The 57671-nt window shown below is 69.0% G+C and carries 47 protein-coding genes, 1 tRNA gene and 1 pseudogene (1 of these 49 running past the window's edge); 30 read left to right on the top strand and 19 right to left on the bottom strand.

Going from position 1 to position 57671, the window contains the following annotated elements; all coding sequences use genetic code 11:
- Positions 1-407: the 3' portion of an MFS transporter gene (locus tag ACFY0P_RS44670; protein WP_388927568.1), read on the top strand. Its footprint begins 979 nt before the window's first position; the window shows 407 of its 1386 coding nt (coding positions 980-1386); its start codon lies beyond the left edge, outside the window; it ends in the stop codon at positions 405-407.
- A 256-nt stretch (positions 408-663) separates the two neighbouring features.
- Here the strand turns inward: ACFY0P_RS44670 and ACFY0P_RS44665 are convergent, their stop codons facing one another.
- Together ACFY0P_RS44665 and ACFY0P_RS44660 are read right to left on the bottom strand one after the other, a co-directional pair.
- Complete coding sequence (locus ACFY0P_RS44665; RefSeq protein WP_388927565.1) at positions 664-1284, bottom strand: NADPH-dependent FMN reductase; 621 nt, start codon at positions 1282-1284, stop codon at positions 664-666.
- A 63-nt stretch (positions 1285-1347) separates the two neighbouring features.
- Positions 1348-2232 (bottom strand): nuclear transport factor 2 family protein, encoded by an 885-nt coding sequence (locus tag ACFY0P_RS44660; RefSeq protein WP_388927563.1) that lies wholly within the window; start codon positions 2230-2232, stop codon positions 1348-1350.
- 143 nt (positions 2233-2375) lie between these two features.
- Here ACFY0P_RS44660 and ACFY0P_RS44655 point away from each other — a divergent pair, with 143 nt between their 5' ends.
- The 5 genes from ACFY0P_RS44655 (at position 2376) to ACFY0P_RS44635 (ending at position 7815) form a co-directional block, all read left to right on the top strand.
- Positions 2376-3839: a benzaldehyde dehydrogenase gene (locus ACFY0P_RS44655; RefSeq protein ID WP_388927560.1), complete on the top strand. Its 1464-nt coding sequence runs from the start codon at positions 2376-2378 to the stop codon at positions 3837-3839.
- 49 nt (positions 3840-3888) lie between these two features.
- On the top strand, positions 3889-5442 hold the full coding sequence (locus ACFY0P_RS44650; protein WP_388927557.1) for a carotenoid oxygenase family protein: 1554 nt from the start codon (positions 3889-3891) through the stop codon (positions 5440-5442).
- 38 nt (positions 5443-5480) lie between these two features.
- Entirely contained in the window at positions 5481-5975 is a 495-nt protein-coding gene (locus ACFY0P_RS44645) for a VOC family protein (RefSeq protein WP_388927554.1), read from the top strand.
- A 154-nt stretch (positions 5976-6129) separates the two neighbouring features.
- A complete protein-coding gene (locus ACFY0P_RS44640; RefSeq protein WP_388927551.1) occupies positions 6130-6984 on the top strand; it encodes a fumarylacetoacetate hydrolase family protein in 855 nt (284 codons plus the stop codon).
- A 42-nt stretch (positions 6985-7026) separates the two neighbouring features.
- Positions 7027-7815, top strand: coding sequence for an IclR family transcriptional regulator (locus tag ACFY0P_RS44635; protein ID WP_388927548.1), 789 nt, complete (start codon positions 7027-7029; stop codon positions 7813-7815).
- Here the strand turns inward: ACFY0P_RS44635 and ACFY0P_RS44630 are convergent.
- Positions 7776-9437 (bottom strand): bifunctional 3-(3-hydroxy-phenyl)propionate/3-hydroxycinnamic acid hydroxylase, encoded by a 1662-nt coding sequence (locus ACFY0P_RS44630; protein WP_388927545.1) that lies wholly within the window; start codon positions 9435-9437, stop codon positions 7776-7778. The genes ACFY0P_RS44635 and ACFY0P_RS44630 overlap by 40 nt on opposite strands.
- A 151-nt stretch (positions 9438-9588) precedes the next feature.
- On the opposite strand from ACFY0P_RS44630, the gene ACFY0P_RS44625 reads away from it, so the two are divergent.
- Positions 9589-9921 (top strand): hypothetical protein, encoded by a 333-nt coding sequence (locus ACFY0P_RS44625; RefSeq protein ID WP_382718625.1) that lies wholly within the window; start codon positions 9589-9591, stop codon positions 9919-9921.
- Positions 9918-11606 (top strand): hypothetical protein, encoded by a 1689-nt coding sequence (locus tag ACFY0P_RS44620; RefSeq protein ID WP_388927542.1) that lies wholly within the window; start codon positions 9918-9920, stop codon positions 11604-11606. The genes ACFY0P_RS44625 and ACFY0P_RS44620 overlap by 4 nt, the downstream gene beginning before the upstream one ends.
- A 610-nt stretch (positions 11607-12216) precedes the next feature.
- Here the strand turns inward: ACFY0P_RS44620 and ACFY0P_RS44615 are convergent.
- Both ACFY0P_RS44615 and ACFY0P_RS44610 read right to left on the bottom strand, forming a co-directional pair.
- Positions 12217-12924, bottom strand: coding sequence for an expansin EXLX1 family cellulose-binding protein (locus ACFY0P_RS44615; RefSeq protein WP_388927659.1), 708 nt, complete (start codon positions 12922-12924; stop codon positions 12217-12219).
- Between the two features lie 217 nt (positions 12925-13141).
- Positions 13142-13666, bottom strand: coding sequence for a TetR/AcrR family transcriptional regulator (locus ACFY0P_RS44610; protein WP_388927539.1), 525 nt, complete (start codon positions 13664-13666; stop codon positions 13142-13144).
- A 236-nt stretch (positions 13667-13902) separates the two neighbouring features.
- Here ACFY0P_RS44610 and ACFY0P_RS44605 point away from each other — a divergent pair, with 236 nt between their 5' ends.
- Positions 13903-14925 carry a lipocalin-like domain-containing protein gene (locus tag ACFY0P_RS44605; RefSeq protein WP_388927536.1) on the top strand — a complete coding sequence of 341 codons (1023 nt, stop codon included), beginning with the start codon at positions 13903-13905 and terminating at the stop codon, positions 14923-14925.
- A gap of 1325 nt (positions 14926-16250) precedes the next feature.
- Complete coding sequence (locus tag ACFY0P_RS44600; protein WP_388927533.1) at positions 16251-17936, top strand: ribonuclease J; 1686 nt, start codon at positions 16251-16253, stop codon at positions 17934-17936.
- 362 nt (positions 17937-18298) lie between these two features.
- Here ACFY0P_RS44600 and ACFY0P_RS44595 read toward each other — a convergent pair whose 3' ends face one another.
- From ACFY0P_RS44595 to ACFY0P_RS44560, 8 genes are all read right to left on the bottom strand, one after another.
- Positions 18299-20737, bottom strand: coding sequence for a SpoIIE family protein phosphatase (locus tag ACFY0P_RS44595; RefSeq protein WP_388927530.1), 2439 nt, complete (start codon positions 20735-20737; stop codon positions 18299-18301).
- 74 nt (positions 20738-20811) lie between these two features.
- The gene (locus ACFY0P_RS44590; RefSeq protein WP_388927527.1) at positions 20812-23277 is read right to left on the bottom strand and encodes a SpoIIE family protein phosphatase; all 2466 of its coding nucleotides are present in this window, start codon (positions 23275-23277) and stop codon (positions 20812-20814) included.
- 322 nt (positions 23278-23599) lie between these two features.
- On the bottom strand, positions 23600-24499 hold the full coding sequence (locus tag ACFY0P_RS44585; RefSeq protein ID WP_388927524.1) for a diacylglycerol/lipid kinase family protein: 900 nt from the start codon (positions 24497-24499) through the stop codon (positions 23600-23602).
- Between the two features lie 397 nt (positions 24500-24896).
- Complete coding sequence (locus tag ACFY0P_RS44580; RefSeq protein ID WP_388927521.1) at positions 24897-25574, bottom strand: HdeD family acid-resistance protein; 678 nt, start codon at positions 25572-25574, stop codon at positions 24897-24899.
- 220 nt (positions 25575-25794) lie between these two features.
- The gene (locus ACFY0P_RS44575) at positions 25795-26838 is read right to left on the bottom strand and encodes an NAD(P)-dependent alcohol dehydrogenase (protein ID WP_388927518.1); all 1044 of its coding nucleotides are present in this window, start codon (positions 26836-26838) and stop codon (positions 25795-25797) included.
- Between the two features lie 24 nt (positions 26839-26862).
- Complete coding sequence (locus ACFY0P_RS44570; protein ID WP_388927515.1) at positions 26863-28131, bottom strand: cytochrome P450; 1269 nt, start codon at positions 28129-28131, stop codon at positions 26863-26865.
- A 62-nt stretch (positions 28132-28193) separates the two neighbouring features.
- Positions 28194-29597 (bottom strand): NAD(P)/FAD-dependent oxidoreductase, encoded by a 1404-nt coding sequence (locus ACFY0P_RS44565; protein WP_388927512.1) that lies wholly within the window; start codon positions 29595-29597, stop codon positions 28194-28196.
- On the bottom strand, positions 29594-29812 hold the full coding sequence (locus tag ACFY0P_RS44560; protein ID WP_388927509.1) for a ferredoxin: 219 nt from the start codon (positions 29810-29812) through the stop codon (positions 29594-29596). Before ACFY0P_RS44560 ends, ACFY0P_RS44565 begins: the two co-directional genes overlap by 4 nt.
- Before the next feature lie 755 nt (positions 29813-30567).
- Here ACFY0P_RS44560 and ACFY0P_RS44555 point away from each other — a divergent pair.
- The 3 genes from ACFY0P_RS44555 to ACFY0P_RS44545 all read left to right on the top strand — a co-directional run bounded on the left by ACFY0P_RS44555 (position 30568) and on the right by ACFY0P_RS44545 (position 32020).
- Positions 30568-30885, top strand: coding sequence for a hypothetical protein (locus ACFY0P_RS44555; protein WP_388927506.1), 318 nt, complete (start codon positions 30568-30570; stop codon positions 30883-30885).
- Between the two features lie 344 nt (positions 30886-31229).
- Positions 31230-31652, top strand: coding sequence for an SsgA family sporulation/cell division regulator (locus tag ACFY0P_RS44550; protein WP_388927503.1), 423 nt, complete (start codon positions 31230-31232; stop codon positions 31650-31652).
- Between the two features lie 38 nt (positions 31653-31690).
- The gene (locus ACFY0P_RS44545) at positions 31691-32020 is read left to right on the top strand and encodes an NIPSNAP family protein (protein ID WP_388927500.1); all 330 of its coding nucleotides are present in this window, start codon (positions 31691-31693) and stop codon (positions 32018-32020) included.
- A 426-nt stretch (positions 32021-32446) separates the two neighbouring features.
- Here ACFY0P_RS44545 and ACFY0P_RS44540 read toward each other — a convergent pair whose 3' ends face one another.
- Entirely contained in the window at positions 32447-33082 is a 636-nt protein-coding gene (locus ACFY0P_RS44540; RefSeq protein WP_388927497.1) for a TetR/AcrR family transcriptional regulator, read from the bottom strand.
- 247 nt (positions 33083-33329) lie between these two features.
- On the opposite strand from ACFY0P_RS44540, the gene ACFY0P_RS44535 reads away from it, so the two are divergent.
- The 3 genes from ACFY0P_RS44535 to ACFY0P_RS44525 all read left to right on the top strand — a co-directional run bounded on the left by ACFY0P_RS44535 (position 33330) and on the right by ACFY0P_RS44525 (position 38537).
- On the top strand, positions 33330-36551 hold the full coding sequence (locus ACFY0P_RS44535; RefSeq protein WP_388927494.1) for a bifunctional cytochrome P450/NADPH--P450 reductase: 3222 nt from the start codon (positions 33330-33332) through the stop codon (positions 36549-36551).
- A gap of 159 nt (positions 36552-36710) precedes the next feature.
- Positions 36711-37757 carry a zinc-binding dehydrogenase gene (locus ACFY0P_RS44530; RefSeq protein WP_388927491.1) on the top strand — a complete coding sequence of 349 codons (1047 nt, stop codon included), beginning with the start codon at positions 36711-36713 and terminating at the stop codon, positions 37755-37757.
- 114 nt (positions 37758-37871) lie between these two features.
- Positions 37872-38537: a TetR/AcrR family transcriptional regulator gene (locus tag ACFY0P_RS44525; RefSeq protein WP_388927488.1), complete on the top strand. Its 666-nt coding sequence runs from the start codon at positions 37872-37874 to the stop codon at positions 38535-38537.
- Here ACFY0P_RS44525 and ACFY0P_RS44520 read toward each other — a convergent pair.
- Positions 38506-39141: a TetR/AcrR family transcriptional regulator gene (locus tag ACFY0P_RS44520; RefSeq protein WP_388927485.1), complete on the bottom strand. Its 636-nt coding sequence runs from the start codon at positions 39139-39141 to the stop codon at positions 38506-38508. The genes ACFY0P_RS44525 and ACFY0P_RS44520 overlap by 32 nt on opposite strands.
- A 138-nt stretch (positions 39142-39279) precedes the next feature.
- Between ACFY0P_RS44520 and ACFY0P_RS44515 the strand changes: the two genes are divergently transcribed.
- The 8 genes from ACFY0P_RS44515 to ACFY0P_RS44480 all read left to right on the top strand — a co-directional run bounded on the left by ACFY0P_RS44515 (position 39280) and on the right by ACFY0P_RS44480 (position 48685).
- A complete protein-coding gene (locus ACFY0P_RS44515; RefSeq protein ID WP_388927482.1) occupies positions 39280-40425 on the top strand; it encodes a VOC family protein in 1146 nt (381 codons plus the stop codon).
- Positions 40422-41360, top strand: coding sequence for a fumarylacetoacetate hydrolase family protein (locus tag ACFY0P_RS44510; protein ID WP_388927479.1), 939 nt, complete (start codon positions 40422-40424; stop codon positions 41358-41360). The genes ACFY0P_RS44515 and ACFY0P_RS44510 overlap by 4 nt, the downstream gene beginning before the upstream one ends.
- A complete protein-coding gene (locus ACFY0P_RS44505) occupies positions 41357-42979 on the top strand; it encodes a bifunctional 3-(3-hydroxy-phenyl)propionate/3-hydroxycinnamic acid hydroxylase (protein WP_388927476.1) in 1623 nt (540 codons plus the stop codon). Before ACFY0P_RS44510 ends, ACFY0P_RS44505 begins: the two co-directional genes overlap by 4 nt.
- Complete coding sequence (locus ACFY0P_RS44500; RefSeq protein ID WP_388927474.1) at positions 42976-45009, top strand: acetoacetate--CoA ligase; 2034 nt, start codon at positions 42976-42978, stop codon at positions 45007-45009. Before ACFY0P_RS44505 ends, ACFY0P_RS44500 begins: the two co-directional genes overlap by 4 nt.
- Positions 45006-45359, top strand: coding sequence for a DoxX family protein (locus tag ACFY0P_RS44495; RefSeq protein ID WP_388927471.1), 354 nt, complete (start codon positions 45006-45008; stop codon positions 45357-45359). Before ACFY0P_RS44500 ends, ACFY0P_RS44495 begins: the two co-directional genes overlap by 4 nt.
- A gap of 141 nt (positions 45360-45500) precedes the next feature.
- Positions 45501-46193: a hypothetical protein gene (locus ACFY0P_RS44490; protein ID WP_388927468.1), complete on the top strand. Its 693-nt coding sequence runs from the start codon at positions 45501-45503 to the stop codon at positions 46191-46193.
- Between the two features lie 514 nt (positions 46194-46707).
- A tRNA-Met gene (locus ACFY0P_RS44485) sits at positions 46708-46781 on the top strand.
- 884 nt (positions 46782-47665) lie between these two features.
- Positions 47666-48685, top strand: a complete 1020-nt coding sequence (locus tag ACFY0P_RS44480; protein WP_388927465.1) for a cytochrome P450 — start codon at positions 47666-47668, stop codon at positions 48683-48685.
- Between the two features lie 923 nt (positions 48686-49608).
- Here the strand turns inward: ACFY0P_RS44480 and ACFY0P_RS44475 are convergent.
- Together ACFY0P_RS44475 and ACFY0P_RS44470 are read right to left on the bottom strand one after the other, a co-directional pair.
- Positions 49609-50517 (bottom strand): TRAP transporter substrate-binding protein, encoded by a 909-nt coding sequence (locus ACFY0P_RS44475; protein WP_388927462.1) that lies wholly within the window; start codon positions 50515-50517, stop codon positions 49609-49611.
- 323 nt (positions 50518-50840) lie between these two features.
- Positions 50841-51266, bottom strand: a complete 426-nt coding sequence (locus tag ACFY0P_RS44470) for a hypothetical protein (RefSeq protein WP_388927459.1) — start codon at positions 51264-51266, stop codon at positions 50841-50843.
- On the opposite strand from ACFY0P_RS44470, the gene ACFY0P_RS44465 reads away from it, so the two are divergent.
- A complete protein-coding gene (locus ACFY0P_RS44465) occupies positions 51253-51474 on the top strand; it encodes a hypothetical protein (RefSeq protein WP_388927456.1) in 222 nt (73 codons plus the stop codon). The two genes, ACFY0P_RS44470 and ACFY0P_RS44465, sit on opposite strands and share 14 nt — an antisense overlap.
- Positions 51475-51972: 498 nt before the next feature.
- On the top strand, positions 51973-52248 hold the full coding sequence (locus tag ACFY0P_RS44460; RefSeq protein ID WP_388927453.1) for a hypothetical protein: 276 nt from the start codon (positions 51973-51975) through the stop codon (positions 52246-52248).
- Positions 52249-52989: 741 nt separating this feature from the next.
- Here the strand turns inward: ACFY0P_RS44460 and ACFY0P_RS44455 are convergent.
- A complete protein-coding gene (locus ACFY0P_RS44455) occupies positions 52990-53577 on the bottom strand; it encodes an NADPH-dependent FMN reductase (protein ID WP_388927450.1) in 588 nt (195 codons plus the stop codon).
- A gap of 86 nt (positions 53578-53663) precedes the next feature.
- On the opposite strand from ACFY0P_RS44455, the gene ACFY0P_RS44450 reads away from it, so the two are divergent.
- From ACFY0P_RS44450 to ACFY0P_RS44440, 3 genes and pseudogenes are all read left to right on the top strand, one after another.
- Entirely contained in the window at positions 53664-54152 is a 489-nt protein-coding gene (locus ACFY0P_RS44450) for a MarR family winged helix-turn-helix transcriptional regulator (RefSeq protein WP_388927447.1), read from the top strand.
- A gap of 196 nt (positions 54153-54348) precedes the next feature.
- Positions 54349-55644: a transposase gene (locus ACFY0P_RS44445; RefSeq protein WP_388927444.1), complete on the top strand. Its 1296-nt coding sequence runs from the start codon at positions 54349-54351 to the stop codon at positions 55642-55644.
- A pseudogene (locus tag ACFY0P_RS44440) lies at positions 55532-55777 on the top strand (transposase); the annotation flags it as partial. The gene ACFY0P_RS44445 and the pseudogene ACFY0P_RS44440, both read left to right, overlap by 113 nt.
- A 217-nt stretch (positions 55778-55994) precedes the next feature.
- Here the strand turns inward: ACFY0P_RS44440 and ACFY0P_RS44435 are convergent.
- Positions 55995-56708 carry a hypothetical protein gene (locus ACFY0P_RS44435; RefSeq protein ID WP_388927441.1) on the bottom strand — a complete coding sequence of 238 codons (714 nt, stop codon included), beginning with the start codon at positions 56706-56708 and terminating at the stop codon, positions 55995-55997.
- A 521-nt stretch (positions 56709-57229) separates the two neighbouring features.
- Here ACFY0P_RS44435 and ACFY0P_RS44430 point away from each other — a divergent pair.
- Positions 57230-57671: winged helix-turn-helix domain-containing protein (locus ACFY0P_RS44430; RefSeq protein ID WP_388927438.1), on the top strand; the 442-nt coding region annotated here is incomplete at its 3' end.

Below are 57671 nucleotides of genomic sequence, written 5' to 3'. Positions count from 1 at the left end.
TGCCGTTCATGGTGTGTCTGGTACTCGGCATGGTCATGGTCTTCGCCGCCACCGGAGGCATGTGGGCGCTGTTCCTCACCATGGCCCTGCTCGGTGTCGTGACCGGCGCGGAGTCCACCACCGGGCCGTACCTCGTAGGGTGCTACTTCGGCATGCGGGCCTTCGCCCAGATCCAGGGCATCACGCTGGGCATCGTCAGCCTGGTCGGCATCGGGCTCTTCCCGGTACTCGCGCAAGGAGCCGCAGAGAGCACCGGCGGATACACCGCGACGCTCGTCGCGCTCACCTCCGCAGGCCTGATCGTCCTCGTCCTGTCGGTCTTCCTGCCCCGCTATCCGAGCCCCACCGAGAGCCCGGACACCGGCGCGCCGATGCCCGGCAGCGCCGATGAGCGCATCCGTAGCTAGCCACTCAGCCTGCACCCGGGTCGCCGTCGGTGCGGGCTTCCGCCGTGCCGGCCGGCCGACTTGATCCTCGACTGCGCCCACCGCTGCGCCGACCCGCAGCCAGGCCCGCAGCTCCTCCGCGATCACCGCTCAGGACGGCGCGTGTCTTCGGAAACAACGAGGACGGCCCGGCCTGAACCATAAGCTCGCAGAAAAGATCCCGGGAGGGCACGCGATGCGCGTGCCCTCCCGGGTGTTGAGAGAGGCTCAGCCGGTGCTAACTACGCGGCGCGGGTGCGACCGGCACCGGCGGCCCGGGGGGAGCCAACGGCGGCGGGTTCAGGCGCAGGGACTGCAGGGCCTCGCTCCAGCGCAGCAGTTCGTCCAGCATCATCGTGGCCGCGGCCTCCAGCGGCTCGTCGGCCTGGAAGCCGCCCTCCCCCATGAACTTGAAGACGAACGGTATGGCCACGGCCTCGGGAATCGGCATCATCTTGAGAGCCGTCGCGACCTCCTTGAGTACCTGCACGGAGCGCAGACCGGCCGCGACACCGCCGTAGCTGACGAATCCGACGGGCTTGTACAGCCACTCCCGGTACAGGAAAGAAAGGGCGTTGAGCAGCGCAGCAGGAGGACCGGAGTTGTATTCAGGCGTGACGAAGACGAAGGCGTCGGCCTCGTCCACCGAGGCGCTCCACTTGAGCGTGTGCTCGTGGGCGTACCGACCCGCACGCGGATGCCCGGGTTCGTCGAGGAGCGGAAGGGCGAACTCGGCGAGGTCGATGAGTTCGACGTCGAAGCCGCCGTGCTCTTTCGCGGACTGGGCCGCCCACTGGCCGACGGGCAGCCCCAGTCGGCCGGGGCGGGTGCTTCCGATGACGACGTGCAACTTCGGCATGGGTGAACCTTTCTGCGCAGGTATGGATTCGAGGGCGAACGGGACAAGGGAGCCGACGACCGATCAGGTGCGGGAGGCGGGCGGCGGGCCGGGAGGCTTGGGCGGGGCAGACTTGTCGATGCCGCTCCAGTGCTCCACGAGCCGTTGCCCGCGCACGCGGTAGGCGTCGTAGACGTAGTACGGGTACAGCGCGCCGCTGCCGTCGGGTTCGGCCTGCGGGAGCAGTCCGGCGACGACGACGATGTCGCCCTCGGCGACGATCAGTGCGGGCGGGATGAGGGGCTCGGCGGGCGGGGGCACGGGGCCGTCCGGGAATCGGCCGCGCACGAACTCCTCCAGGCCCGCCCTGCCGGGTGGGTAGTGGGAGACGTGCTGGAGGTAGTCCTCGTCGACGAAGTCCTTGACCGCATCCGGATTCTGCGCGTCGAAGACGCAGCGGTAGAAGTCCACCACCAGACGCTTGTTCGCCTCGATGTCGATCGAAGGCGCTGACGAGACAGTGGTCGCCCGCGTCGGCGTACCCGGTGCAGGGAGCTGCGGTGGGGCGATCTTGTTGAGGGAGGGCCACCGCTCGGCGATCCGTCCTTCGCGAATCCGGTAGGTGGTGAACGCGTAGTAGTCGAAGGTGGTGCCGGGGGCATCCGGATCCGGTTGCGGCATGTAGTGACAAACACAGACCAGGTCGTTCTCCCCGACGACGAACACCGGCTCCCGCAGCCCGGAGGCATCCGCCGTGCCCTGGTCCGCCGCCGGGCCACGGTCGAACTCGCGGCGCAGGAGATCGGCGAACGCCTCCGCGCCGTCGGCGACGTCGGCACCGTGCTGGACCAGGTCAGGGGCGACGTAGTCGGCCACCGCGTCGGCGTTTCTCGCGCCGAAGACATCGGTGAGGAACCGGTCGATCAGGAGCTTGTTGATGCGCGGCTCTTGCTCGGTTGATGTAGCCATGCGACTAACTAAACTGTACCGTACAGTGCACGTCAACATGACGCTTGACATCTCCCCCGCCTCCCGGGAGTGTCCTAGATAGTGAAATGCTAGTTCGGAATAACGGGACACGGATAACTAGTCCTGCAAGGGAAAGGGACACCATGACTTTTCTGGATGCCGGCGACTGGCAGGAGCGGATCTTCTCCGGAGAGTGGATCAAGGCGACGAGCGAGTCGTACGACTCCACCGAGCCGGCCACCGGCAAGACCTTGGGCCGTGTCGGCTCTGCCACCGCCGCCGACCTGGAGCGGGCCGTGGAGCGTGCGGTGCGGGCCCAACGCGACTGGGCAGCGCGGCCGTACGTGGAGCGGGCCCAGGTGCTGCGGCGCGCGGCGCGCCTGTTCGAGGAGCACCAGGCCGAGATCGCGGAATGGATCGTGCGGGAGTCCGGTGCCCTGCGGCCGTTCGCCGACTTCCAGACCTCGAACGGGGCGGCCGAGGAGTGCTACGAGGCCGCGGCGCTGGCGGCGGCTCCGTACGGCGAGATACTGCGGTCCATCGAGGACCGGCTGTCGTTCGCACGCCGGCGCCCGGTGGGCGTGGTCGGGGTGATCGCACCGTTCAACGCGCCGATGGTGCTGGCCATGCGCGCCGTCGCCCCCGCCCTGGCGCTGGGCAACGCCGTCGTGCTCAAGCCCGACCCCCGCACCGCCATCTGCGGCGGCGTCACCATCGCCCGCGTCTTCGAGGAGGCAGGCCTGCCCGCCGGCGTGCTCCACATGCTGCCCGGCGGCGCCGACGTCGGCGCCGCGCTGGTGGACGACCCGCGCGTGCCCGTCATCGCGTTCACCGGTTCCACGCGGGCCGGAAAGGCGATCGCCACAGCGGCGGCGCAGCGGTTGAAGCGTGTCCACCTGGAACTCGGTGGCAACTCGGCGCTGATCGTCCTCGACGACGCGGACCTGGAGAAGGCCGTCTCGGCCGGCGCGTTCGGCTCGTTCCACCACGCCGGACAGGTGTGCATGGCCTCCAGCCGCCACCTGGTGCACGCCTCGGTCGCCGGGGAGTACGCCGAGCTGCTGGCCCAGCACGCGAACGCCGCACCGGTCGGCGACCCGGCCACCGGGCAGGTCGCGTTGGGTCCGATGATCGACGACCGGCAGCTTCAGGCCGCCCACTCCATCGTCACCGACAGCGTGGCGACCGGCGCGCGGCTGGCCGCCGGCGGCACCTACGAGGGCCTGTTCTACCGGCCGACCGTGCTGGCCGACGTGCCGCTCGACGCCCGCGCCTACAAGGAGGAGATCTTCGGCCCGGTCGCCCCGGTCGTGCCCTTCCAGGACCTCGACGAAGCCGTCCGGCTGGCCGGCGACACCCAGTACGGACTGTCGCTGGGCATTCTGACCCGGGACGTCGCCAAGGGCCTGGCACTCGCCGACCGCATCCCCACCGGACTGGTCCACATCAACGACCAGACCGTGAACGACGAGGCGACCGTGCCGTTCGGCGGCGTCGGCGAGTCCGGCAACGGCTCCCGGCACGGAGGGACCGCCGCCAACCTCGAGGCCTTCACCGAACAGCAGTGGGTCACCGTCCGCGGCGAGATCCCCGACTACCCCTTCTGACCCCGCTCTGGTCTCTCACCCCCGCTTCACCCGCACTTGGAGCCTGCAGATGACACTTCCTTCGCGGCAGGGCCCGTCCCTGCCCGACCCCATGACCATCGCGCCGCGCACCACCCCACCTCCAGCCACCCCGCAGCTCGCCCAGGACGCCGCCGACTGGGCGCCCGGCAACAAATTCCTGCAAGGCCCGTTCACTCCCTGGACCGAAGAGAGCGGTGCCTACGACCTGGAGGTGGACGGGCAGATCCCGGGCGATCTCGCCGGGGCGCTGTTCCGCATCTCCTCCAACCCCCGCTTCCAGCCGCGCGAACCCGACCGCTACCACTGGTGGGAGGGCGACGGCATGGTCTGCGGCATCTACCTGCGCGACGGCCGGGCTGCCTACCGCACCCGCTGGGTGATGACCGACTCCATGAAGTTCGAGGTCGAACAAGGCGAGGCGGTCTACGGCGGCTTCGCCAACGGCGGTTCGACCGCCCCGCTGCCCCCGGGGGCCCCGCCCGCGAAGAACGTCGCCAACACCAACGTGGGCATCTTCGACGACCACCTGCTGGTCTACTTCGAGGGCGGACTGCCGTACTCGATGCACCCCGAAACGCTGGAGACGTACGGCACCTACGACTTCCACGGCGGCATCGACGTCCTGTGCACCGCCCACTACAAGATCGACCCCGACAGCGGCGACATGCTCTTCTTCGCCGCCACCGGACCGACCATCACCTGGTACCGGGCGGACGTGAAGACCGGGCACGTCGTCGACAGCCACAGCTTCGACATCAAGGTGCCGGTGCTGATGCACGACTTCGCCGTCAGCGACAACTACGCGATCTTCTTCGTCACCCCGGCTCAGTTCCGCCTCGACCACATCATGCGGGGCGAGCCGGGCGTGGTCTGGGACGAGGCGTCGCTCCCGCACGGCGTGCAGATCGTGCTCATGAACCGGCAGACGCACGCCGTCAGTTGGCACGAGGTGGGCGGCCACTGGGCCAACACCCACTTCTACAACGCCTACGAGGAGGACGGCCAGGTCGTCATCGACGGACACCGCATCACCCGCCTGGGCACACCGGCCGACCGGCTGGACGTCCCGGTGACGTCCCACTCCTGGTTCCCGCCGTCGGTGCCCCACCGTTGGCGTGTGGACCTGGCGAGCGGCCGGGCGACGGAGGAACTGGTCGGCGGCGTCGCCGGCGAGTTCCCGAGGATCAACGATGCCTTCACCGGCCGGCATCATCGCTACGGGTACTTCGTCACCACTCGTTACCTGGCCGACGACACCATGAGTGACGGTCTCGCCAAGCACGACGCTCTGCGCGACTCCACCACGGTCGTCGAGGGACCGGACCACCTCACCAACCCCGGCGAGCCGGTCTTCGTCGCCCGCGAGAACGCCGTCGCCGAGGACGACGGCTACCTCCTCACCCTGTGGTGGAACCGCGAGACCGGACTGAGCGAACTGCTCATCCACGATGCCGCCGATCTGCGGCGCACGCCGCTGGCCAGGGTGAAGCTGCCCAGCCGTGTGCCGTTCGGCTTCCACGGCAACTGGGCCGACCACACCACGCTCGATCAGGCTGTGGCCGCCCGCAGCGACGCGAACTGACCCGCTTCTTGCACAGCGTGTTCCGAAAGGAGAGGACCATGGCAATCACCGGCCTCGGACACACCGGATTCTGGGTGGACGACCTGGAGACGATGCGTGACTTCTACACCCGGGTCATGGGGTTGACCGTGACCGATGAGGACGAGGAGCGGGGCATCGTGTTCTTCTCCTCGCGTCCCGACGTGGAGCACCACGAGTTCGTCCTCCAGCGCGGCCGCACTGCTCCTGCCGGCGCCAAGCTCACCCATCAGGTGTCGTGGAGGGTCGACTCGCTGGAGACGATCATCGACTTCCACCACCGGTTCCGTGCCGAGGGCATCAAGGTCCAGCAGGAAGTCACCCACGGCAACGCGATCGGGATCTACTTCTTCGACCCCGAGGGCAACCGCAACGAGGTCTACCTCCGGGTGGAGCGCGACGTACGGCAGCCCTTCCGCAAGTCGCTCAACCTCGACCTGCCTCCGGAGGAGATCTTCGCCGAGGCCGAGCGGCTGCTGACCGAGGGCGGTCCGGCCTACCAGCCCGTCCAGTGACGGTGCCCTCGCGACGGCTGTGCTCCGGGATCCCGGAGCACAGCCGCGGGATCCCTGCGCCTCGATTCCTCCCCGACCTCCACTACCCACCTACGGCTCGGGCCGAAGTGGCAGCCCTGGTCGCCATTTCGTCCCCGTCCTCCGGAGAACTGTCATGAGACTGAGCACCGTCCGTCTGCCCGCCCCCGATCCCGGCGGGCTGATCACCGCTGCGGCCCGCTACGAGGCCGACGAACTGGTCCTCCTGCCGTACCCGGACGTCGGTGCCCTGCTGGCCGACGGAGAGGACTGGCACCAGCGCGCGGCCGCGGCCGACGGCGAACGGATACCGCTGGAAGGGGCCTCCCTCGCCCCCGTCGTCCCGCACCCCAACAAGATCGTCTGCCTCGGCCTGAACTACGCCACACACATAAAGGAGATGGGCCGGCCCACCCCGACCCACCCGACGCTCTTCGCCAAGTACGACGGGTCCTTGGTCGGGGCCCACGACGACATCCACATGCCACCGGTCAGCGACGACCTCGACTGGGAGGCCGAGCTCGGTGTCGTGATCGGACGGCGGGCCAGGCACGTCGCCCCGGACGAAGCGCTCGCCTACGTGGGCGGCTACACCGTCGTCAACGACGTGACCGTACGGGACTGGCAGCATCGCACCCGGGAGTTCCTCTCCGGGAAGACGTTCGAGGCGACCACGCCGGTCGGGCCGTCTCTCGTCACCCCGGACGAACTTCCCGCGGGAGCCTCGGGGCTGACGGTCGGCTGCAGTGTGGACGGCCACACCATGCAGAAGTCCAACACCTCCGACCTGCTCTTCGACGTCGCCACGACCATCGCCTACATCAGCACCATCATCACGCTCCTGCCGGGCGATCTGATCGCCACCGGCACACCGGGAGGTGTGGGGGCAGGACGTGACCCCAAGATCTTCCTGCGCCCCGGACAGCAGCTGGTCACGTTCGTCGAGGGAGTCGGCGAGCTGTGCAACACCGTCGTCAAGGACCGACTGTGATCTCCGGTCGCCGGGAGGCATCTGCCCGGTAGGGTGTCTCCCATGTCAGGATCAGCGTCCCCCAGCTATCGCGAGCGCAATTCCACGGCCGATCGGGCCCTGGACATCCTGATGATGTTCGACGACACCCAACTCGTCATTTCCGGTAGCGCGGTCGCCGAGCGTCTGGGGGTCGCCCGTTCGACCGCCTACCGGTATCTGCAGTCCCTGGTGGGCAGCCGGTTCCTGGAGGAGGCGCCGGGCGGTGGTTTCCGGCTCGGGTTGCGTGTCCTGGAGATCGGCCGGTTGGCAAGGCGCAGCTACGGACTGTCCGAAATCGCTCTTCCGGCGATGACCGAACTGTCCGACGACGTGCGCGAGACGGTGCTCCTGACCCGTCGCACCGGGGAACTGGTCGTCTGCGTCGACCGTGCGGAGGCCCGCGCACGGGCGGTGCGGATCTCCTACGAGCGTGGCAGTACTCTCCCGCTCAACGCCGGGGCCTCCGCGCTCGTCCTGCTGGCCTGGATCCCGCAGGAAGAGGCGCGCCGGCTTCTGGAAGCCGCCAAGCTGAGTCGTTTCACCTCGGCCACGCTCACCGACGTGGACACGCTCATGGACCGGCTCTCGCACATCCGTCGCGCCGGATATTCCGTCACCCGCGGCGAACTCGACCCCGATGTGACGGGCGTGGCCGCACCGATCCGCGACGACCAGCATGAGGTGGTCGCCGCCGTGAGCGTCGCCGCGCTCTCCTCCAGGGTGTTTCCCGAAGCGGAGGCAGAACTGGCACAGAAGGTGCTGACGACGGCTCAGAAGATCACGGACCGCCTGATCGCCGTCGGAGGCTGAGGAACCAGGGGCGGAGGCAGGAGCCGGGCCAGTGCCCGTGCGACGTGATCTGCCTGGCCGGGGGTGAAGACGGCCGCTATCAACCTGTCGGGGCGGACCAGCAGCAGATGGCCCGGGAGCGACGCCAGGTAGGCGTCGAGCGCACCGTCCCGGTCGGCCACCGCGGCCCATCGGCCGCGCTCACGCGGTGCGCGGTCGCCGAGTACGACGTCCACATACCGCGCGTCGGGCAGACCGGCCGCCGTGACAGCGGTCCAGTCGTCGTCGGAGAGGCCGATGCCCAGCAGGCTCCAGCCCGGGCCGAGGAGATCATCGAGACGAGTGGTCGTGCACCCGGAGCCGTGCAGTACGAAGGGCTGCCGCAGCAGGGTGCCGGTCAGCGCCTGTCCAGGGCCATCGGTCGGTACCACCGCTCCGGTCGTCACCCGGGTGTCGGGCCGGTACCGCATCTCGGTCAGGTACCGACGCCCACGCCGGCTCCGAAGAGCCGCACGCACACACATGTCCCTCACCCGGGCCCGTCCGGAATCGGTCGTCATGACGACCCGGCCGAGCCGCACGGACAGGTCGATCATCGCCTGAGCGTGAGGACGGCGCTCCGTGTCGTAGGTGTCGAGGAGTGCGTCGCCGGCCCGCCCGGCAAGCACTTCGGCCACCTTCCAGCACAGGTTGGCCGCGTCCCGGACACCGGAGTTGAGACCCTGTCCGGCGAAGGGCGGCATCATGTGCGCGGCGTCGCCGAGCAGGAAGCAGCGGCCGTCACGCATCCGGTCCGCGAGCAGGGCGTGGAAGGTGTAGGCGACCGAACGCTCGATCTGTTCCGGGGTGATGTCCCGATGCGGGCGCAGCAGGTCCCGCACCAGGTCGAAGGGTACCGCGGCGCCGGGGGCGCACTCGCCGGGGCGCAGCCGGAACTCGTATCGGCACCGGCCCGCACGCCCGGGCACGATGACGAGGGGCCGAGCGGGGTCGCCGACGTGCATGCCGTAACGCTCGTCGTGGGGATCGTCGAGGGTGTCGACGACGAGCCAGACGTCATCCGGATAGCTGCGTCCGCGCAGGGGTACGGACAGCTGCTCCCGCACGGTGCTGCGACCTCCGTCGCACCCCAGGACGTAGGCGGCCTCGATCTGCCGTGTCGCCCGGCCGCCATCACCAGAGGCCAGGGTGGCCCACACACGGTCGGGATACTGGTTCAGTTCCACGAGGCGGGTCCCGAAGCGGACGTCGACGTGCGGGAAGCGGTCGAGAGCGGAACGCAGGACGCGCTCGAGGTCAGGCTGCGCGAAATGGCTCTTGAACGGGTGCCCGTGTCGCCGCCCTCCGGTGCCGCGGACATGGACGAGCGGTCGTCCGCCGACTCCGAAGTACCTGGTACCCGTCCCCGGCACGATGATCGGGTAGACGGCTACATCCAGGTCGGCCAGTTGCAGTGTGCGCAGCGACTCATCGTCCAGGCTGATCGCCTTCGCGTCGTCGCTCGTGGTCGTGTGCCGCTCGACAACCAGGACCCGCACACCGAGCGCGCCCAGGAGGTTGGCCGCGGTCAGCCCGACCGGTCCCGCGCCGACGACGAGCACCAGTGGAGTCGCACCGGAGGACGCCGACGGTGGTGTGGTCATGGATGAGCCCTTCCCGGTTCGTTTGACTCATTTTTCAGGATTGCTGTTTTGTTTTTCGAGACAGTAGGCCGGACAGGTCTGGCTGACAACCCCAAAAAACCAGACTCACAGGTCTTGACGAATGATGTGCACTGAACCGTACAGTTCAGCCATGCCTCACAGACCCCACACCTCCGTACCGTCGCCCCTATGGCAAGCACGGCGGCAGGCCCTGCGACTGGATCGCGCCTTTCTGACGGCCAACGCGGTCGGCCTCGCCGTCACCTTGGGTCTCGGCGCGACGGCCGGTGACCTGCTGGCCCATCGGCTGCCGGGCACGCAGGCCACGGTGGGGCTGCTCCTCTACTTCGCCCAGGCAGCCTTGCTGCTGGTGACCGCCCTGCGTTTCGACCGTCGCTGCACCCGGCTGCTGGACCCGTGGCAGCAGGCGTACACGCGGTCCGGTGCGGGAGCGGCCGACAGCGGCACGGGGACCGCGAAATGACCGCTGGGACGTTGCATCTGGCCGTTTCCGGCAGCACGAGTCATGTCTTGATCGGCTTCATGCTGTTCATGATGCTGACCCTCTTCCTGACGGTCTTCTCCAGCCTTGACGAGCACTCCCCGCGGGAGTTCTACGTCGGCGACCGAACGTTGCCCGCCTGGAAGAGCGGGCTGGCGCTGGCCGGGACCTTCACGTCGACCTCCCTGCTGCTCACCGTCACCGGCGTCGTGGCGACGGCCGGCTTCGACGGCATCACCACGGCCACCAGCATCTCCCTGTCCCTCGGGGTGCTCCTTCTCCTCGCCCGGCCGATCCATCTGAGCGGCGCCTGCACTCTGGGCGAGCTCCTCTCGCTCCGGGCCCACGGGACGGCTCCCAAGATCGCCGCCGCGATGGCCACGCTCGCCGTGGCGGGGCCGTTCCTGGTCGTGCAGCTGATGTCCGCGGGCAGTATCGTCGCCTCTCTGCTCGGCTTCCCCAGTGTCGGCGTCCAGAAGATCTGCACCGTGATGATCGGCTGTCTGGTCGTCACCTGCGGTGTGCTCAGCGGCGCCAAGGGACTCACCTCTGTGCAGGTGCTGGCCGTAACGGTTACCGGCACGGCGTTGTTCGTGATCTGCGCCTATGCCGTCCGTGCGTTCGGCGGCGACATCGACGCCCTGATCGGCACCGCCGCCCAGGGCAGTAACGACCCGAGCCGGTTCCTGTCCCCCGGTGGCACGATCGGCATCGGAAGCAGCTCCTATCTCGACTTCGCCGGAGGTCAGCTCGCGCTGGTCCTGGGCAGCGCCTGCATGCCGCACGTCCTCAACCGGGTCTACGCGATGAAGGACCCGGCCACAGCGCGACGTTCCATCCGATACGCGGCCGGCATCGTCGCCGTCCTGTGCACCGCCTTGGTCTTCCTGGGATTCGCGGCCGCGGCCCGGCTCGGCACCCGGGGGATCTTCGGCGGGCAGACGCAAGCCGACGGCGCGCTGATGCAGCTGGCACGGAACCTGACAGAGGGTACGGGGAACGGACTCGGCCAGTTGATGTTCGCCGCCGTGGCCTGTGCCCTCTTCCTGTGCATCCTGGCGGTCGTCGGTGGCACCGCACTGGCGGCGGCCGGTGCCCTCGCCCGCGACTCCTACCCTTACGTGACGCGGCGCAGGCGACCGACTCCACCGAACGAACTGGTCGTCGCCCGCCTCGCCGTAGCGGCCTTCGGCGTCGTGGGCATCACACTCGCGGTGCTCGCACAGGGCCGCTCCGCCGGCTTCCTGGCCCAACTCTCCACGACCGTCGCGGCATCGGCCGTGGCACCGGCCCTGCTCTACACCTTCTACTGGCGCCGGTTCAACCGCACCGGACTGCTGTGGACGGTCCACGGCGGGACAGCGCTGACGATCGGCCTGTACCTGTTCTCCCCCGCCGTGTCGGGCACCCCGACAGCACTGATCCCCACCGCCGACTTCGCCTGGTTCGGCCTGAGCAGCCCCGCCGTCCTCTCCGTGCCCGCGGCCTTCCTGCTGGGGTGGGCGGGCAGCCTGCTGGGAGGGCGCCGTGACGCACGGGGGGCTGCTCGGGAAGAGGATCCGTCCGCCGTCGACACACTGCTGCTGACCGGTCGACGACCGGCACCCCGTACTGGCACACCCGGGCACCCCCTCGCACCGGTCCGCCCTGAGCGCCGACCGCTGTGACGCTCCGGGGCCTTCTTCCGGACCCGAACAGTGGGATTCCTGAGCGCCGGAGGCGGCGGTGATCTCTGTCCAAGCGGTGCCTGAACTCGATGTGATGTCGCAGTCCGGCCCGGTCATCGTGCCGGGCGGACTTGCGTGCGGCCTTCGCCGAGGTCCGCGAACGGCAGGGTACGGCCTTCCGGCGGCAAACGCCCTCCCGCTGCCCATTCGGCTTTCGTCAACGCCGCCCTGGATGTACGGAGTCCGGAACAGGTGGCCCGGGACGAGGAACTCCACCGTTGGCACATCCCCGAAGGTCCCGGCCCGCCGTACCTCCATGAAAGTCCTGCAGGGTGTCCGAGTCGCCCTCCAGCAGCTCCACTGCTCCGCCCAGCCCCCTCCAGGAGCAGACTCGGCTGCGCAAGTCTCCGTCGGCCCGACACGAAGGCGGCCTCCGGGTCGCCCCTGTTGTCTCCACGCAGGCCGAGGGGCACCCGCAAGCCGCCCAGCGCCCCGGCTCCACAGGGTTTCGTCCCCTCTGAACCAGCCGTCGACCGCACTCGGTCGGTCTTCAGGCCCGCGCCGACCCGGTCGACGGCTGGTTCAGAGGGGCCCACTGTTGGCGGCGTGGTCAGTGTCGTGCGAACTGGACTCGCGTGGGTCGTATGACGTCCGGTCGTAGAGCGATCTGGTTGGTGGTGAGTTGTTGTCCGCATATGTCGGTGAGTCTGATGGCGCCGCCCCATCCCCTGCCGTCGGGAGCGAGGAAGTAGTTGTAGTCGGTGCGGGTCAGCTGGTGCCAGCCGCTGCCGCTGCGGACCTCCAGCCGGGCGAGCGGGTTGCGGTGGCCGACGGCCTGGATGCCGCACCAGTAGGGGCTGGATCCGTTCTTGTAGCGGATCGAGATCGTGCCCGCCGTGTCGGGGCTGAGCAGGCTCCAGGTGATCGCCAGCCGGCCGGTCGAGACGGGGGGCCAGTTCGGCGAAGGCCTGTTCGTTGAGGTCGAGTTGGCCGGGTGCACAGGGCAGGGGGCACTCATTGGTGATCTGGACCGTGACGGAGGCGCCGCGTGGACGCGCACGTATGCTCCGCATGCCCGTGACGCCTCGTAGTCGGTGGTGTTCATCGCCGCGATCATCATGTCGCCGCTCGGGCCGTAGGAGCAGGCGCCGTCCCCGACCCCGGCCTTGTAGACCGTGGCGACTCCCGGGTAGGTGACCTTGGCCGGATCCGCCCGGCCAGCGAGGTCGTGGCAGGAGCCATTCGCGGGGAGACCGAGGACGCCTGCGCTCTGGACGGGGAAGCCTTCGGGGGGTCGCGCTGGCCTTGGGGGTCGCAGAGGTGGTGGAGGGGGACGGTGAGGACAGCTCGCGTCATGACCAGGCAGACGAGAAGTCCTGCGACAGCCGGCCCCGTGGGGGAGCCCATCATCAGCGCCGTGGACAAGACCGCCAACAGAGTGACGGTGTTGCGCGACAGGGGACCCGTGCCTGGGGGCTTTGTCGCTGGTCCCGTTGCGGCGGGACGGTGGGGAGTGGGGGCTTCGGGGCTGGTCCTCAGGTGCGCAGCCGGGTGCCGTACGGGCGGACCGTGCTCCCGATGAATCCGCAGACCAGATCCGTCATCCGCGCAGCGGGGACGGCGAGGCCGTCGCGGATCCACGAGCGCAGCAGCATGAAAACCCCGCCCGCGACGAAGTCCACCGCGTACTCGAAGGGTGCGTTCCCGATGACGTCCTCCCGGCCGTACTCTCCGAACGCCCGCATCAGGTCGTCGATGTGGACCCGGATACGCTCGATGATGTGCTCTGTGTTCTCGACCTGCAGTGCGAGCGCGAGGGAGTCGGCGTTCGCGGCGCACTCAGCGAAGGTTGTGGCGAGCAGTTCCCGGAGGCCGACGCTGCGGTGAGGTGAGGGAAGCGCCGCGGCGCGGATCCGGTCGAAGACGTCGTCGACGTGGCTGAGCAGCAACTCTTCCTTCGAGTCGAAGTGCAGGTAGAACGTCTGCCGCGACACATCGGCGCGGGCGGCGATCCGGCTGACAGTGAGCTTCGACAACGGCTCGTCTTGCAGCAGTTCCAAAAGTGCCTGCTGCAGCAGGCGTCGGGTACGTCGGACCCTTCGGTCGCCGGGCGGACTGGTTGACATCATCATGACTTTGTCCTCTAAGCGTCATTCTTCGTGAGCTGACGTTGTCCGGGTTCAGGCCCTGGCCGTACCGTCACGTTATGCGACACGCGTCCAAAAAACTACAGGTGTCGCCCAAGACGAGAAGGTGCGACATGAGATTCAAAGCCACGTCTCGCAGGCTTCGCGGCATGACCCTCGCCGGCACTGTCGCGGTCACGTGTGCCCTGGCGATCCCGCAGGTCAGCTCAGCCGCCCCGGCCCACCACGGAGCTTCCCCGGCCCCGCACTCCGCTGCGGCCACCACGGCCACCACGCCGACCTTCGTGCATCTGCCGGCCGACCAGGCGGCACACCCGGGCACCGAAATCGAGTGGTGGTACACGGTGGGACACCTGTACGCCCGAGGGCACGAGTACGGCTATGAGGTGCAACTCACCTCTAGTGGAATGGCCCAGCTCGCCATCACCGATGTCACGTCGAACAAGTACTACACCCAGACCCTGCAGTATAAAGACGGCGAGTACAGCGTTTCGTCCAAGAAGCTCGACGTGCGGCTGCCGGACGCCACACTCTCGGGACCGATGAACGACATGCACCTGACAGCGACCCTTCCGGAAGGTCATCTGGACCTTCGGCTGGCCGCCAAGGGCCCTGCCATGTACAACAACGGCACCGGGCTGTTTCCGTTCCTCAAGGGCTCCAGCTACTACTACTCGCTGCCCAACCTGCAGACCTCAGGGACTTTGACCCTGGGCGGCAAGACCACCAAGGTCACCGGCCAGTCCTGGCTTGACCGCCAGTGGGGCAACTGGGACTTCACCCAGTTGAACAAGTGGACCTGGATGCCCCTCCAGCTCAAGAACGGCGAGTACCTGAACCTCTGGGACCTGTACGACAAGCAAGGCGAAGAGCGCTGGGCCACAGTGCTCCACAAGGACGGCTCGGAGAGCATCGTGTCCGTCAAGCCGGTGGCCAAGCACGCGACCAACTTCGAGACCAGCCCTACCAGTGGAAAGCGGTACGCCGGCAGGTGGACTGTCGAGATCCCCAGCCTGAAGGCCACGCTCACGGTGACGGCCACGCCCACCCTGCAGGAGATCCAGGGCCCCGGTGGCGGCCCCAACGAGGCCACCGCCACGGTGAAGGGCACCTATCAGGGCAAGCCGGTGACCGGCCGGGCCTACGTCGAGCAGTTCGGTAACTGGAAGTAACTAGTTCAGGTCGAGTGGCCGGGCCTGGCCACTCGACCTGCGTCACAAGGCGGCGGGCGGGACGAGCAAGGTGCGGACATACTCACCGGCGATGTGCTGCCGCCACTGCCCGTCCTCGCGCCACACACTGTGGTCACGCAGTCGGCGATGTCGGCGGCCGACGGTGCGGGCAAGAGGGGGTTGGCCGGGGAAGGACGCCACCTCATGCTCGGGCCAGGTGAGAAGGTCCCGATGGCCGCCTGACGCAACCTCGCTATAGGAGCCGGCCGCACAGCCGGAGCGAAGAACATCGCGACCGGCCTCCGCCGCAACGCCCGCGGCCCTCGCCGCCCCCTCACACTCCTTGTTCTCGGATGATCACGAACCGAACGTCATGCGACTACGCCGAAGCCCTGCCTCGAAGAGCACTTCGTGACGCGCCGAGATGCACCCCGCCGCCGTACGGCAAGCGACCACCGTGAACGACTTCCTCGCCGGCGGCATCGGTGAGCACCCCGACCGCTTCTCAGGTTTCGCGGCGCTGCCTCTACAGGACCCGGCGGCTACGGCGGACGAACTGGAGCGCGCGGCGACGTAGCTCGGCCTGCGCGGTGCTCTCGTCAACGCTCACACCCATGGCATGTACCTGTACGACCCCGCGCTGCGCGTGCGCGGCGACCGCTCCCTACCAACGCGGCGCTGTGGCCTTCGCCCAAGCACACGATCGCGCTGCTGACCGTCACCGAAGGTCGCTATACCTTCGAGACCAAGTCCGTCGACAGCGGGCCTGCCCTCACTCGTCGGCAGGCCTGGGACTACTTCGGCCTGCCCGCCTTTGCCGCATACCTTTACACACCAGGCGAAAACCCCGGCACCACCATGGCACAGCTGGTCACCCCCGCCGAACCAGCCGACCTACGGGGCCTCGTCATCGAGTTCAGGGGGCACCACATCCGGTTCCGGCATGGCTGGCGGAGCGGCGAGCGCTTCGGGGACACCGCCATCTGTCTGCCCTGCGAAGGAAACTGCCTCGGGGCCCTCTCGGCCCACTTGCTCCTGAGCGCCGACGGCACCCGCGCCTCGACCACTTCGAGTGGGCCAACGCCGAGGCCCACCGGGAGGTGGCGCACGCCGGAAAACCCGAGAGGGTGCACGAGATCTTCGCCGGCACCGGGCGAGTGGTTCGGCCACGGAAGGTGGTACCGCTTTCACCCGTGCCTGTTCCGGCCGCCGGGCGTGATCCGATCGTGCCGAGGCACCCGCTGCGGATATCCCGCTCCCTCGGGAGGAGGAGATCGCACAGGCAAATGGATCACCCCGTCCCGCTCTCCGGGTACCGTCAGGGTATGAGTCATCCGCACCCCGACCTCAAAGCCGCCCCGCCCCTTCCCGCAGGAGGGCTGAGGGTCATCGCCCTGGGCGGCCTGGGTGAGATCGGCCGCAACATGACCGTCTTCGAGCACGCGGGCAAGCTGCTCATCGTCGACTGCGGTGTGCTGTTCCCCGAGGAGACCCAGCCCGGCGTGGACGTGATCCTGCCGGACTTCACCTCGATCCGGGACCGGCTGGACGACATCGTGGCCGTGGTCCTCACCCATGGCCACGAGGACCACATCGGCGGCGTGCCGTACCTGCTGCGCGAGCGGTCCGACATTCCCGTCGTCGGCTCCAAGCTGACGCTGGCGTTTCTGGAGGCCAAGCTCAAGGAACACGGCATCCGGCCGCGCACGGTGCGGGTACGAGAAGGCGACCGCCGTAGTTTCGGGCCCTTCGACTGCGAGTTCGTGGCCGTCAACCACTCCATCCCCGACAGCCTTGCGGTCGCTGTCCGCACCCGGGCCGGGATGGTGCTGCACACCGGCGACTTCAAGATGGACCAGTTCCCTCTCGACGACCGCATCACCGATCTGCGCGCCTTCGCCCGCCTCGGGGAGGAGGGCGTGGACCTGTTCCTCACCGACTCCACCAACGCCGAAGTACCCGGCTTCACCACCTCCGAGCGTGAGCTGAATCCGGCGATCGAGCAGGTGATGCGCACCGCGCCGCGCCGGGTCATCGTCTCCAGCTTCGCCAGCCACGTGCACCGCATCCAGCAGGTCCTGGACGCCGCCCACCAGCACGGCCGCAAGGTCGCCTTCGTCGGCCGGTCGATGGTCCGCAACATGGGCATCGCCCGTGACCTGGGCTATCTGAAGGTCCCCTCCGGTCTGGTCGTGAGCACGAAGGAGCTGGAGAAGCTCCCGGACCACAAGATCACTCTGGTGTGCACCGGCTCCCAGGGCGAACCGATGGCAGCACTGTCACGGATGGCCAACCGCGACCACATGATCCGCATCGGCAAGGACGACACCGTCCTGCTCGCCAGCTCCCTCATCCCCGGCAACGAGAACGCCATCTACCGGGTGATCAACGGACTCACCCGGTGGGGCGCCCACGTGGTCCACAAGGGCAACGCCAAGGTGCACGTCTCCGGGCACGCCAGCGCAGGCGAACTCGTCTACTGCTACAACATCGTCAAACCCCGCAACGTCATGCCCGTGCACGGCGAATGGCGCCACCTGCGGGCCAACGGCGACCTCGCCATCCGCACCGGTGTCGACCCCGACCGGGTCGTCATCGCCGAGGACGGCGTCGTCGTCGACCTGGTCGACGGGCGCGCGTCCATCACCGGCAAGGTCCCCGCCGGCAACATCTACGTGGACGGCATGGAAGTCGGCGGCGCCACCGAAGCGTCCCTCAAGGACCGCCTCACCCTCGCCGCCGAAGGCGTGGTCACAGTGGTGGCGATCGTCGACGCCGACACCGGCGCCCTCGCCGAGGCCCCCGACTTCCTCGCCCGGGGCTTCGTCCACGACGACACCACCTTCGAGCCGGTCATCCCCGTCATCGAGAAGACCCTGGCCACCGCGGCCGAGGAAGGTGTCGGGGACGCGCGCCAACTCGAACAACTCGTCGCCCGCGCCGTCGCGAACTGGGCGTTCCGCACCCACCGCCGCAAGCCCCTCATCATCCCCGTCATCATCGACGCCTGAACCACAGCCCGGCAGCACGGTCCCGGTTCCGGCCGCGGCCCCGCCGGCATCGAGGCCAGGCACGGGAGTCGGCAGCCACCCCTGCAGGCCGGGGTGGCAACGCACTCCACGTGATGAGTCATCGGAAGGACGTCGGTCTGAGCAGGATACGCAGCAGGGCAGGTTCAGGCCCGGTTTTCCACCCGCTGTCCCGCGTGCGGGCGCCCTGAGCGTCACGGCCGACAGCGCACTCCTCCTGCCGGCCAAAGCGAGGCGTTGCCCGCCCCGCGGGATATTTCAGACACGCCCACCGCTTCCTCGGAACGCATTGAGCAACGGATCAGGGCCTGGACGTCGCCAGGTGCAACGAGCTCAGGGAGCGATCAGTGGGGGTACGCGATGGGCTGTTCGGACCAGATGGTCTTGTGGTTCTGGCCATGGCGGCAGCCCCAGCGCTCGGCGAGCTGGGCGACGAGGAACAGGCCGCGTCCGCCCTCGTCGGTGGTGCGAGCGCGACGTAGACGGGGCTGGGCGCTGTTGGAGTCGGTGACCTCACAGACCAGAACGTGGTGGCGGATCAGTCGCAGCTGCGCCGGCGGACGGCCGTAGCGGATCGCGTTGGTGACCAGTTCGCTGACGATGAGTTCGGTGGGGAAGAGGAGGTCGTCCAGCCCCCATGCGGTGAGTTGGCGGGTCGCCCATGCCCGGGCCTGGGAGACGGCAGCGGGATCGGCCGGTATCTGCCAGTGAGCGGTGTCCTCCGCGTGTATGGCGCGGGTGCGTGCCAGCAGCAGGGTCGCGTCGTCACGCGGTGCTTCGTCCACCAGATCGCCGAGGAGGGATCTGCCGGTCTCGTCCAGAGCGCGGTCCGGGCGGCAGGACGTGGCGAGGGCATCGGTCAGCCGCCGGAGCCCGTCGTCGATGTCGTGCGCGCGCCGGTGGACCAGGCCGTCGGTGTAGAGCGCGAGGACACTGCCCTGCTCGAGTTCGATCGTGGTGGTCTCGTACGGCATGCCGCAGACGGCGAGGGGTGGACCCGGGAGAATGTCGACGGCTTCGGCGGTTCCGTCGGGCCGGACGAGCACGGGCGGCGGGTGCCCGGCACTGGCCATGGCGCAGCGTCGGGTGACAGGGTCGTAGACCGCGTAGAGGCAGGTGGCGCCCATGACGTCGTGGCTGCCCGGTGATGCTTCCGCTGCGAGGCGCTGGACCAGGTCGGCGATCCGGGTGAGCAGTTCGTCCGGCTCCAGTTCGAGGTCGGCGAGTGTCTGGATGGCGGCGCGCAGGCGGCCCATGGTGGCGCTTGCGGGGATGCCATGGCCGATCACGTCTCCAGCGACGAGGGCCAGCCGGAGAGAGGGCAGGCTGATGGCGTCGTACCAGTCGCCTCTGGTGCCCGCTCCACGACCTGTTGGCAGGTAGACGCCGGCGGTCTCAGCTGCGGGGGTGTCGGTCGTGGCCGGAGGAAGCAGGCTCTGCTGCAGGGCCATGGCCGCCCTGTGCTCGCGGGTGTAGCGGCGGGCGTTGTCCATGGCGAGCGCCCCCCGTGAGGCGATCTGCCGCATGAGGTCCACCTCGTCCCGGGTGAACGGTTCGGACAGGCCGGTGCGCCAGATCACGATCGCGCCGAGGGTGAGGCCGCGGGCATACAGCGGTGCCGCCATCACCGTATGGACGTCGGGCGGGAGGAACTGCTCGACCGGCTGCCGGCCGCCGATCAGCGCGACGAAGTCGTCCGGGCCGCAGACGACCGTCTCGCCATGCTGGAAGCGGCGCAGGAGCGGGTGGTCGGACAGGGGCGGGACGAGGTTGCCGCGCTTGATGCCGGCCGGCCACGCTGCAGTGGCCGGCACCAGAGCCGCAACGCGCAGCTGCAGATCTCCTCCGCCCAGCCGCTCGGGGGGTTCGTCACCGTCGAAGACGGCCTGCGCAAGGTCGACCGCGGCCAGATCCCCGAAGGCGGGTACGAGTACGCCGGCGAGGTCGTGCGCGGTCCGCACGACGTCCAGGGAGCCTCCCACACGCTCGGCGACCTCGCGGGCGAGATCCAGTTGTCGGCGGGCACGCAGTTGGTCCGTGTCGTCTATGTACAAAGTCGCGACCCCCGCGGGGCGTCCTCGTGCGTCCTCCAGACGGAAGGCGGACAGCGACAGCGCGTGCCGCCGCATCGCATGGTCCCGCCAGCTCACGTGCTGCTTCCTGCCGAGCACCGGGACCCCTGTCTCAAGGACCTGGCGCAGTACCGCCTCGATGCTTTCGGCGTCCTCGGCGCACAGCACGTCGTGCAGCCGGGTGCCCGGCTGCACGGGACGGCCGTCGTGCGTGTCCGGCATGGCGTTCGTCTGCACTGTGGTCAGGTCCGTGTCGTGCAGAGCGATCGTGATCCGGTTCTGTGCGGACAGTGCGCGCAGGAGCGCTGCGCCGTGCTGATGGCCGGCGGCGTGAAGGGCGGGCGCCGCGAGCACAAGGACGTCCGTCGAACCGCTCACCCGCGTGGTCCGGAAGGTGACGTCGATCGTGTTGCCGCACCGGTGGCGCAGTCGTACCCGGCCGGTCGCCGGCCATTGCGTGGCCCTGCGCAGGTCGCGGGGGAGGTCGGCAACCAGTTCCCGCAGGGGACGGCCGTGGACCTCGTCGGCCCGGAACCCGGTCAGGTCCTGTGCTGTCCCGGTCCACCCCACGACCGCGCCTCGATCGTCGAGCACGGCGGCGGCCAGACCGTCGAAGGCGTAGGGCCTGCCGCCGGGGCCGGCGCCGGAGACGCCCGTCGCTTCCTCGGAGGCACCTGCCGAGTCGGCGTTTTCACCATGCGATGTGTCCATGTCTGTGGCTTCCTTCGCGAGAGCCCGCGGCTCCGGGAGTCGTGATCCTGTGGCGGCTGTCGGCCACCGACGCGTCAGAGGGCGCCGGCTGTGCAGGGCAGGTCCTGTTCGGCCCAGACGACCTTGCCGTCTGCTGCGGAACGGGAACCCCACCTGCGCGACAGCCGAGCCACCAGGTAGAGGCCGCGGCCGTGCTCGTCGAGCGTGCGGGGATGGCGTGGGCGTGGCTGGCCGGTGCTGGTGTCGGAGACTTCGCATGTCAGCACCCGGTGCTGGATGAGCCGTAGGCGGCTCGGGCCGTCTCCGTGGCGGATCGCGTTGGTGACCAGTTCGCTGACGATCGACTCCACGGGCGCCACGAGCGGCTCCAGACCCCATTCTCTGAGCTGACGGGCGGCCAGGTGCCGGGCTGTCGAAACGGTGACGAGTTCGTTCGGCAGGTCCCAGGAGGCGACCTGGGCGGGTTGCAGTGCGCGCGTGCGCGCAAGGAGCAAGGTGACGTCGTCGGCCGCTGCCTGAGTCGGCAAGGTCTCCATCGCCCGCGAGCACAGGTCCTCCAGGGAGGCACCGGGCTGTGCCAGGGCGGCACCCAGGCGCTGCAGGCCGACGTCGATGTCCTCGTCGCGGGACTCCACCAGACCGTCGGAGAAGAAGGCGAGGACACTTTCCTCGGGCAGTTCCAGTTCCACGGACTCGAACGGCACGAGGCCGAGACCCAGGCCGAGCGGGGCTCCTGCAGGCAGGTCGGGAACGGTGACCTTGCCCTGCGCGTCGACGATCAGGGGCGAGGGATGCCCGGCCCGCGCCATGGTGCACCGTCGGGTGACCGGGTCGTAGACGGCGTACAGACAGGTGGCACCCACCACCGCGGGCACCGGGTCGGAAACGTCGGCGTCATCGTCGTTCAGTCGCACGACCGTGTCGTCGAGGTGCGCCAGCAGTTCGTCGGGGGGCAGGTCGAGGTCCGCGAGCGTTCGCACGGCGGTGCGCAGCCTGCCCATGGTCGCCGCGGCATTGATGCCGTGTCCCACCACATCGCCGACGACAAGGGCCACCCGAGCGCCGGACAGCTCGATCACGTCGAACCAGTCACCCCCCACACCGTGGTCCGTGTCGGCCGGCACATAACGCGAGGCGACCTCGACGGCAGCACCGCCCTGCACCCGATGAGGGAGCAGGTCGCGTTGCAGAGTGAGGGCGGCGGTGCGCTCGCGCGCGTACTGCAGCGCGTTGTCCAGACACAGCGCGGCCCGGGTGACCACTTCCTCGGCGAGGAGCAGATCGTCCTCCTGGAACGGCGTCTGTTCCAGAGAGCGGCCGAACAGCGCCAGTCCCAGCACGCAGCGCCGCGCACGGATGGGGACGACCATCAAGGAGTGGACGCCGCTGTCGCGTACCTTCTGCGCACGCGTCGGATCGTGGTCGACCCAGGGGCCCGCATGAGTGTCCAGCACCGGTTCCAAGTGAGATCTACCCCTGCGAAGGACGGCGGCGAACGACGAGGTCGGGGGGACGTGGATCACCTCTTCACGCACCGCTGGCATCTCCAGGACACCCTGGTCGACGGAGGCCACCCCGGCACGGCGCAACACAGGGCGGCGTCCGCTCGTCGTGCCGATCCGTGCGGCGGGCTCGAGTCCGAACGGAACCGACTCCACCAGATCGACGAGGGCGTGGTCGGCCAGCAGGGGCACCGCGAGCTCTGCCAGTTCCTGGGCGGTCTGCATCACGTCGAGGGTGCTCCCGATGTGCGTGCTGGCCTCGCTGAGGATGGCGAGGCGCTCCCGCGCCCGCCGGTTCCCGGTGACGTCCACGGTCATGGAGCACACGCCCAACGGGGTGCCGTCCGCGCCCTGGAGACAGAAGAACGAGGCCGAGAACGCGTGCTCACGGGGCCGGTCCGCAGACGGCCACGCACGGTACTCGTGCACCGTCGTCGTGCCGCTCTCCAGCACCTGCCGCATCACCACCTCGAGCGCTTCGGCCTCGACGGCGGGCAGCAAGCCCTTCAGACTGCGCCCGAAGCGTCGGTGACAAGGAACGCCGTCGTGACGCTCCATGGCGTCGTTCACCCACACACAGCGCAGCTGCGGGTCGTAGACGACGATGCCGATCGGCGCACGGGCAAGGAGCGACTCCCTCATCGGTCCGCTGCTGGTTGCCCCTGAGGACAGGGAACCTATGTCCGTCACGGACACCAGCCACCGGGTGCCGGCGCCCTGCCCCCGCAGCAGCGAGACCCGCAGCGCCATCCTGAGCTTCTGGCCGTCGCGGTGGCGTATCGCCGCGGTGCCGGACCAGCCACCCCGCGCACGGCACTGCTCGGCGAACGCCGAAGCCCTCCGGGCGTCCTCGGGAGGCGGCAGCACGTGTGCGGCGGACCGGCCCACCACCTCCCCGGCCGGGTAACCGACGAGTTGCTGAGCGGCATGCGTCCACCCCACCACGGTGCCCTCGGCATCGAGCATCGCTATCGCCGCGTCGGGCATCTCGCGGGGGCTCACCGGTTCGGCGAGGAGGGTGTCGTCAGTGTTGGTCATCGGGGGGTCCGTCCGATCGGTGCGGAGGTAAGGGCGCCGACACTCGGCCCGGCGGCCCTGTGTGCAGCCGTGGTGAACGGCGTCGTCCCGGTGAGCGGCACACGATGCGGTATGAGTCTTAGTGAGCAGAATGCCCACTTCTGATGAAATAGTCAGATATAAAGCCCCCGACGTCAAGACCCTCACACTTGGTCGAATCATCAGATACGGGGGTTGCGGTTCACGGCGCTCTGCCTGCCGGCGCGTCGACTCCGGTCGGCGAGATGGGCGCCGAGCGGTCGGGGCATTGGGCTGTGGCGGCCAGGAATAGCTCGCCCGAGGCTCACACCACCCGCCCGATGGCGGCCCAGCCCGGCGGTCGTCCGCCGGGCCCGGCGCCGCGGCCACGTCGGGGGACCCACACCCGCAGGGCCCGAGGACTGATGCGGCACCGCACGGGCGTCGGCAGGCTGACGGCTTCGCCGTCCAGCCCGGCGGGGAGGGCCGGGACGTCGGCATGGACGACGACGTCGTCGGGCGTGGCGAGACGGGTGAAGCCGTGCGGTTGCCCGCTGCGCAGCCTCATGGCCGTCTCGGCGGGTGTCTCCGCCCTGACGGCCAGTACTCCCAGGAGACCCGAGTCGAGGTGCGCCCGCCTGCCTGGCCCGGCGGGGTCGTCCACTTGGTAAGGGTTGTTGCTCACCAGCACGGCATCCGGCCCGTCAACGGTGAGCAGCCCGGTGCGGACCACCAGCTCCGGGCCCTCGTGGCGGGCCAGGAATTCCGGGAGGATGCGCACTGCCGTGCCAAGCTTGTCGTCCCGATAGGCCGGGTCCTGCACCAGGGCGGCGTAAGCACCGAACGAGACGTTGTTGACGAACGCCCGCTCGTCCGCGTATCCCAGATCCACGCGCAGCTCGACGCCGTCCGTCAGGGCCTCCAACGCGGCCGAAGGGTCCTCACGGTCCAGACCGAGATCCATCGCGAAGTGGTTGCGGGTACCCGCCGGAATGACCACGAAGGGCAGGCCGGTGTCGGCGGCCACCTCGGCGACGAGCGCCTGTGTACCGTCTCCGCCGGCCACACCGAGCAGATCCGCGCCGTCGTCCACCGCGCGTCGGGCGACCGTCGCCAGGTCCTGGGTCAGGGAATGATCGATCAGGAACACCTGGGCTCCGAGCGTGCGGGCGCGTTCCGCGATCCCGAACCGGCCGGCTTTCCCTCCCCCCGAACGTGGGTTCACGATCAGACAAGGCCGCCGCGCGCCGGTCGTCGGGCGTGGCGCGTTCTCACTCACGGTACGTGCCCGAAAGCCGTATGGGTCAGCCGAGCGCATCTCACTGGCGACAGCGGGTCTGCCGCGCTCACGCCCGCAGTTGACGGCTCCGTCCCGCACCGGGCCGACGGTCCGGCGTTTGCGCCTGCGGCCACCGCCACCATGACACTTCCTTCGACAGTTACGGCCTGCGGAGTCGGCTTGCAGCTCGGCCTGGGGATCCGCGCCGGGGAGACGGCGGTGTCCAGAACGCCTTCACCACCGCCGTGCCGACGCCGTCTCCCCTACCTGCGTGCCCGGGGCCGGACTGGCGCACGGACCAGGACGAGGCCACGGACCCGCGCTCACGGTCCGGCTCCGCCGGTCAGTGTTGGGGGTGCGGACCCGCGTGGAACAGCGGGCGCCGCTGGGAGGCCGTGCCGGCAGCGAGATGGCCGATCTCGACGCGTGTCTTGATGGCACGGACCACTTCGGTCAGGCCGACGACGATGGCCATGACGCCCACCACCAGAGTGAGTGTCGCGACGGAGGCGAATGGCATGACGATCATCACGATGCCGGCCATGGTGCCGATGATGCCGAAGGCCACGTGCCAGCCGCGCGCCGGCATCGTCTGATCGGAGGCCGCCGCGGCCGTCTCCAAGGTGCCCCGAAGCAGCCAGCTGAAGCCGATCCACAGGGCGAGCAGAAAGACCGACTCCAGGGGACCCCGGAAGCAGACCAACCCCAACAGGACGGAGGCCGCGCCGGAGATGAAGTGCAGTACGCGAAGGTGCCGGGGGACATGGGTGCCGAAGGCGGCGGCGAGTTGGAAGACACCGGTGGCCAGCAGGTAGACACCGAAGAGCACGCCGACGACGCGCAGCGTCTCGCCCGGCCAGACCAGGGCGATGACGCCCAGGGCAATGGTGGCGAGGCCCATGGTGAGCAGGATCTGCCAGCCCGCGTTCGCCAGGGCGGCGATGCCTTCGGCCGCAGGACCCTCTTGTGGCTCGGTGCCACGTGGCGGAACGGAACCGGGGGAATCGGAAGGAGATGTCATGACACCTACTCCTTCTGTGAGCAGCGTGGTCACGTCACTACATGTCCATCGTCACCCGATCGGCCTCATGGCGCTCGGCAGGAAGGGCAGGGGGCCGTGACACATGAGGTGTTCCGGGCAAGCTCCTCCCTCCTGCGGGAGCCGGGGAGCGTTTCCGCCGCACCGCCCGATGCCGGCGGCCAGGCAGCATCGTGGTGTCCGTTCGGGTTGACGACGGCATTCACGCGTGAGGGGTGATGACGGCGCGTCCTCGAATCCTGCCGTCGTGCAGCAGCTGGTAGGCCTCGTTGGCGCGTTGCAGGGGGAAGTGCTCGACCAGCATCTTGATCTTCTCCTGCTGGGCGAGGGTGATCACTTCCATCAGTTCGGTGAGGGAACCCCAGTAGGGCGAGGCGACCGAGCACTCGTGCGGCGGGCTGGAGAAGTTGACGGGCAGAGCTCCGCCGCCGAGGCCGACGATGGTCAGGTGGCCGAGCGTCCTGGCCACCTGCGCAGCCAGACGCAGCGTCGGGTCCACGCCGACCATGTCCAGCACAAGCTGGGCGCCCTGCTGCGCCGTCATGTCCTTGATGCGGGTGATCGCCTCGTCGCCCGAGAGCAGAGCCTCGTCGGCACCCATGCGCTTGGCGGTTTCCAGCTTTCCGGCGTCGGTGTCCACGGCGACGACGGTGGTCGCCGCGCTGAGCGCGCGCAGGATCTGGATGGTCATCTGGCCCAGGCCGCCCGCCCCGATCACGACGGCGGTGGAGCCCGGTCCCAGCAGGTGCAGCGACCGTTTGACGGCGTGATAGCTGGTCAGTCCGGCGTCGCTGAGCGGAGCGGCCTGACGGGGATCGAGGGCGCCGAGCGGAACCAGGTAGCGCGCCGCCGGTACCAGCAGATACTCGGCCATGCCGCCGTCGTGACCACCCCCCAGGCCCGGGCCCTGACCACCGAGGCCCTGGCAGTAGTTCTCCTGGCCCCGACGGCAGTTGGCGCAGATGCCGCAGCCCCAGGAACCGTAGACGATCACCGGGTCTCCAGGCTGGACTCCGGTGACGCCCGGTCCCAGCCGTTCCACCCATCCCGCGTTCTCATGGCCGAGGGTGAAGGGCGGGGTCGTGAAGCCGGGCAGCGGTGCGGGTGCCTGCATGATGTGCAGATCGGAGTGACAGACACCGGCACCTGCGACCTTGAGCAGGATCTGCCCCGGACCGGGCTCGGGTACCGGCACCTCGCGCAGCTCGGGCGGCTGCCGCCAGTCGACGAGTTGGAAAGCTCGCATTGCGATCCCTCAGGCACACCCTGGTCAGTCGCGGATGCCGTCGATGTCGACGAGGACGTGTCGCGGGCCGCGGAAGATCTGGTTGTGCCGGTACGGCGGCGGGTCCTCGACCAGCCGGGGGTTCTGCACCCTGCGGACGAACTCGCCCACCGCGATCTGGACCTCGAGCCGCGCGAGCGGAGCGCCGAAGCAGAAGTGGATGCCCTGACTGAACCCGAGGTGCTGGTTGTCGCGACGCTCGAGATCGAGTTCGTCGGGGTCGGCGAACCGATCCGGGTCGCGGTTCGCCGAGCCGTACGCCAGGAAGATCGGTGCCCCCTTCGGGATGGTGGTGCCGGCGATGTCGATGTCCTCCACGGCGGATCGGGTGTGCCAGAACTGGACCGACGACTCGAAGCGCAGCAGTTCCTCCACCGCGGGCACGATCAGCTCGGGCCGGCGGCGCAGCTTTTCCAGCGCGTCGGGGTGCCGCAGCAGGGTGAGCACGCTGTGGGCGATGAGATTGACCGTGGTTTCGTGTCCCGCGAAGATCAGGAGCAGGGCGTTGCTCACGAGGACGCCCTTGGACATCGGTCCTTCCGGGCTGTCGTCGTGCACCATGGCCGAGAGCATGCCGGGGCCGGGCTCCCGGGCGTACCGGTCGAGCAGATCGGCTGCGAACTGCCCGAACTCCTGCACGGCCCGCCGTCCCCCGGCCTGTCGGCTCTGGATCTCCTCGGAGTCGGCCTCGGGGCCGAAGTCCAGGGCGTCCAGGGCCGTCTCGACCCAGTGGTGGAAGCGTGGCTCGTCCTCCAGTGGCACGCCCAGCACCTTGCAGATCACCGTTACCGGCAGGGGGTAGGCGAAGTCGTCGACGGCGTCGATCCGGTTCTTGCCCCTCATGTCGTCCAGCAGTCCGTCGACGATGCGGCGGATGTCGGGCTGCAGGTCGGTGATCAGATGAGGCGCGTGAGGCGGGCCGGCGAAGTGCGGCATCATCAGCCGGCGGTCCCGGTCGTGCTCGGGGGGATCACAGGAGATGATGTTCGGCTCGGTCAGCACCGCCCTGATCGGTTCGGCCGCCGGATCCGCCGAGCCCTCCTCCAGGGCCGCGGCCGGGCCGGGACGCTTGCGCGGGTCCGAACTGACCCGGGGGTCGTGCAGCAGCGCGACGATTTCCCGGTAGGTGCTGACGACATAGGTGCCGTCCGGCTGCCGCGCGACCGGTTCCTTGCGCAGTTCCTCGTAGAAGGGGTACGGATTGGCGCGGTTGGCATAGCGGAGGGCCTGCTGCCAGGGGGTTTCCTCGACCACGAGGCTCCCCTCCTTCTTCCTGTCGGTGCTGTCCGCCGGCGCACGCGACCCGGCGGGCCGGGTCAGTGGTGCCGCGGCCGGAACTCGGCCGTGCGCTCGCTCGGCGCGTGGCCGGTCAGGACCACGTCGGGGATCGCCGTCGGGACCCTGGGGTCCGGGAACTCCGCCGGCATCGGCTTCATGTCGGGCGGCTGGTCCCAGCCGGGCGGCGGAGGCGGGAACGGGCCGGACCCTTCGATCAGCTTCCCGTAGTACTCCAGCCACTTGCCGTGATCGAAGGTCACGGCCGCGACGATGCGGCCCCGGTGACCGTAGGCCGCGGCGAAGCGGCGGTCGGCGACGGATCCCTGCGTGATGACGATCTCGTCACCGAAAGGGGGCACACCGACGGACTTGATGTTGACGCCGAACTGACCGGACCAGAAGCCGGGCAGCAGCAGATGCGGGTGGTAGTGGGGCTCCAGGTTGACCATGTTGTGGGCCGCCACCTCGGCGCCCAGCACGGCGTTGTCCCAGTGCTCCATCGCCAGGAACTGGTACTCGTACAAGACATGCGGCGCGCGTGCCACGTCCCCGGCCACGTAGACGCTGTCGGTGACCACGCCGTTGATGTCGAAGGCACGGCCGCCCGCGTCGCACCCGACGCCCCAGAAACCGGCGGCCAGCCCCGAACCCTCCAGCCATTCCACGTTGCGGATCGACCCGAGCGAGGCCACCACCACGTCGGCGTCGACGATGGCGCCGTCGGACAGCCGCGCACGCCGCACATGCCCGGCGGCGTCGCCCTCCAGCGACGACACGCCCAGGCCGCAACGCAGGTCCACGCCGTGATCGCGCTGCATCTGCGCGGCGATCTCCCCGATCACCCCGCCGAGCGCGCCGACCAGCGGCGCCGCACCCCGCTCCACGACGGTCACCGGGATGCCCAACTCGCGGCAGACGGAGGCCACTTCCGAGCCGATGAACCCGGCGCCGATGACCAGGACCCGCGACGGCGACTCGGCCAGCGCCTTCTGCAGCCGGGCGGCGTCATCACGGGAGCGAATCGTGCAGACGCCCTCCAGGGCGGCCTCGTCCGGGTTCGGCCACTGTCGCGCGCGGGTGCCCGTGGCGATCAACAACCGGTCGTACGGAACCTGCTCGCCGTCGGCCAGGCGCACCTGCTTGGTGACCCGGTCCAGCCCGGTGGCGGCCACCCCGAGCCGCCAGTCGGCATCCACTTCTCGCATCCGGGGCAGCTTGGTGTGGTCGGCCGGCACCCAGCCTTTGAGTACCTGCTTGGACAGCGGGGGACGGTCGTAGGGCTCGTACGGCTCGTCCCCGATGATGGTCAGAGAACCGGTGAAGCCCTCCTCGCGCAGGGTCTCCGCGGCCCGCAACCCGGCCAGAGAAGCACCCACGATGACGATCCGGCCGCTGGCCCGGAACTCGCGCACCAGTTCCGCGACCGTTGCCCGCAGCGTCATGACGTCTCGCCCCCCTCGGCGCCGTCCAGGCGATCGATCACGATCGCCTGCACCGGGCACGCCGCAGCCGCCCGCTCGACCTGAAGGCGCCGCTCGTCGTCGGGGTTCGGCTCATAGGTCAGCGCCTCCTGACCGGTCAGCCTGAAGACCTCGTGCGCCAGATACACGCACTGCGCGTATCCCTGGCAGCGATTCAGGTCCACGACGATCCGCATGGGCAGACTCCTTCCGTTCTGCCTCCCGCCCCACGGCGACCATCGACCCGGTCATGAAGCCTCGGTCATGAAGCTGGGGGGTGGTTTCTCAAGCCTCCGTCAGGCGACCGGGCTGGATGTCCCACCCGTCGCCCCGGGCAGGCCGTTCGGCCCTGTTCGCTGCGCCGCAGACCCCACAGTGGCGTTTGCTCGGCCGTGCGCGGCACAGCTGGCAGCGGGCGATACATCGACGACGTCGGCATCAGAGTGTGCCCTGGTCGATACGGCCCTAAAAGAATGGTCGTCCCGCCTTCCGGCGATCGCAAACCCGCCCCTGCGACAAACGAGCTGCCTCAGGGCAGATGCAGTGCGGGCAGCGGACGGAGCGCAGCCGGCCTTCTGCCAGCTGCTGACGAGGAGGCCGGTCTCGCCCGTCGCCCGGTGCAAGGCAATGCACGCATCGGCAGCCCCTGGTTGCTGCGGTCGTGCGCGTGAGGGTCACCCGCACCCGCAATCGCCCGAGCGGGCTCGGCACGGCAGTGGTGCCGTCGGCGGTCACCACGCCCCGCTCCCGTCGCACGTGGTGCCGTTCGGCCAACCCTCTGGTCACCCCAGGTTGCCTTCACCACATCGACATTTCCATACAACGTATGGTACCAATGAGGCAGGTACTTCCATACAGCGTATGGAACTGCTCGTTCGGACCATCTCAGGCCCCGCACGTCGCCTGACAGAACAGCCGTTGTGGCGTCTCACGCCAGCGGGAAGGAAAGATCATGAAGAAGCTCACGAAGCGCATGGCCCTCTCCGTGTCCTCCGTCGCGGTCGCCAGTGCCGCCCTTCTCGGTGCCGGTGGCACCGCTTCGGCCGCACCCCTCGCCTCCACTCACACCCCGCGCCCGACCGCGGAAGGCGTGGCCGCTGATCACAGCTGGGACCACGGTGTCGGCTACCTGCTCGAGCAGGGCTACTCCTGCGACGAGGTTCACGGCTGGCACCAGGACCACCACACCGACTCGCCCAGGCACGACTGCGACGGTCTCTTCTACCGAGATGGTCACTTCTACCGCTGGGACGGCGAGGGACACGGCTGAAAGCCGGACAGGTCGTACCGCCACGACGGGAACCGCCTCGAGCACGACGACCGGGGCAGGAACCACCACGACCTGAGCCGCGACGACCGGTGAGACGGGTAACGGTCGAAGCCACAGGGCCGGTGCGGTTCCCCTCGGTCCGATTCCCGTCGGCGGCAGGGACGAACGCGGCGATCGAAGGCCGGCGGCCCCGACCGCCGGCCGAGCGCCACTCGTCGTGCGATGTGCCGGTACCGTCCGGCGCCCACGGCCCGTTGTACCGCCTCCGCCCCCGCCGCCCCTTTGCCGCCGGGCAGGCGTGACGGGTGTGAAGCACCGCCGAGCCATGCCCAGGAGGGAAGTCGATGAAGAAGTCCTTGAAGACCGTTGAGCGGCAAATGGCCGTGCACCTGGTCGTCTCGCGCGACTACTCGGTGCCCCTGTGCGTACGTCTGCGGTATGAGCCCACTGATCCCTACGTCGTCCGCGCCGTTTTCTTCGTCGACTGTGTCGAGCCGGTCGAATGGGTTCTGGGGCGGGATCTTCTGGCTGATGGCCTGGAGGGTTCCGCAGGCTGCGCGGACGTCCGGATCTGGTCGGCCGCGGGGCGGGGCGACCAGTCGATGTACATGGCCCTCGGGTCCTGCGCCGGCACCGCCTTGCTCGAAATCCCCGTGCCGGACCTCACGTCCTTCCTTCAGGACACGGAGGCCCTGGTGCCACGAGGTACTGAGTCCGGACACATCGACTGGGACGTCGAAGTGGCGCACCTCCTCTCGCAAGGCTGACCGCCGACCATCCAAGCTCCGATGAAAAGGAACCTGTCATGTCCCAGTACCAACTCCGTGTCTACACCCTGCGCAGCCTCGATGCGCTCTCCGCCTACGAGAAGATCTGGGCCAAACACATTCCCGGTATGGCCAAGCACCGGATCACCACACACGGCGTCTGGACGGTGCCCGCGGCACCCGAAAGCGAGGCCCCCAAGCTGTACGCCCTCGTTTCCTACAGGGACGCCGACGACGTGCAGGAGCGGCTGGAGACGTACCTGTCGAGTAAGGAATTCCGCGCGGACATGGAGGGCTTCGCCATCAGCCAGATCGTCGGCCTCGACGAGACCCTGCTGACGCCCACCGTGGACTCGCCCTTGCGCTGACGGTCGGCCTGCGACGAGTGACGCGGGCAGAAGGGTTGGCATCGGGCGGCGCCACCTCGGCGGTTTGGCGCGGCTCGGCAAAGACCCGCGCACCCATACGCCCTCTTTGGCCGTGCGTGCTCTGCGCGCGAACCTCCTGTCGCGGTCGGTACGGCTCGCGGGCCGCCTCGAGGCGGCGTTGCTCTCCGCACACCGCCCGATACGAGCGAGCCTGCCGGCCACCGCTGACCGAGGGGGAGCGCAGGAAAGCCGGACCGGCAGCGCGGAGAACACGTTCTCTTCCGGTACCCACGTCAGGTGCGACCAGCCCGTCCCGCCCACTCCCCCGCACTGAAGCGGCCGTCTCCGGGGAGAAGTACCCTGTTGCGCGCAGCGACCTGGGCTCGTCGGCCACGGACGAGCCCAACGCCGTAGCGCTTCAGGGCCTCAACGTCGGCCGACGCCCTGGCCGTCACGACCGGCGGTGAGCCGGCCCTCCAGGCCCGTGATGAGTGTGTCGATCACCAGCCGGAACATGTGGTCCTGATCAGGACCTGACGGGTGGGCGTCCGTGACCTCGTCCGGGTCGGCCGGGGCACCGGGGGGCTTGAGGCTCGCCCACTGCTGGAGCGAGCCGTTGAGTTCGGCGCCGAGGACACCGATGACGACGGCGACCATGAGAGCGGCGATTTCCGGAACCTCCGGTTGCGACACCCCGGCAGCGGCCACGGTGGCGGTGAGCGCGGTCCAGAACGGGTCGTCGGCCTGAATGAAGTCCGGCAGGTGACTGAACGAGTAGGCCATCAGCTCGGGGTGACGGTGCGCCAGGGTCCTGAAGTCCGTGGCGAGCAGGCGGATGCGCTCCTGCCAGGGGGCGTTTTCGAGTGTCACGGTGCGGAACTGGGCTCCGACCATTCTCGTCACGCCGCGCAGCACGGCTTCCTTGTTCGGCACATGGTGGTACAGCGACATCGGGTTCGCGTCGAGCTCGGTGGCGAGTTTGCGCATGGTGAGCGCCTCGACGCCGTCCTCGTCGATGAGCCGCAGAGCGGCGGCATAGATCCCGGCCTCGGTCAGAGGCACGTCCCTCTTCCTCGTTCCCCGCGGGGGACGCCTCACCTTCTTTTCCATACCACGTACGGTATCAGTTCCGTACGAAGTATGGAACTGAGCCGCACATCACAGCCCCACTCACCCTGGCGGGGTTGCATCCCATTTTCCATACCGCGTATGGTTTCAGTTCCATACGGCGTATGTTTTGCCTATGGCGCCACGGCATCGACCTGAGCAGCGCGCCCTTGCCCATCCCCTCCACGCAGAGGAGCAAGCCATGACCACGCACCCCGCGAACGACCTTCGCCCCATCCGGTCCCCGCGCGGGATCCCCCTGCTCGGCAACACGCCGCAGATCCCCGGCACCAACCCGGTCGAGTACTTCGCCGAGCTGTCCAAGCAGTTCCCCGAGGGCATCTACGGCTTGGACATCGCCGGTGTCGAGCAGATCTTCGTCTACGACCCGGACCTGGTGGCCGAGGTCTCCGACGAGACGCGGTTCTTCAAGCAGATCGAGAAGACGCCGCTGCAGCATGTCCGGGACTTCGCGGGCGCGGGCCTGTTCACGGCCCACCAGCACGAGGAGGAATGGGGCATGGCGCACCGGATCCTCCTGCCGGCGTTCAGCCAGCGGGCCATGAAGGCGTACTTCGGGCAGATGCTGGAGATCGCCCAGAACCTGGCGGGCAAGTGGGAGCGCAAGGAGGGGCAGTCGGTCAACATCACCGACGACTACACCCGGCTGACGCTGGACACGATCGCCCTGTCGGGGTTCGGCTACCGGTTCGACTCCTTCGAGAAGGAGGAGCTGCACCCCTTCCTCAACGCGCTGCTGGGGGCGCTGGTGGAGTCGCTGCGGCGCTCGCAGGAGCTGCCGATGATGACCAAGCTCCGCAAGGCCGATGCCAAGAAGTACGGCGAGAACGTCCAGCTGATGCAGGAGCTGGTCGAGAGCGTGATCAAGGAGCGCCGCGAGGGGAAGGGGGGCGGTGAGGAGGACCTCCTGGGCCTGATGCTGGAGGCCACCGACCCGGAGACCGGCAAGCGGCTGTACGACGACAACGTCCGCGACCAGGTGCTGACGTTCCTGATCGCCGGCCACGAGACCACCAGCGGCCTGCTGTCCTTCGCCACGTACTCGCTGATGCGCAACCCGCACGTGCTGGCCCAGGCGTACGCCGAGGTGGACCGGCTGATGCCAGGTGACACGGTCCCGGACTACGACACGATCATGCAGCTGGACGTCATCCCGCGGATCCTGGACGAGACCCTGCGCCTGTGGGCTCCCATCCCGTCGTTCGGCAAAACGGCGCGGGAGGACACCGTCATCGGCGGCCACTACGAGCTGAAGAAGGGTGCGAAGGTCCTCATCCTGGAAGGCCCGCTGCACACACACCCCAAGGCGTGGGAGCGGCCGGACGAGTTCGACATCGACCGCTGGCTGCCGAAGAACCGCGTCCAGCACCACCCGCACGCCTACAAGCCGTTCGGCAACGGCATACGTGCCTGCATCGGCCGCCAGTTCGCGCTCACCGAGGCCCGCCTGGCCCTCGCGCTGGTGCTGCAGAAGTTCAAGTTCTCCGACACCAACGACTACAAGATGGACCCCCGGGAGGCGCTGACGCGCAAGCCCGGCAACTTCGAGCTGATCGTCCGCCGTCGTCAGGAGCACGAGCGGACCGTCTTCGGCGCTGCGGACGTGCAGACCGGCGACACGCAGGCGCAGGCAGCGGTCAGCGGTGTCGGCGTGAACCTGACCGTCGCCTACGGCTCCAGCCTCGGCTCCTGCGAGGACCTGGCGCGCACGATCGCCGACCGCAGTGAACGTTCCGGGTTCGGCACCACGCTGGTGAGCCTGGACGAGCTGGGCGACAACCTGCCCACCGAGGGTCTGCTCGTCGTCGTAGCCGCCAGCTACAACGGCAAGGCCCCCGACAACGCCCAGCGCTTCGACGACCTCCTCGCCGCCGGACTGCCCGAGGGCTCACTGTCGAACGTGCGGTTCGCGCTGCTGGGCGCCGGCAACACCCAATGGGTGGCCACCTACCAGGCATTCCCCAAGCGGATCGAGGAAGGTCTGCTGGCCGCCGGTGCCACCCCCATCGTCGAGCGCGGCATCGCGGACGCCGCCGGTGACTTCGACGGCATGGCCACGCGGTGGATGAACACCCTGTGGGCCACCCTGGCCGAGGAGTACGCCGCCGACACCTCCCAGGCCACCGGCCCGCGCTACCAGGTCCAGCTGCTCACCGAGTCCGACGTGCGCCCCGCCATCGTCTCCGAGCAGGCATACCCGCTCACGGTGGTGGCCAACGAGGAGCTCGTGGCCGACGCGACCGGCCTGTGGGACTTCAGCATCGAGCCGCCGCGCCCGTCCGCGAAGTCCATCACCTTCGAGCTGCCCGACGGCGTCACCTACGACACCGGCAACCACCTGGCCGTCTTCGCCAAGAACGAACTCTCCCTGGTCGAGCGCGCCCTGAAGCGGCTCGGCGTCGACTACGACCAGGTGCTCCGGCTCGACCAGCCCGCCGGTGGGCGCACCCACCTGCCGGTCGGCACCCCGGTCACCGCCGGCATCCTGCTCACCGAGTTCCTGGAGCTGCAGGACGTCGCCACCCGGTCCCAGATCCAGACGCTCGCCGAGTACACCGAGTGCCCGTGGACCCGGCCGCAGCTCCAGGCGTACACCGCCGAAACGGAGGAGGCCGAGGAGCGCTACCAGAAGGAGATCCTCGGCAAGCGCATCTCGGTGCTGGGCCTGCTGGAACGCTTCCCCGCGGTCGAGCTGCCGCTGGCGGTGTTCCTGGAGATGATGGGGCCGATCCGACCCCGCTTCTACTCCATCTCCTCCGCCCCGTCGGCTGGCCCGCGCCATGTCCGCCTGACCGTCGGCCTGCTGGAAGGCCCGGCCCTGTCCGGCGACGGCCAGTACCGCGGCACCTGCTCCTCCTACATCGCCGGTCTTGAGCCCGGTGACGTCGTGTACGGCTACGTCCGCGTGCCCTCCCCGACGTTCGCCCCGCCCGCCGACCCCGCCACGCCCCTGATCCTCATCGGTCCCGGCACCGGGATCGCGCCACTGCGCGGCTTCCTTGAGGAACGTGCCCGCCAGCACGAGAACGGCACCGAGGTCGGCCTCTCGCAGGTCTTCGTCGGCTGCCGCCACCCCGAGCACGACTACTTCTACCAGCAGGAGATGCAGGACTGGGAGCAGGCCGGAATCGCCCAGGTGCACACCGCCTACTCGGCGGTGACCGGCCACCCGGCCCGGTTCGTGCAGAACGCCATCGCCCATGCCGCCGACGTGGTGTGGCAGGCCGTCGAGGACGGCGCGTACATCTACGTCTGCGGTGACGGCCGCCGTATGGCACCTGCCGTCCGCGAGGCACTCGCCGCGATCCACCGCCAGAAGACCGGTAGCGATGACGAGGCCGCCCAGCAGTGGCTCGCCCAGCTGGAGGCGGACGAGCGCTACCAGCAGGACGTCTTCGCCTGACCGTCGCACGCCGTCATGGCGTGTGCCCCCAGCCGCCGGGAGGCGTGCGGCACCCCCCGCTGCCGGCCGTACGCCTCCCGGCCACCACAAGCCGGCCAGACACCCCGGCACCCATCGGCCCGAACCGCCGGGCGGTGCGCACACAGAAAGCAGATCCTCATGGACACCATGCTCGCCGGACGCTTCCACCTGGACAGCAAGAAGTTCGCCGTGGAAGAGGTCCCCATCCCCGTCCCCGGCCCGGGCGAGGTCCTCATCGAGGTCAAGGCCGCCGGCGTCTGCCTCTCCGACGTCCACCTCCTCGACGGCTCCCTCGTCCCCCTCTTCGCCACCTCCGACACGGTCACCGTCGGCCACGAGGTCTCCGGTGTGGTCCACACCCTCGGCCCCGACCTCAAGCGCGGCCTGGCTCCCGGTACCCGCGTCACCCTGGAGGCAGGCAAGACCTGCGGCCGGTGCGCCGGCTGCGTGCGCCGCCGTCCCTGCACCCAGATGCTCACCGCCGGCATCGACTACGACGGCGGCTGGGCCGAGTACGTGATAGCCCGCGAGGACACCCTCATCCCCATCCCCGACAGCCTCCCCTTCGACCAGGCGGCGATCATCCCCGACGCGGTCTCCACCCCCTACGCCGCCGTCGTCGCCACCGCGGGCGTCCGTCCCGCCCAGGCCGTCGGCATCTGGGGCGTGGGCGGAGTCGGCGCGCACAACGTGCGCCTCGCCCGCCTGGTCGGCGCCGCCCCGATCATCGCCGTCGACCCGCTGCCCAGCGCGCGCGAGCGCGCCCTGGCCTTCGGTGCGGACTACGCCCTTGACCCGGCCGCCCCCGACTTCGCCGACCAGGTACGCGTGGCCACCGATGGACGGGGCCTGGACTTCGCCTTCGACTGCGCCGGCGTACCCGCCGTCCGTGAACAGGCCGCCTCCGCACTCGGTCTGGGCGGCTCCCTGATCCTGGTGGGCATCACCCCCAGGCCGCTCACCATCACCGAGGGCCTGACCTTCAACTACCTGCAGAAGCAGGTGCGCGGTCACTACGGCGGCTTCCCGGAGTCCGTCTCCGAGCTCGTGCGGCTGACCGCCGCCGGCCGCCTCGACCTGGCCCCCTCCATCACGGACCACATCCCCCTCATCGACGCGGCCGACGCGGTCAGCCGTCTGGAAAACAAGATCGGCGACCCGATCCGCCTCATCCTGGTCCCCTGACGCCTGTCAGCGGGCATCCAAGCCACCTCGGGCAGGGGTGAGTGGGCGCCGGTGTTTGAGGGACACCGGCGCCCACGGTTTTCCGGCAGCCATAGCCCCTGGAGGGACGCAGCCATGCAGACGACCGACGCCCTGGGCCGCACTCCGCGGCGCAGCGATGCCCGCTCGAACCGCAGACGCATTCTCGCGATCGCCCGGCAGAGACTGCGGGACGACCCCGACGCGAGTCTCGACAGCATCGCTCAGGCTGCCGGCGTCGCCCGGCGCACCATCTACGGACACTTCTCCAGCCGGGAGGCGCTGGTCGCCGAGCTGACGCAGGAAGCGGACCAAGCGCTCCGGCAGGCGTTCGCCACAGCCTGCATGCCGGATGACGATCCGCTCGAGGCGATGACGCGGATGGTCCTGTCGGGATGGGCGGTGCGCGACCAGTACCGCACGCTGATCTCCTTGGGGCGACGCCACCTCGGCGATGAGGCGATCCGCGCCACCCAGGCATCGGTCCGCGGCGAGGCCGTCGCGACCCTACGACGCGGTCAGCGCCAAGGCGTGTTCGCGGACCATGTCCCAGCGCCCGTCCTCGCTCAGGCGCTGGAAGCACTGCTGCTGGCCCTCGCCGAGGAGAACGCCGCGAGCACGTGGGCGGACCCCACGGTCGAGGCCGCAGCCACCGCGTTCCTCGTCGCCGCCGGCGTGGCACCGCAGGCGGCAGCGCTGCAGGTGCGGGACGTCGTGAGTGAGGCAGCTGTCAGTCGAGACCGGGCAGCGGGCGCCGGGTGACCTCACGGGCGTCGTCCGGGGGGACACCGAGCATGCGCAGGACCATCTCGGCCAGGTCGGAGGCGGCCTCGTCGCCGTCGAGGTCCGGGCGGTCCAGCCTGAGAGCCACAAGAGACAGCAGGGTGCCGCCGAGGGCGGACAGAGCGGTGGTCGCGTTGTCGCAGGTGAAGCGGCCCGACGCGATGCCGATCTCCAGGTCGCGCAGGGCGCGCGGCGAGAGACCGCTGTCCGAGTGGATGTGGGACAGGCCGCGCTCACGCAGAATCCGCAGGAGCTCCGGGTGGGAGTCCGCCATCCGGGCAGTGAGCCGGAAACCAGCCGCGACCAGCGCAGCCGGGTCGTCGATGCCTTCCACGCGCGCATCGATGACCTGCCCGAACTCCTCCAGGGCGTCCGACACCGCGGCGTCGAACAGCTCCGTCTTCGACTCGAAGTGGTTGTAGAAGGAGCCGAAACCGACATCGGCGCGCTCGGCGATGGCCTGGATGCTGGCGCTGGTGTCCCCGGTCTCCGCGAGGATCTGCCGGGCCGCGCGGACGAGCGCCTGACGGGTCTCGGCGCGGCGCCGCTCGAAGCGGTTCTTGGGCGGGGCTGACGTCGGCATACAGCCCAGTGTAACCGCCCCGACGATTACTCTGCCATTACTGATGAGATCGTCAATTATTTGAACTGCACCTATTGACGACGAGAAGGACCAGAGTTGATGATTTCCTCATTACGGCAGTGTTGCTTGGAGGACACCATGTCCCACATCCCCGTTAACAAGAGCGGTCCTCTGACGCCCCACCAAGACCTCCACAGTGAGCAGGGCGCCCTGCGCGGAGAGCACCCCGGACGAGCCCGGAATCCCGTGATCAAGGTCGCGGACCTGGCCTGGCTGGAGTTCGAGAAGCCCGACCTGGACCGGGCCGAGGTGTTCGCCCGCGACTTCGGCTTCGCGATCGCCGCCCGCACCCAGCACGAACTGTGGCTGCGCGGCACGTTCGCGGGCTCACCCTGCACGGTCATCCGGCGCGGGCGTGCCTCCCGCTTCCTCGGACCGGCGTTCCGCGCGGCCGAGCGGGCCGATGTCGACCGGCTGGCCGCCGTTGTCGGACACACGGTCCGGGACATCGACATACCGGGCGGCGGACGGTCCGTCACCCTGTTCGACCCCTCGGGCCTGCCGGTCCGGGTCGTGCACTGCGCCGAACCGCTGCCCGCGCTGCCCGAGCAGCCGCCGCTGACCCTCAACACCGGCACCGAACCCCGGCGTACGAACGCCACCCAGCGCCCGCCCCGCGAGCCGTCCCGCATCCAGCGCCTCGGCCATGTGGTGCTGGAGACACGGACGTTCGCCCGCACCCTGGACTGGTACCTGGACACCCTCGGGATGATCGTCTCCGACTTCCTGTTCCTGGACGGGCAGCGCGAGCGCGGGCCGACCATGGCGTTCATCCGCTGCGACCAGGGCAGCCTGGCCGTCGATCACCACACCCTCGCCCTGCACCTGGGGCCCGGAACCGGATACGTCCACTCGGCCTACCAGGTCACCGACCTCGACGCGATCGCCGCCGGCGGCGAGTACCTCGCCGAGCGCGGCTACCGGCGCAGCTGGGGAATCGGCCGCCACATCCAGGGCAGCCAGCTCTTCGACTACTGGCGCGACCCCGACCGCTTCATGCTGGAGCACTTCGCCGACGGCGACCTGTTCTCCTGCGACCTCGAACCCGGCTGGGCACCCATGTCGGCGAGCGGCCTGGCCCAGTGGGGCCCGCCCGTCACCCGCGACTTCCTGGGCACCAACCCCTCCCCCGCCAAGCTCCGCGAGGTCATGACGGCCCTGCGCGACGACAACGAACTCGACCCCGCACGCCTGCTGGGCCTGATGAAAGCGATGAGCTCATGAGCACCAACGTTCTGCGCACCCCCGACGGCTGGTGGGCCGTCCGGGACGAACGCGCCGTCCGCATCGAGACCAAGGCCGTCACCACAGCCGAACTGCTCGCCGACCGGGCCGCCGTGCGGGAGGCCGCCGCCTCCGGCGAGAGCGGCACACCCGTCGCCGACCTGGTGGCACTCCCCCCGGTCACCACCCCCTGCCGGGTGGTCGCCCAGATGGTCAACTACCGCAGCCACGCCAAGGATTCCGGGTTCACCGGCGACATCCCGCCCACCTTCTTCCGTAAGGCATCCGGCTCGGTCAGCGGTCCGCACGAGGCGATCGTCCGCCCGGCGCACGTGAAATTCCTCGACTACGAGGTGGAACTCGGCCTCGTCATGGGCGCAACCCTGCCGGTGGGCACCGTCGTCGAGGAGACGGACCTGCCGCACTACGTCGCCGGGCTCGTCCTCACCAACGACGTCAGCGCCCGCGACGTCCAGCTGACCAAGACGCAGTTCTACGAGAGCAAGTCCTACCCGACCTTCACCCCTACCGGGCCGTACCTGGCCCTGCTGGAGCCCGAGGAATTCGCCCGTCTGATCGACCTGCGGCTGCGGCTGTCGGTCAACGGCGTTCCGCGCCAGGACCGCACCCTGGCCGACATGATCGTGCGGCCCGCGCAGGCGCTCACCCTGCTGGCCCGCTTCCAGACCCTCGACCCGGGCGACCTGCTGCTCACCGGCACCCCCGGCGGCACGGCCCTGAAGGCCCCGCCCAAGCCGGTCGAGAAGATCGCCGCTCTGCTGCCGCCCGCCCTGAAGTGGAAGGCGTTCTTCAACGGCCAGGCCAAGAACCCCCGCTACCTGCGCGAGGGCGACCTCGTCACCGCCACGATCGCCACCCCTGACGGGCGCATCGACCTGGGCGAGCAGCGGACCGCTGTGGCGGACGCGACGTGAGCGAAGCAGCGCGCAGACCGGTGGTGATCATCGGTGCGGGGCCCGTGGGAGTCACGGCCGCGCTCCTGCTCGCCCGGCACGGAGTGCGCAGCCTGCTCCTCGAACGCCACCGGGACGTCTACCCCCTGCCGCGTGCCGTCGTCGTGGACGACGAGGTCCGGCGGATCCTGCAGAGCGTCGGCATCCACGAGGAGTTCGCCGCCCTCTCACGTCCGGCACGCGGGCTGCGGCTGCTGAACGCCCGGCACCGTGTGATCGCCGAATTCACCCGATCCCGGCACGGGAAGCACGGCTTCCCTCAGACCAGCATGTTCGACCAGCCCGACCTGGAACGTCTGCTGCGCGCCGCCCTGACGCGCCGCCCCGAGTGTGAGCTGTGGGGCGGAGTGGAGGTCGTGTCCGTCAGCCAGGGCACCGAGGGGACCGCTCCGGTCCGGGTCACCTTCCGCCGCGACGGCAGCGACGAGGACGAGCACGTCTGGGCCGATGCCGTCCTCGGCTGCGACGGCGCGGGCAGTCTCACCCGTGACGCCGTCGGCGCCGTATGGGAGGACCTGCACTTCGAGGAGAGCTGGCGGGTCATCGACGTGCGCACCAGCCGCCCGGTGCGCACCTGGGAAGGCGTCGACCAGATCTGCTGCCCCACCCAGCCCGCCACCTTCATGCGCCTCAGCGAGGACCGCTACCGCTGGGAGTTCCGGCTGACCGACGACGAGGCCCTGGACGGCCCGGAGGGGCTGGAGCGCCTGCGCGAGCTGGTCGCCCCCTGGGTGGACGTGCCCTCAGGCCTCTCGCGAGGCGACGACTTCGAGGTGATCCGGCAGGCGCAGTACACGTTCCGGGCCCGCCTCGCCGACCGGTGGCGCCGGGGGCGCGTCTTCCTGCTGGGCGACGCGGCCCACCTCACCCCGCCGTTCATCGGGCAGGGGCTGTGCGCGGGCCTGCGCGACGCTCACAACCTGACCTGGAAGCTCGCCCGTGTTCTCCGACTTGGCGCGGACGACGGGCTGTTGGACACCTACGAGCGCGAGCGCAAGCCGCACGCCCGCCACCTGATCCGGGTCGCGGTCGCCGTCGGCTGGGCCATGACCGGGGGACAGGACCGCGCCGCGGCGCTCCGCCGGGCCGCCGTCGCCACGGCCTGCCGCGTTCCCGGCGTGACCGCGGCGGTGAGCCGTGACCTCAGCCCCGCCCTGCCCGCCGGCCCGCTCGTCCGGCGCCGCCCCGGCCTCATCGGGCGCGGGCTGCCCGGCACCTTCTGTCCGCAGCCCTGGGTGCTCGCCGACGGCAGGCGAGTCCGCCTGGACGACATCCTCGGAGACTCCTTCGCCGTCGTGACCGCGCTGCCGCCCACCCCGCGGATGTCGGCCGTGGCCGCAGCGCTGGACGCCCCCACGCTCCACGTCGGCGATCTGGGCGACGACGGCACGTTGGCCGCCTGGCTGGCGCGCGGCCGGGCCGACGCCGTCCTGTTGCGCCCCGACCGTGTCGTGATGGACACCGTCCCTGCCGGCACCGGCCACTTCCCGGGCACCACCGCCTGGGCCTCCCTGCTGTACGCGGCCCGCCGTACCGCCGATGCCCGGTCCGTCCCGCTGCCGAGGAGCACCGCACCATGACCACCCCGCACGCCACGCCCTGCCCGGAACCGTTCCTGCCACCCGACCCGAAGACGGCCGCCGGCAGCCGCATCGCGGACTTCGCCCGCTGGGCCGCCCGGCACCAGGGCGCCGCAGGCATCCAGGACCCCACCGACTACCAGGCACTGCACCACTGGTCCGTCACGGACCTGGAAGGTTTCTGGGCCGCGGTATGGGCGTATTTCCACATCGACGCGACCACTCCCTACGAGCGGGTGCTGGCCGAGGAGACCATGCCCGGCGCCCGCTGGTTTCCCGGCGCCACCCTCAACTACGCCCACCACGCCCTGCGCAACCTGCACCCGGACGCTCCCGTGATCACCGCGCTGGACGAGACCGGCGCCGGCTACGAGATCACGGGCCGGGAACTGCGCGCCCAGGTCGCCTCCATGGCAGCCACCCTGCGCGACCTGGGCGTGGCACAGGGCGACCGGGTGGTCGGCTACCTGCCCAACACCCCCCACGCCGTCATCGCCTTCCTCGCCACCGCCAGCCTGGGCGCGGTCTGGTCGGTGTGCGGCCAGGACTACGCCCCCAAGGCCGCCGCCGACCGATTCGCCCAGCTCCGGCCGACGGTGCTCGTCACGGCTGACGGCTACCTCTTCAACGGCGCCGCCCACGACCGCCGTGCCGCCTCGCTCGAACTGGCCGACGCCCTTCCCACGCTGAAGGCCACGGTGCTCGTGGACCACCTGGGCCTCACCTGGCCCAAGACCCAACGCACCGGCCTGACGGTCTCCTGGGACGACGCCGTCACCCGCAGCGAGGACCTCACCATCACCCCGGTGCCCTTCGACCACCCTCTGTGGGTCGTCTTCTCCTCCGGCACCACCGGCCTGCCCAAGGGCATCGTCCACGGGCACGGCGGCGTCCTGCTGGAACACCTCAAAACCCTCGGCCTGCACTCCGACCTCGGCCCCGGCGACCGCCTGCTGTGGTACACCACCACCCACTGGATGATGTGGAACCTGGTCGTCTCCACCCTGCTGACCGGTGCCACCACCTGCACCTACGACGGCAGCCCGGCACCGGTGGCGCGCCCCGACGTCCTGTGGGAGCTGGCAGCCCGCCACAAGGTCACCGTCTTCGGTACCAGCCCCCAGTACCTGCTGGCCATGGCCAAGCTGGGCATCGAACCCTCCGTGCACGACCTGTCCGCGGTCCGCGCCGTCGGCTGCACCGGCTCCGCCCTGCCCGCCTCCGCCTACCCCTGGGTCCGCGACCACGTGGGCACCGACGTCCAGCTGGCCTCCACCAGCGGCGGCACCGACATCGTCTCCGCCTTCGCCGGCAGCGCCCCCACGACCCCCGTCTGGGCCGGCGAGCTGTCCGCCCCCAACCTGGGCGTGGCACTCGCGGCGTACGACGGCGCGGGACGGCCGGTCGTCGACCAGGTCGGCGAACTGGTCGTCACCCGCCCGATGCCCTCCATGCCGCTGTACTTCTGGAACGACCCCGACGGCAGCCGCTACCGAGACGCCTACTTCGGCGCCTACCCGGGCGTATGGCGGCACGGCGACTGGATCACCCGCACCTCCCACGGCTCGGTGATCGTCCACGGCCGCTCCGACGCCACCCTCAACCGCAACGGCGTACGCCTGGGCAGCGCCGACATCCACGACATCGTCGAACGCCTCCCCGAGATCACCGAAGCCCTCGTCATCGGCGCGGAGGAACCCGACGGCGGCTACTGGATGCCCCTGTTCGTCGTCCCCGCGCCCGGTGTCACGCTGGACGACGCCCTGCGCGAGACGATCCGCGACGCCATCCGCACCGGCGCCTCCCCGCGCCACGTCCCCGACGAGATCCTCGCCGTGCCGGCCATCCCGCACACCAGGACCGGGAAGAAACTCGAGGTCCCGGTCAAACGCCTGCTCCAGGGCGCCCCCGCCGAGCAGGTCCTCAACCCCTCGGCGGTCGACAACCCGGACCTCGTCGCCTATTTCGCCGGCCTGGGAACAGAACGCCGTCAGGCCCGTCAACCGCACACCGTCAAGGACGCCTCATGAGCCTCTCCGCCGGACTGGCCTGTGTCATCGTGCTGATCTTCGCGCTGCTGGGCGTGGCCAAGATCCTGGCGCTCGGCCCGATGCCCGAGCTGGCCGCCCACGCCGGCTTCACCACCTCGGCCTACCGGCTGATCGGTGCGCTGGAGCTGGCAGGCGCCATGGGCGTGGCCGTCGGCCCGGTCCTGCCGGTGTTCGGAGAGCTGGCCGGCCTCGGCCTCCTGATGCTGCTCGCCGGCGCCGTGGCCACGCACGTGCGCAAGGGAGACGGGCCGCCAAAACTCGTCCCCGCCGTGGTGTGCGCCGCACTGGTCGCCTGGTATCTCGTGCTCCTTGCCGATGTCGGCTCGTGACGGGGGCCAAGCCCCGGAGCAGCCACCTGCGACAGGCAGGACCGTCGTGCTCGCCGGCTGCTGCGCGCAGGCGGCGGAGGCCCCTGAGTCCTGTGAGTGAGCCCGCGCCGGGGCTGGCACACTGAATATGTGGTTCCGCTGATGACCGCGACCGATCAAGCCGCGTCCTCATCTCTCACAGGCGCCGGCGTGGTGTCGGTCTGCGCACTGCTCTTCACCGTCGCGTCGTTCTGGTGGCTCAACGCCAGGCAAGGGCGACTGAAGACGTGGGAGCCCCATGCCTTCGCAGCGATCATCCACTCATCCACGGCCCGCCTGCGACTCCCGCTCGTCCTTCACAACACCGGCCCCAAGCCGATCGTCGTACAGGACCTCATCCTGACCTTCCCCGACGAGCCCGCTTCTCACCTGCCGCTGCTGTGGGTGTCCTCACCGTCTCGCCTGCAGCCGGGGCCCGACGAGGATGCGAAGCTGCCGGCCGGCTTCGTTGTGCCAGGGAGAGAAGCCCAACAACTCGTCATCGAGTTCGAGGCACCCTTCTCCGGGTTCATGCCCGAAGCCCGTGACTACAAGGTCCAGCTGCAAGCGAGGGTCGGCCACCGCAAGGGGTGGCGCCGCCTGCTGACGTTCACCCTGCGGGCCGCCAACATCATCGATCCGGATCGCTACACCGTCTACGACAACGCACCGGTCGAGCTGACGAAAGAAGACCAAAAAAGAGCGGACGCCGCGCTCATCGAGCTACTGGAAGAGCAAGGGAACGGCTCCGCTCCGGGCGGCAGGAGGCAGCGGAATTCTTCGAATGACGATGGCGACGCCGGCACGAGCCGCTGATGCAGCACCCGCCGGCCGACCGCGTGCCTGAGGCGAGCACGAGATCACGGTTGCTGCGGGGATCCGCCCAGCCCGAGCACTCGTACTGGCCGGGCCCCTGGTGCTGCCGCCGGTCACCACGCCGGGCGCCTTCCCCGACCACCGGGCAGGCGTCGCCAGCGGGTGTCCCCGCCGCCGGCGTCCCTGCCAGCGTCCCCGCCAAGGGCGTAACACTCCCCCGCCCGCTGTGTCGACTTCTTCCGTGCGTCAACGACTCCGCTGGTAGGCCCGCAGCTGGAAGTCGCCGTAGCTGTTGTCGAACGGCCAGGACGGCCTGAACCATCTGTCCTGGTCGCCGCGGGTGATCAGGACGGTGTCGTCGCCCAACGGAGGAGGTCGATGTGCACCACCCGGTCGTCGACCACGAGTCACATCGGGAGCCCTTCCCAGGCCGTGGTGTCCAACCCGATGCGCGGATTGGTCGTGGGCCGCATGACTACAGGTGTCTGGGGGCGGTGTAGAGTGGCGGGACCGACGCGGGGTGGAGCAGCTCGGTAGCTCGCTGGGCTCATAACCCAGAGGTCGCAGGTTCAAATCCTGTCCCCGCTACGAGAGTCGAGGGGTCCGGCAGTCGCCGGGCCCCTCGACGCATCTGCCGTGAGGAAGTGCTGCTCCGGCATCTGCCCCCTCTTCAAGCGGTGTGTATGGCGACACCGGTGCTGCGACGAGTCTTCACACTCCGATTCCTGATTCCGTTGTGGACCCTTGCGGGCGGCCCGTCCATGACGTGAATGAGTGCCCGTACACCCGCGTGCAGCCGACAGAACCCTCGACAAGTCCCATCGTTGCAGCTCAGGAGCGCCCTCCGCTTATTTGATCAAGCCTCGGACAGCCCACCTGATGAAAGCGCGAGGCTGATCAACGCGCTCACCGTGCTGCCGACCACGACCGGCGTACTGGTGTCGTACGGAGCCGGGCGTTACCGGTGGATCCGCGTCCGGAACGGCGGCAGAGGGAACGCGCCGCGTTCCACCTCGTCCCTAGACCCGTCGCCCTGCCATCGGCTGCCGGCACGGCGGCCGATCGCGGACCGGTTGTGCGAGGCGGTCGGCCCTGTCCGTCTTGCTGAGGAGAACGAGGCTTCAGCCTCGCCTCGTTCCGTCCGGATGCGTTCCCGGTTCCCCCACCGGAGCGCCGCAGGCCTCTACGGGGAATCCAGGCGGTACCCACCCCGGTATGGGACCGGCTTAGCGTGACGGCCTCACGGGCCGCCGATCTGTGGGACCCGGGCGCCGCAAAAGACAGGTAGCTTTTGAAAGGGTGGAACGTTCATGGGTTCTGCTGTCCCTCTCCTTGAGGGGATTGATCCTTACGGGATCCAAGTGCTGCGGGAGCCTGCGAGCACCTACGGGCACATACGAGAGGCAGGGCCTGTGGTCTACTCTCATGAACGAGAGGTCTGGCTCGTAGGCCGCTACGACTCAGCGTGTCGTGTGCTGCGCGATCACCGGGAGTTCCGCTCCGGGCTCGGTGCGGGCTACACCCGGGTGCCGGAGCACGGAAACAACTACCCTCTGGTCGACAGCGATCCACCCCGTCACACACGCGTACGGCGTTCTGTGCAAAAGGAGTTCGGCCGTGAAGCGATGGAACGGCTTCGTCCCGTGGTCCGTGCGACCGCCGTCGGACTGGTGGAGGCTGCTGCTGCGGCCGGACAGATCGACGCTGTCTCCTTCTTCGCCTCGCCGCTGCCCGATCTGTCCACGCGACTGCTCACCGGTATCGAGCCGCCCGATTCCCTCCGCATGCGGGTCTGGGCCAACGCAGTGGGCCAACTCCACGGCCCCGACCTCGACCCCCGTGAGGGGAACCTGGTTTCTCAGGCGTTCAACTGGCTGTTGGATGAGGGCGTTCCGGCCCTGCCGAAGCACTGCATGGGGCGTCGCGTCATGGAGGACGGCGGGATGAACGGAGCCCTGGCGGAATCCGAGCGGCTGACGACGCTCTTCTCGCTCTGGTTGGCCGGCGTCGATTCTTCGAGCGGTCTCATCGGTAACGCCGTGAATGCCTTCGCCGAGTTTCCCGAGGAGTGGGACGCTGTGCTTGCCGACCCCGGCCTGATTCCGAACGCCGTGGAAGAAGTGCTGCGCTGGGACTCGCCGTTGCGCTCGGTCTATCGCCGTACGACCGCCGACGTGGACATTGATGGGGTTGTCGTCCCCGCCGACGCAGACGTGTGCGTGCTCATACCCCCCGCCAATCGAGACCCGCGCAGGTTCACGGATCCGGACCGCCTGGACATCAGCCGCGTCGACGCCAAAGCCCATCTGGCCCTCGGCACATCAATCCATCTGTGTGTCGGTGCTCCCCTGGCCAGGATGCAAGCGATCGAGCTTCTGACTGCTTTGGCCCGCAGGGTCCGGCGCATCGAACGGACCGCGCCTGCAGTGCGCGCGGCCAGCCAGACGATGAGCAAGTTCGAGTCGTTGCCGGTGCGGCTCGTCGCCGGCTGACCCCCTGGATCCGGGACCACATGCGTACCGCGGCAACGCGCGCCCCGACGACGTCACTGCACCTTTGGCACGTCCGCTACCGGGTAAGGCACGGAAGGCCTCGCCGGGCCGGACATCCCCCTGCAAGCCCGACGACCCGGTCGTCCGGCTGCCGGACCGGCCGGCCGCCGGTCCGTGGATGGTGCCGTGGTCGCGGGCAAACCGGCGGGCCTCTCCGGCCGCTCCGGTGACCTGGCGCGGCCACAACGCGTGCCACCCACTCCATCCGAGGCCAAGTCAGGCACAGCCGCCAGCGACCCGCCAACCGGTCGTAGACGGCGTCGCGGACCTGCTCCGCGCGACCGTCCGCCGGCGCCGTCTTCATCTGCCTGGCCCACACGAGGGCGAGGTACATCTGCACCACCGGCATCTGCGACGGCAGCAGCTGAACCGGCTGGGGTGTAGCTCCTTTGGAGGGACCGGCTGAGCTGCGACTTCGGCAGACCGATCCCGCGACGTACAGCTGCTGGTTGGTCGACCACCACAGGTGACTCCACCAGCCGTCACCAAGATGGGCTGGATGGTCGCCGCTGGAGAGTGCGGGGCGTCCAGAAGGATCACGTATCACTTGCGAGTCCGCAGGCCCGCGCTGGTGAGGCGGTCCCTCCCGAGGCGCTGCACCCATGGCACAACCCTCGCGCCTGCCAGCAGGGCCCGCTGCTCCGCAGTTCCCCGCAGGCAGACTCCTGCCGTCAGAACCCCGGCTTCGTGTTGGTGGCAGACACTGCCCTCCCCTCGGGTCCCGGTGGTCGCCGAAGGCGATCCTGTCCGCGGCAATCGTCTCCCTGCCCGCCGGATCGTTCGGGAAGGCTCAGCCGCCGGTCAACCCCGAATCGTGCGAACCAAGGCCGTCCGCGGGTCCCGCTCAGGAAGGCCCAGGGGCATCAGCAGTGAAGGGCGGGTTCCGGCTTCGCTCCCTTCACCAGCGACTTCACCGGCGTGAACAGCTTGCCGGTCTGGGGATCGTGCTCCAGCCGGGTGTCAACCGGAGCGACGGCCACACGGTACGCCGCGAGCTGCGCCGCATTGGCTTCCCCGACGACCAGCCCTCCGGCGCAGAGTTGGGCGAGTTCATCCGCATCTTCTGCCTGCAGTTCCGACATCGTGTCCTCGAAGGCGGCGGACGCGGCCTGGGTGAGCGCCTGGCGTTGTTCGGGACTCAGGCGCTTCAGCGCGGTGTCACTGATGAAGGGGACGACCATGCGGGGCCACAGCACCAGATTCCCTGTGAGGTACTTCTTGGAAGAGACGTAGCCTTCGTGGTTGAAGGAGGCGATCGAGGACTCGATGCCGTCCATGTCGCTGACCGACCCGGACAGCGGATACCAGCGGGTGCGTGCGCCCAGAGCGTGGAAGGTGTCGTCTGCCAGTTTCGACTGTGCCACGCCGACGAGCCGCCCGTGCAGACCGGTGGGGGTCGGGGCCGAGCGACTCGCCGTGAACAGGTAGCGAAACTGGCCCGGGAGCAGGCCGAGGCCGGTGATCCCCGGGACGCTCAGTGCGGTGCCCAGCCGCTTGTAGAGGGGGCTCTTGAGCAGCCGTTCCTGGGCTGCGTAACTGGTGATCAGCTCTGGCGCGCTGAGTATCCGCACGGGGCCGGGGAAGGCCCGCGTGCCTGCTACCCCCAGATCCGCTTTGCCCGCCTGGACGTCCGCGATCGTGCCGTCCTCGTAGGCGAGCTGGCCCGTCCGCCAGTTGAGCTTGGTGTCGATCTGCAGGGATCCCCCGGTCGCCTCTCCGACCCGTTGGATGAACCTCTCCACCGAAGACGCGGTGCCGTAGGGCACGGCCATCGTCAGATGGACCACCTTGGGGGACGCTCCCGCCGAGTCGGATGTGGACCGCTGCGCCTTCGGCGCGCCCGACGTGCAAGCGGCGAGCGCCAGCAGGGGCGCGAGCAGCAGCGCCGGGACTCCCAGGATCCTTCTCACCTTGACACCTCCTTGCGCCCTCGGGCGCTCCCTCGTTCACAGTGCGGTCACCGCGTCCTGCGCAGGTTCGCCCGTCCGCGCCGTGCCGGGCACTCCGACAGTCCCCGAAGCGCCAAGTCGTGCAGCAGGAGCGCGGACGCCTCGTTCAGCAGCTGCGCGTCGTCCACTTCCACAAGGATCTGCGCTCATCGGAACTTGACGGTCCGGAGCATGCCTTCGAACCGTGTGACGGCGGCCGAAGGATCCTGGACCTGAGTGAGATCTATCGAGGTCCATGCCACCAGTGGCCTGCTGGGAGCGTCGATGACGACCACTCGGAGTTCGTAGTCGGGCTGGAGGCCGAAGCAGTCCTTGTCGGGATCCGCAGCGGCCGTCGGGCAGCCGAGCGATCCGTCCATCGGTTCATTGGTGGTGCCGGTCAGCAGTGTGGCGGCGCGACCACCGACGGTCGTGGGCTTCTCATCCTGCCAGTTCGCGTGATATCCGGCCTGATCATGAAGGAATGCCACGTAGCCCTGGTAGGTGGCAGGCGGTTTTTCGGGCCTACCACTGCCCCCCGGCCGGTACACGACCGCGGGCAGCAGGAACCGGACCTTGTTGCTCGACTTCACCCACGTCAGGAAGGTGCGCGTGTCCGATACCGGCAGCGCTCCCAGTGAGGCGGGGACGGTGATCGTGAGCGGCGTCGCGAAGGACCGGCTGGTGTACGTGCGCGATGCTGCTGCCGAATGCGAGGGCTTGGCGGCTCGTTCTGCGCCGCCACCGCAGGCCGCCACAGCGAGTAGAGCGCACGAGCCCACAGTGGAAACCACTGATTGACGAGCGCGCGTACGCCTCATCCGGCCACCCCCAAGGTCGTGACGTACAACTTTGGGGTCGCTGCATCGGTCGCGGCAAGAGCGAAGACGGGAAGACCGATCGGCACGGTCTCGGTGCTTCACGGGTGATCACCCAAACGTCGTGTCCCAGATACGCATGGACGGCCGGCGGCACGCACGATGAGTGACCGAGCCCGCCTCCGGAGCGTGCAATGCTCGACGTACGATGCCGACATGCACTCGGACCGCCCCCGGGGCGTTCACGCCCTCCTGCTCAACGGCACGGCCGGTGTGGGTAAGACGACCATTGCCGAGGCGGTGGGTGATCTTCTCGCCGACTCAGGGTCCCTCATGTCGTGCTCGACCTCGACTGGCTGAGCAATTCATGACCCGCACCTCCTGGTGACACGGGTTCAACTTCGGCATGCTGCTGCGGAACTTTCGGAGATTCGCCGGTCACCACCTTGATGCGGGAGCGACGCGCCTCGTACTCACCGCCGTGATCGAGGAACAGGATGAGCGGAAGCAACTGGCCGATGCCGTAGGTGTTGATCTCACAGTGCGCCGGCCCCAAGCCGAACTTCCGGTCATCCGCTGGCGCTTGGCCGGTCGCCACGGCCGCGAGCCTGCAACGCTGCAACGGCACCTGAATCGATCCGGCGAGTTGGACGGAATCCTCGGCCGGACTGGAGTCGAGGACTTCACCGTCGATACCACTGCGGCCCTCGACGCTTACGTCGCCGCATCCGTGGTCAACGCGGCTGGCTGGCAGTGACCCCCCGGATTGCAGGACCGTGCCGCCGGGGGATCACCCCGTCATGAAAACGGAGGCGCTGGAGGATCTCCTTTTCCCGGGCCTGCGCCTAATGGTGCGGCCGGTCGTGGCGGTCGATGACACCTTGGTCATTGACGCAGCGGGGTGCGGACCGCCGGGAAGGTGGCCACAGTGTCCACAGTGCGAGCGTCCTGCCACCCGGGTTCGCAGCCGCTATCGGCGCCGCATCGTTGATCGCAGAAAACCGACGCACACTGAGATGGACGATCATCGTGTGCCCGCCGACGGGCAACCCGGCATGACGCGGCACCAGGCCCAATGCCGGTGCTTTACGGGTCTGCGGGTTGGGGTCGTTTGATGCGGATGGCTCGGGTGCCGGTGTGGGTGGGTTGGGGCCAGGTGTGGTGTTCGGCTCGTTTGAGTCGGTAGTTGGACATCTTGCGTTTGACGACACGGGGCTGGCTGCGCAGGCGTCTGGGTGGCAGGAGGCGTTCGAGCAGGTCGTGCTGGAGCAGGACGCGGGCTCTGACCAGCAGCTCAGGGGGTAAAGCTGCCCGGCGTGAGGGTCACGCTGCGCCGGGCGGAGCGCAGGGTTTCGGTGAAGGAGACCCGGTCGGGATCCAGGCCCCGGGTGGCGGTGGTTCTGACCATCAGCTCCCGCAGCGCGTGGTGGACCAGCAGGTGCGCCCAGATCTGCTGCAGGACAAGCGTCCTGTCACGTGATCGGTCACGAACTGGGCCTCATGCAGCCGTGGGCGTCTGCGTCTTGGCCTGGCGCACCCCGCGCAGGGCGCCGGACCAGGCGATCACCTGGTCGAGCATGTCGCCCACGGCGGTGTCGAGGCCCTCCTGGGGGACGAAGGTGCCGGTGTGGAACGAGGGATGTGTCGAGATGGTGGGCTGGGCGCGGACCGTGGCCACCTGGAGTTCGGCGAGGACGAGCCGCAGCGCCTCGGCGGCCCGGGCCCCGGCGACCCAGCCGCCGTAGCTGATGATCCCGGCGGCCTTGTCGTTCCACTCCCGGTAGACGTAGTCCAGGGCGTTCTTCAGGGCTCCGGGGTAGGAGTGGTTGTACTCGGGGACGAGGAAGACGTAGCCGTCGAAGCTGTCGATGAGTGCGCCCCAGGCGCGGGTGTGGCCGTGCTGGTACTGCTGGAAGTTCGGGTTGCCGGGCTCGTCGAGGTTGCCCAGGTCGTGGTCGGCGAGGTCGATGAGTTCGTAGTCGGCTCCACCATGGGCACGGGCGGCCTCCAGTGCCCAGGCGGCGATCTGGTCGCCGCGGCGTCCGGGGCGGGTGCTTCCGAGGATGACTGCGATGCGAAGTGGCATGGCTTCCTTTCGGGGAGTTGTCACGTCAACTCTAGGTTGAAGGGAGTTGAAGTGACAACTCTGCTGGTCGCGGTATCCTCGGCGACATGAGGGAGACTCGATCGCTGGAACCCGAGGAGTGGGAGTTCTGGGATACCTGGATGCGCGCGCAGCGCCTGCTCACCAGGGAGCTGGAGCGTGGTCTACAGCATGACTGCGACATCTCGAAGGCCGAGTTCAGCGTGCTGGTGACGCTGTGGCGGGCCGCCGGCCGCGAGATGCGTGTCGGCGAGCTGTCCGAGTCGCTCGACTGGGACAAGAGCCGCGTCTCACATCAGCTGACGCGCATGGAAAAACGCGGCTTCGTCAAGCGCACCCAGTACGGGGCCGATGGTCGCCGCGCGGGGATCGGGCTGACCGCCGAGGGGCGCCGGGCCGCCCAGAGTGCCATCCTCGTGCACGGTGGCAACATCCGCCGCCACTTCCTCGACTCACTGACCCCCGAGCAGGCATCAGTCATCCGGGCATGGAGCGAGCAAGCAGTCGATCGCCTGGAGCCGCACCGCAGCGAGGCTGCCAGCGACGGCGCGTCCTAAACCCAATGCCGTGACTCTGCTGGTGATCTTGTCCGGGGTGCTGACGGTGGGGCCGTCGGATGGTTCGCTGGAGGAGTGCGGTGGCCTCGAATTTTGGGGTGTGGGGGCAGTGTCGTTACGGCCGGGGAGTTTCCAGCGGATTCCGGTGAGGACGGTGCGAACAGCTCGGGCGGCGTGCCCGAAGGGCACTGCAGCGATGCTTATCCGGGACCGGCTCGATGTCCTGTTCGAGGACGACGCGTTCGCCGGTGTGTATCCCGCCGACGGCAAGCCGGGGCTGTCTCCCGGACAGCTGGCGCTGGTGTCGGTGCTGCAGTTCGCGGAGAACCTCTCCGACCGCGCGGCGGCGGACGCCGTCCGCACCAGGATCGACTGGAAGTACGCCCTCGGCCTTGAGCTGGAGGATCCGGGGTTCGACCACTCGGTACTGTGCGAGTTCAGGGCCCGCCTGGCCGAACGGGACGGCGCCAATGATGAGTTGCTGCAGCTGATGCTGGACCGCCTGATGGAGGCCGGCCTGCTCAGGGCCAGGGGCCAGCAGCGTACCGATGCCACCCATGTGCTGGCCGCGGTTCGCACCCTCAGCCGCCTGGAACTGGTCGGGGAGACGCTGCGGGCGGCGCTTGAGGAACTGGCCGAGGCCGCCCCTGCCTGGCTGACTCCGCTGATCGAGCCCGAGTGGACCAAGCGATACGGACGCCGGGTGGAGATCGGCAAGCTGCCGGGCGGGAAGGCAGCCGTGACCGCCCGGGCCGAGGAATTCGGCAGGGACGGGCAGAAGATCCTCACCACAGCCTGGGCCTCCAACGCCCCACCTCACCTCCGGCTGCTGCCACAGGTGGAGATCCTCCGCCAGGTCTGGGTCCACCACTTCTACTGGGACATGGACGGAGCCCTGCGCTGGCGTGACGGCCACGCCCTGCCGCCCGCCTCGCTGCGGTTCGACTCCCCGTATGACACCGACGCGCACTACTGCGTCAAACGGGACACCGCATGGAGCGGATACCGGACGCATTTCACGGAAACCTGCGACGAAGAGCGCCCCGAGTTGGTGGTCCATGTCGCCACCACCATCTCCACCGTCCAGGACATCGAGATGACCGACACCATCCACGACGAGCTCGCCGAGCGGCAGTTGCTGCCCGCCGAGCATGTCGTCGATTCCGGCTACATCTCCCCGGCACGCGTCGAGCGGGCGCAGCGGGTGCACGGCATCGCTCTGCTCGGCCCGGTCGTCGCCGACCACAGCAGCCAGGCCAAGGCCGGTGCGGGCTTCGGCAAGGCGGCCTTCACCATCGACTGGGACAACGAGCAGGCGATCTGCCCACGGGGCCACGACTGTGTCCTGGACCGAGCTGAGGATCAAGGGGAACACCTATCTGCAGGCTCGGTTCGCCGAGGCAGACTGCCGGTCCTGCCCGGACCGCACACAGTGCACGTCCTCCGCGACCCGCCCCCGCTCGATAACAGTGCTGCCCCGGCCTCTACATGAGATCCAGACGCGAAACCGGCTCGACCAGCAGACCGAGCAGTGGCAGGACCGTTACGCGATCCGCGCCGGTATCGAGGCCACCCTTTCGCAGAACGTCCGGGCCCACGGACTGCGCCGTTCCCGCTACCCCGGCCTGGCCCGGACCCACGTCCAGCACGTCCTCACTGCGATGGCCTGCAACGTCGCCCGCGTCGCCGACTGGATCGACACCACGCCCAGAACACGACGCCGAGCCACGCACTTCCGCACTCTGTGCTCAGCCCACCGCATGACCTGCCCAACATCACCAGCAGAGTCACCGGCATTGGGGCTAGGTCAGTTACACAAGCGGTGCCACGGCCATGGGTTGCTCAAGCGCTGTGACGGAGGGGCAGTACGGCGAGATCCATATCGACGCGGAAACCGACTTCCTTCAAGGGGCGGTCATCTTCGGGCTGCCCGAAGCGGGTTCGCGCCCATGTGCTCCCAACGTCACGGAAAATGTGATTGCTTTTCCGGTCTATGAGGACCCAGTGGGTGCCGTAGGTATAGGGCCGTACGTGGTCGCGCATGACGGCCCACAGTCGGTCAAGGAAGTTGGCGACCGTCGCGCCCTCAGCCAGTGGGAATTCGGTTTTGAAGTCCCGGAAGTCTGGGTGGATGGCGCTCAGATCGACCGATAGCATGCGATTGGCGATGCCTTCGTGAACACCGGCGATTGCCTGGTCCACCAGCTGTGTGACCTGCTGCGGGGTGACTGTCTGGGACAACGTGGTGGGAATCACGTCTTCCAAGGTGTCCCGCACGACTGCTTTCAGTAGTTCGGCGTTTGTCACGGAGCCATGGCGCATACCGTCCACGTAGGCGGTGACTGAAACATGCTCGGGAAAGTCGCCCGGTGCGTACAGCACTTCTGGCTTCTTCCATAGAATGGAGAAGAAGGCTCCGGATACTAGAACCGGGAAGGTAACCGCAAATATTGCGAGAGCTCCCTGAACCCAGCCATTCGACAGCGCGGCCGCAATACCCACCGTGGTCTCGGACAATCCGAGAAAGAGGGAGATGATCCACAGGGGATTGAGCACCCTGGGTAGCGTATGCATCGGTACGTCCCGCTCACTCGGCATCCCGCCAGCATGCCAGGATGCCGAAGCTGCCGAGCCCTGAACGTCGAGGTTCCCGGCCAGTTCCGTCCGCGCGGTCGAACACGCACCCGGCTCCATACTGTTGGCCACCACCAACCAGCCGCACCCGAGCGACTGGTTCGCACCCCAAGCCAGCCCGATCCTGCCCGGCCAGGTGGCTGACAGCATACGCACCGCTCTCAGCGACGGCTGGACGCCCGAGGGCCCCGGCTCACCATTCCACCTCGACCAGTCGGCAGGCTTCGTTCCGTCCCACTGGATCACCCCGCGCTCAAGGACTCACCGCCCCAGCGATCGGTGAGTCCTTCTGCTTTCCGCTCCCCCACTTTCCCCACTTAGTTAACTTCGTGAACCAACTCGGGCGAAGAGCAGCGGTGGGGAAAACTCGGGCTCTAGAGATCTTTAATGGTTGGGGTTACGGGGGTCGTGACGGTTTTCGTGGGCCGCGCTATGCCAGAGAGATGAGGTATCCCGATGGCGGTGGGCTGACGGCCGAGGAGCGGGATCGGCGTGAGCAGGTCCGGCTCGGCGCGGCTGACTTGATCGAGGCCGGGGCCAGTAACGGGGAGGTGGCTCGGCGGTTCAGGGTGACCAGGATGTCGGCGAACCGTTGGCGTCGGGCCTTGGCCACGGGCGGCCGCCAGGCGCTGGTCTCCAAGGGGCCCGGTGGCGCCAGATGCAAGCTCGATACCGACCAGCTACGCGTGCTGGAGGCGGTGTTGGAGGTCGGTCCGGCTGCGTCGGGCTGGAGTGACCAGTGCTGGACGCTGGTCCGCATCGGCGAGATCGTGCGGCGCCGGTTCGGGGCCGAGTACACCCTGGCCGGGCTGGATCTGCTGCTGCACCGCATTGGCTGGAGCGTGCAGGTCCCGGCCCGCAAGGCCACCGAGCGGGACGAGGCGA

This window comes from Streptomyces sp. NPDC001714, assembly GCF_042892755.1.
GTDB lineage: Bacteria > Actinomycetota > Actinomycetes > Streptomycetales > Streptomycetaceae > Streptomyces.
This window is presented reverse-complemented; position numbering and strand designations above follow the sequence as displayed.

Coding starts and splice junctions, on each gene's coding strand:
- ACFY0P_RS44475 (WP_388927462.1), bottom strand. CDS start 50,517: ATGGCCGTGCCCTACGGCACCGCGTCTTCGGTGGAGAGGTTCATCCAA.
- ACFY0P_RS44515 (WP_388927482.1), top strand. CDS start 39,280: ATGTCCCACATCCCCGTTAACAAGAGCGGTCCTCTGACGCCCCACCAA.
- ACFY0P_RS44590 (WP_388927527.1), bottom strand. CDS start 23,277: ATGACCAACACTGACGACACCCTCCTCGCCGAACCGGTGAGCCCCCGC.
- ACFY0P_RS44495 (WP_388927471.1), top strand. CDS start 45,006: ATGAGCCTCTCCGCCGGACTGGCCTGTGTCATCGTGCTGATCTTCGCG.
- ACFY0P_RS44630 (WP_388927545.1), bottom strand. CDS start 9,437: ATGACCACACCACCGTCGGCGTCCTCCGGTGCGACTCCACTGGTGCTC.
- ACFY0P_RS44530 (WP_388927491.1), top strand. CDS start 36,711: ATGGACACCATGCTCGCCGGACGCTTCCACCTGGACAGCAAGAAGTTC.
- ACFY0P_RS44625 (WP_382718625.1), top strand. CDS start 9,589: ATGCCTCACAGACCCCACACCTCCGTACCGTCGCCCCTATGGCAAGCA.
- ACFY0P_RS44535 (WP_388927494.1), top strand. CDS start 33,330: ATGACCACGCACCCCGCGAACGACCTTCGCCCCATCCGGTCCCCGCGC.
- ACFY0P_RS44620 (WP_388927542.1), top strand. CDS start 9,918: ATGACCGCTGGGACGTTGCATCTGGCCGTTTCCGGCAGCACGAGTCAT.
- ACFY0P_RS44595 (WP_388927530.1), bottom strand. CDS start 20,737: ATGGACACATCGCATGGTGAAAACGCCGACTCGGCAGGTGCCTCCGAG.
- ACFY0P_RS44665 (WP_388927565.1), bottom strand. CDS start 1,284: ATGCCGAAGTTGCACGTCGTCATCGGAAGCACCCGCCCCGGCCGACTG.
- ACFY0P_RS44525 (WP_388927488.1), top strand. CDS start 37,872: ATGCAGACGACCGACGCCCTGGGCCGCACTCCGCGGCGCAGCGATGCC.
- ACFY0P_RS44510 (WP_388927479.1), top strand. CDS start 40,422: ATGAGCACCAACGTTCTGCGCACCCCCGACGGCTGGTGGGCCGTCCGG.
- ACFY0P_RS44545 (WP_388927500.1), top strand. CDS start 31,691: ATGTCCCAGTACCAACTCCGTGTCTACACCCTGCGCAGCCTCGATGCG.
- ACFY0P_RS44520 (WP_388927485.1), bottom strand. CDS start 39,141: ATGCCGACGTCAGCCCCGCCCAAGAACCGCTTCGAGCGGCGCCGCGCC.
- ACFY0P_RS44560 (WP_388927509.1), bottom strand. CDS start 29,812: ATGCGGATCGTCGTGGACCTGAATCGCTGCCAGGGATACGCGCAGTGC.
- ACFY0P_RS44500 (WP_388927474.1), top strand. CDS start 42,976: ATGACCACCCCGCACGCCACGCCCTGCCCGGAACCGTTCCTGCCACCC.
- ACFY0P_RS44635 (WP_388927548.1), top strand. CDS start 7,027: ATGTCAGGATCAGCGTCCCCCAGCTATCGCGAGCGCAATTCCACGGCC.
- ACFY0P_RS44600 (WP_388927533.1), top strand. CDS start 16,251: ATGAGTCATCCGCACCCCGACCTCAAAGCCGCCCCGCCCCTTCCCGCA.
- ACFY0P_RS44565 (WP_388927512.1), bottom strand. CDS start 29,597: ATGACGCTGCGGGCAACGGTCGCGGAACTGGTGCGCGAGTTCCGGGCC.
- ACFY0P_RS44490 (WP_388927468.1), top strand. CDS start 45,501: ATGACCGCGACCGATCAAGCCGCGTCCTCATCTCTCACAGGCGCCGGC.
- ACFY0P_RS44555 (WP_388927506.1), top strand. CDS start 30,568: ATGAAGAAGCTCACGAAGCGCATGGCCCTCTCCGTGTCCTCCGTCGCG.
- ACFY0P_RS44550 (WP_388927503.1), top strand. CDS start 31,230: ATGAAGAAGTCCTTGAAGACCGTTGAGCGGCAAATGGCCGTGCACCTG.
- ACFY0P_RS44575 (WP_388927518.1), bottom strand. CDS start 26,838: ATGCGAGCTTTCCAACTCGTCGACTGGCGGCAGCCGCCCGAGCTGCGC.
- ACFY0P_RS44645 (WP_388927554.1), top strand. CDS start 5,481: ATGGCAATCACCGGCCTCGGACACACCGGATTCTGGGTGGACGACCTG.
- ACFY0P_RS44580 (WP_388927521.1), bottom strand. CDS start 25,574: ATGACATCTCCTTCCGATTCCCCCGGTTCCGTTCCGCCACGTGGCACC.
- ACFY0P_RS44655 (WP_388927560.1), top strand. CDS start 2,376: ATGACTTTTCTGGATGCCGGCGACTGGCAGGAGCGGATCTTCTCCGGA.
- ACFY0P_RS44605 (WP_388927536.1), top strand. CDS start 13,903: ATGACCCTCGCCGGCACTGTCGCGGTCACGTGTGCCCTGGCGATCCCG.
- ACFY0P_RS44455 (WP_388927450.1), bottom strand. CDS start 53,577: ATGCCACTTCGCATCGCAGTCATCCTCGGAAGCACCCGCCCCGGACGC.
- ACFY0P_RS44450 (WP_388927447.1), top strand. CDS start 53,664: ATGAGGGAGACTCGATCGCTGGAACCCGAGGAGTGGGAGTTCTGGGAT.
- ACFY0P_RS44640 (WP_388927551.1), top strand. CDS start 6,130: ATGAGACTGAGCACCGTCCGTCTGCCCGCCCCCGATCCCGGCGGGCTG.
- ACFY0P_RS44650 (WP_388927557.1), top strand. CDS start 3,889: ATGACACTTCCTTCGCGGCAGGGCCCGTCCCTGCCCGACCCCATGACC.
- ACFY0P_RS44660 (WP_388927563.1), bottom strand. CDS start 2,232: ATGGCTACATCAACCGAGCAAGAGCCGCGCATCAACAAGCTCCTGATC.
- ACFY0P_RS44445 (WP_388927444.1), top strand. CDS start 54,349: ATGCTTATCCGGGACCGGCTCGATGTCCTGTTCGAGGACGACGCGTTC.